Consider the following 51,571-nt stretch of genomic DNA (forward strand, 5'->3'; position numbering starts at 1 on the left):
AACTTTACCTGGATGTGATCGGTGAGGTGGAATGGTACGGTGATAATAATGATTATCTTGGTGGCTCGACGTTGTCGAAAGACGATACCTATCGTTTCAACACTATGCTCTCCTATGATGTCGGCCCAGGACGTTATCTCTGGAGTCGTTATGTAAAGCAGATAGGTGGCGAAGAATCCGTTGACAGTGTGCCGCTTGATAACGAGATAGATACCGACACCATGAGCATCGGTTATACCCATTGGGTCGGACAGGACTTCCAACTGCAGGCCGAATATACCCGCGACCTGAGTGTGGAAAATGGCTTCGAAACCGACGGCGTAACCTTACGCTTGGCGATTCCGTTCTGAGCAGAGGACTCATGCAACACCTGTCCTATCCAGTCTGGTGTTGACATGATTCGCTGCTACCGCCACTCTCAGCCGAATTGTCAGTAGCCAGCCACATCGGTGGTTAGCTACTGACCAATTTTATGAATGAGATACGGGCTCACTCAATGCAGTAAGTGCAGTCGGCGGTAGTCACGGGGAGAATGACCATAGATCCTTTTAAAGGTCCGACTGAAGTGGGCCGAATCATTGAAGCACCAGCGATAGGCAATCTCGGTGATAGATAAGCGCGCTTGGCCTGGACTTGCGAGCTCCTCCGCACAGGCCTGCAACCGGCTGCGCTGGATGTAGCGACAGACAGTATCGTCATGAGCTTCGAACAGCCTGTAGAGCTGGCGCAACGAGACGTTCAAACGCTCGGCTAACGATGTTGGGGTCAGGTCGGGATCCTGGAGCTGCTGCTCTATCAGTTGGCAGCACCCTTGGTAGAGCAGATCAAAAGTTGCCTCAGGCATACACCCTTGCCCCAATCCATGGGACAAAGGAACAAGCAGTGCTATAAGTGCTTCACAGATTGCCTCACCCTCTGCCTGGCTGGTATTGGCACTTAGTTTCCCGGAAACGATCCGGTTGATCATCAACTGCAATATCTGGCCACTAGGGCTGTTGGGAGTGAGCTTGCCGAAGGGTACTTCTCCCTGAGGTAGACGGGAAGCTAGCTCCGCTCGCGGCACATGGAAGGATGCATGCTCAATCATGCCACGTGGCATGATTTCACAGGCCCGGGCCGAATCAACCAATACCATCTCGCCAGGAAGTAACTCCAGGGTACGCCCCTGCTGGTGAATACCAGCCTGACCGCGGCGTTGCACGATCAGAAAACAGTACCGATCATCATCGTGTCCGATATTTAGCCGACGTCGTGCAATCAAGCTCGCATTTGTTCGGATCTCTGCAACTTCAAGACCACAGGTCACTTGAGACCCAACCTCACCGAAAAAAGGAGTACCATGCTCCGGAGGCCGAGAATCAAAACTTCCACAAACGTGACGAAGAGATGATAGCCAATTGTCAAACGCCGATAGTGAGGCTAAGGAAAGCGTCATGGGCTTCTCTACTCAAATAGTTATAATTATAAGTGCCTAATACAGTGTTCACCGCTATCAATTCTACCCGCACTCTTCTGGTATGGATAAAGTTCAACCGACATATATTAGGCCTACGATCAACAACAAGAGGTTATTACAAACGTTTCAAAAAGATATTCTTCAAAGCCACACAAGAGATAGTGCCGGTATCATCACCACGATCGCAATACGCACTATGTCGGCGCCAATAAAAGGTAGGATGCCGCGATTGACCGTCGACAGCGAAGCACCTCGGCTATATTTCTGGACGATAAACAGATTCATCCCCATGGGTGGTGTGATCAAACCTATTTCTACAACCATCAGCGCGACGATACCGAACCAGATGGATTTTTCCGTAGCATCAAGGCCAAACAGATCTAGCCCTAAGATAATCGGATAGAAGATAGGGATGGTGAGTAAAATCATGGATAACGAATCCATGACACAGCCTAATAGTAGATAAATCAACAGAATGATCAGCAACACGACAAGCGGCGCAAAGCCACTGCCCAAAATCCACTCCGCCAACGTGTTCGGCAGTTGTCCTAGTGCCAAGCCGCTATTTAAAAGATCAGCACCAATTACCACCAAGTAGATCATTGCGGTCGCTTCGGCGGTGCCAATCAAACTTTTATACACACCCTGCCAACGCATGCCGCCGCGCACTATGGCGTACAAACCACATGCAGCAGCGCCAATCGAGGCAGCTTCGGTTAAGTTTGCCCAGCCGCCATACAGTCCGAAAATGACGATAGCGAAAATAACTAGAATGGGGGCAATATCACGCAAGCTTACCACTCGTTCGGCCCATGAGTGGCGAGGCGCTCGCTCAACATCACGCATCGTTTTTATGGCCATGATGCGAATAACGACCATGTACCCGGCAACGGCTAGCAAGCCTGGGAGAATCGCCGCCATAAAAAGGGCGGCAATAGATTCTTGGGTTAATACCGCATAAACAATTAACGGCACCGAGGGGGGAATAAGAATACCCAAGGTGCCAGCTGCCGCTACCGTACCCGTCGCCAACCGCTGCCCATAGTGGTAACGCTCCAACTCAGGTAGTGCCACTTGGCTCATCGTAGTGGCAGTAGCGAGCGAAGAGCCACAAATGGCGCCAAAACCGGCACATGCACCCGCCGCCGACATCGCAAGCCCGCCGCGCCAATGGCCTATCCAACTGGCGCAGGCTCGAAATAGCGCTGCTGACAAACCTCCATGAACGGCAAACTGCCCCATCAAAACAAAAATTGGGATTACGGCCAGGTCATAGCTGGAAAACCGGGCATAGACTAAGTTATTCAGAGTAAAGAGTAACGAGTTGAGATCCCCATCATTAACCAACCAATAGCAGATTGCGCCCGCCACGAGCATGGCCACGCCGACATGCAAGCGCAAGCCTAACATCACTAACAAGATGCCCAACGAGATGGCACCGATTTCAAGGCCGCCCATCATAAGTTGCCCTCCTCTGCTGGGGTATGGGCTTCATCGCTAACCAAACAGTGGAAACCTTGGTACAACGCACACAGACCTAGCAATGCAAGCCCAGGCAGCATGGCTGCCTGGGGAATCCATTGCGGAATTCCCAGCTGTACACTTTGGGAGTTATAGGTAAGGCTATCGAGTGAGAGTAGTGCAGTTCTCCATACCAGTATCGCGCTCACTAGCGCCAATACTAAATGCGCAAACATCAATAAAACGCGGTTGAGGCCTGCCGGAAACAGTGTGCCAACGATATCGACACGAATATGGCGGTCATTGATTTCGCACAGTGGCAGAAAGCAAGCTACTGCAACGGCAATCATCATTTGCAGCAGCTCGATATCGCCAGATAAAGGCGCCGACCAAATCCGCCGACCCAGCATCGATACCAGCGACGTACCGATGGCAGTCAATAGCAGCAAACCGCCCACCATAGCCATCGCAATGGCTAATCGTCTCAGTAATATTTTTGTCATAACCCTCTCCCAACGACCTGGTAAGCCTTATATACGACTTAAAAGCCAGACGCTTTCAGACGCAGTTCAGGGGCCTGCTCTTCTACGATCACGGATAGCGACTCAGCCAGGGTGCGACGATCAATACCACCGCTACTATCAGCCATCCAGTTAGTCGCGAGACTGCGCGTCACCTCCTCCATCGAGTGCCAAGCGGCATCATCAAGTGTGATAACGGTATGCTCTGGGTCGGCTTCTACCCCACTCTTTGCTTCATCAATCGCGTCATCCCAGGCTTTACCGAAACGTTCGGAAAGCACTTCACCACTTAGAGAGTCCAGCACTTCACGTGCATCGTCTGGCAGACGGTCGTAACTGCGCTGATTCATCAACAGCGCCAACGCGGTCACTGTGGGGGTCGCCTGATCGTCGGCAGTTTCGGTGTGATAAAAGGTCACTTCGTTCAACTTGGTAGGCGGAACCACTTCCCAGGCAGCAGCGGCACCATCGATAACACCTTTCGCCAAGGTGTCTGCAATCTGGGCAGGCGGCATACTGACCGCAGAAGCGCCCAACTCTTCAATCAGGTTAGAGGCCATGCGGGTCGAGGCCCGCAGCCGTAGATCATTCATATCGGCAAGATTATTGATGGGTGTTTCACGGGTATGAAAAACACTCCCCCCATCACTATGTACCGCAAGCAACTTATAATCGCGGAAGTCTTCCGCTGCATGGTCTTGGGTGAATTGCCACGCGATGCGGCTTGCCTCAACCCCTCCCGAAGGAAGCACAAAAGGCAGTTCTAACGCTTCACTACGCGGGAAACGCCCCGCAGAGTAACCCAGTGCTGTCCAGGCGATATCAACGACGCCATTACGAACTGTATCGGCAAGCTGGGCGGGCGTGCCACCCAATTGCATAGAAGGATATATTTGGCAGCGCAGCTCACCCTCAGAGCGGGTCTCAAGGTCTTCACACCAGGGTTCAATTACATGTTGCTGTGCGTTCGACATGGCGGGCAAGAAGTGCATGATTCTTAATGTTGTTGTCGCGTGGGCGGGTAGTGTCGCCGTTATAAGACCGACGGCTGATACGCCTAGGGCAACGCGCATACAACGTGATAATAATTGAGATTTACGCATGTTTTTCACCATTGTTATTAAATATGAAAATTGCATATTCGACATTTCATTAATATATAAACAAAATACAGAGCATTAAAACAGTTATTCGTTAGTCGTAGACAACTAAAGCAAGTCAACGAAAAAATAGTGACGACCTTATGCCTCTAATAAAATGAGCCAGCTGTTAAGCTGGCTCGTGACTTTATGCCTGGAAGATAGGTTTAATGAAATCAGCGAGCTCGTCGGTAGCTGAAAGCGGCAACACGTGCGCCACATACTGGTCGGGCCGCACAACGACGACTGCCCCGTCCCGGGCGATGCCGCGAGCCTCAAAGATATCGTCATCGGACAGAGTGCCAAATACGTTCTCTAAATTGATTAGCGAATAGGGGCCGACTTCAGGCTTGAAAGCATTAGGCACACAATTAATATCGACGGCTTCATGCGGTTGCTGATAGATAACCTTGACATCAAACCAACTGCTGAGGCCCTCAGGCTGCGGTGCGACTTGCAACGGCGAACTGTCTGACGTTTTCAACCAATCGGCAAGCTTATCCACGGCTGAGGAGGTTTCCACTGTTGCTGAATCAGCAAACACATACAGGCGCCAGCGACCATCAGCTTCTGCTAAGTGACCAAGATGCAATGGGTTACCGTCGCAGACACGCACGGCTTTGGCCGATTTGAAGCGCTTTCCAATCGGGAACCCTGTAGCGAGCGCTTGATGCCGGTTTCCCCCAGTAATCAATGATGGCTGATATTCGGTCATAAAACCGGCCGGAAACTCGATAGTCCGGGTATAAAAATCCTCAAGCGCAGAAGGATCCTCAAAATCCTCAGGACGCTTAGCCATCATCGACGACCATTCTTTGTCAAAGTCAATCAGGTTTTTAGCCACCACTTGTCGCTCGGCAGAGTAGGTCGACAGTAGGCTGGCAGGGCTGATACCGGTTAGCACATGACCCAGCTTCCAACCCAAGTTAAATCCGTCCTGCATGGAAACGTTCATGCCCTGTCCGGCTTTGGCGCTGTGGGTATGGCAAGCGTCTCCCGTAATAAATACGCGAGGAAGACGACCAGAACTAGCGTCTTCAACGTCGTCAAAACGGTCAGTGAGACGGTGTCCGACTTCATACACGCTATGCCAAGCCACATGGCGCACATCCAGGGTATAGGGATGCATGATTTCGTTGGCTTTGGCGATGATGGTCTCAATCGGTGTTTCCCGAACCTTGTTGCCTCCATCCTCTGGGACTTCCCCTAGATCTACATACATTCTGAATAGGTGCCCACCCTCACGCGGGATAAGAAGAATACTGCCGCCTTCATGGGATTGAATCGCACACTTGGTGCGAATATCAGGGAAATCAGTCACTGCCAGCACATCCATGACACCCCAGGCGTGGTTCGCTTGATCGCCTGCTAGCTTGCAACCAATGGCAGTCCGCACACCACTGCGCGCACCGTCACAGCCTATGACATACCTGGCACGCACCACTTTGTCCTGCCCTTCATTTTCGCCCGTAGAATGGCGTAGCGTCACCGTGACCGGATACGCTTCATTCGCGTCCGAAATTGTAAGGCTTTCAAAAGCAAAACCGTAATCTGGTTTAAGTCGAGCCGGGCCATTGTGGGCAGCCTCAGCTAGGTAATCGAGCACCCTGGCCTGGTTAACAATCAGGTGAGGGAACTCACTGATACCTTGCGGGTCATCAGCGGTACGCGCTGCTCGCTTAATGTTCTTCGGCATCTGTGAGTCAGGCTTCCAAAAAGCCATCTCGGTTATACGATAAGCTTCTGCGGTGATCTGATCGGCAAATCCAAAGGCTTGGAACGTTTCGACACTTCGAGCCTGAATGCCATCGGCATGACCAATTTCCAACCGCCCCGCACGTCGTTCCACAATACGCGTGGCAATACTAGGGAATTGAGCTAATTGAGCAGCCAGCATCATCCCAGCAGGCCCCGTACCCACAATAAGAACATCGACTTCTTCAGGCAGCGTCTGCGGTCGATTCAAGCCAGTACCAGTAGCCGTCTTAATACGCGGGTCACAGGAAATATATCCATAATGATGGAATTGCATAATATCTACCTCATAAAGGTGAAGTGATAGGGCTACCCCCGCCGTGGCAAGACAAGAAAATATCTTGAGCGGGGACTGGTCACACTGCCGGGGCCTTCACCGTTAGACCTCTTCCTGGCACGTGCTGCTTCTTCTATTTCTATGCTGATCCAGGTGACTACCCATGAGGATGTGTTTTACGCAGTCTTGATGGTACTTTTCATAAAACACACACCGACATTAGTAGACCATCGTTCATTAGTTAAAAAATATTGTTAATCTATAAACATTACGCTGTACCTCGTAGCGTAAAAATAATATATAAACAGGTATTATTGACATTAAATGTCATGCAAGGGAGAGATTGTTTGTTATAAAATTTTCTTCTTGACAGCCTATTTTGTTTTTTTGTTAATATATTAATGAAATACGAGTCTACTTCAGATATAACGACGCTATACGTCGCTCACCAGCACCCTCGCGGTAGTTCGCCCCCGCGTTTTTAGGGAGATATGACATGCCACACCTGCATATCGAATACTCGCCAAGCATTGATGAACATGTTGATGTTCATCACGTTTGCCTAGTCGCCTATCAAGCGATGAGAGAGAGCGGTATTTTTCCTCTCGCGGGCATTCGTGTACGCGCCTTCGCCGCTAGCCATTGCATCGTCGCCGACAATCACCCAGACAACAATTTTATGGCAATGACCCTTTCGATCGGTGCTGGCCGGGACACGGCTGCGCTGAAAGCGGCTGGCGACCACCTATTCTCAGCCGTGCAACAAGCGTTTGCCATTCCACTTGCATCTCCCTATTTCGCTTTGTCTCTGGAGATCCGTGAGATCAACGCGGATCTGAGCTGGAAAGACACCCCCATTCACAATCGACTGTCCTAATTCAGGAGCCTCTTCCATGAGCACACTACAAGGCAACATCGAACGCGCGCAGGAGTACCTTCAACGCTTCAAAGAGCAAGGTGTCCTTAATCACATTAACGGTGAATCGACACACGCCTCGTCAGGCGATACGTTTGAGACGCTCTCGCCAATCGACCTTAAGCCTTTGGCTAAGGTAGCTCGGGGCGGTCTCGACGACATTGACCGCGCAGTTAAAGCCTCGCAGGAGGCCTTCAAAACCTGGAGCAAGACGCCTGGCAAAGAGCGTCGCGCCATCCTGATTAAAGTTGCCGAAGCCATCGAAGCACGAGCCGAAGAGATCGCTTTCACCGAATGTATGGATACCGGCCAAGCGCTGCGCTTTATGTCTAAAGCCGCTATTCGTGGCGCGGCTAATTTCCGCTACTTTGCCGACAAAGCCCCTCAGGCTGAAGATGGACAGGCACTGCGTAACGACACTCAAATGAACGTGACCTCCAAGCGCCCGCTTGGCCCAGTCGGGGTTATCACCCCATGGAATACACCGTTCATGCTTTCAACGTGGAAAATTGCCCCCGCATTGGCCTCTGGTTGCACTGTCGTTCATAAGCCTGCTGAATTCTCGCCAATGACCGCTAAGCTATTGGTAGAGATTGCCGAAGAGGCCGGTTTGCCCAAAGGAGTACTAAACCTAGTCAACGGCTTTGGTGAAGACGCCGGTAAAGCACTGACCGAACATCCTGGGATTAAAGCCATTGCCTTCGTAGGGGAAAGCCGCACTGGCCAGATGATCATGGCTCAGGCAGCGCCAACGCTGAAGCGCTTTCACTTCGAACTGGGCGGCAAAAACCCGGTCATTGTTTTCGACGATGCCGACATTGATCGCGCGGTCAATGCCGCTAGCTTCATGATCTACTCACTAAACGGTGAACGCTGCACTTCCTCTTCGCGTCTGCTGGTGCAAGAGTCAATCTACGAAGAGGTTACTCGTCGCGTGGCTGATATCGCTAACAACGCCAAAGTGGGACATCCACTCGATCCAGAAACGGTAGTTGGCCCATTAATTCACCCTGAACATGAGCAGAAAGTCCTTTCTTACTTCGAAAAGGCGCGTGAGCAAGGTGCCACCATTGCGGCTGGTGGTATGAAAGTCGGCGAAGAGGGCTGTTTTGTTCGCCCCACTCTCTTTACCAACGCCACGAATGACATGGTGATAGCCCAAGAAGAAATCTTCGGCCCCGTCTTAACCGCTATTCCGTTCAAAGATGAGGAAGAGGCGCTGAGCATCGCCAACGATACTCAGTACGGACTCGCAGCTTACCTTTGGACTAACGACCTAAACCGGGCGATGCGTCTGACTGATGCGCTCGAAGCGGGAATGATATGGGTCAACTCTGAAAACGTTCGCCACCTACCCGCTCCCTTCGGCGGTGTAAAGGCTTCCGGTATCGGGCGTGATGGAGGTGACTGGTCTTTCGACTTCTACATGGAAACGGTCAACGTTTCATTCCCGCGTAAGACACATCAGGTTCCCAATCTCGGCTCAGCCTAGCGCTGGCTGGGAGAGTTCCAGGCTTAACCACCTTATTTAGCTGATACATGGAGACATCACATGCCTACACCCGCTCCTAACTTATACCCTGATTTCAATATTATACGCTTGAGTCATGTAATTTTCGGGGTCACTGATCTGGCCAAAAGCCGCCATTTTTATGTGGACACGCTCGGCCTTCAGGTAACCGATGAGGATGATCGGCGCATCTACCTGCGTGCAATGGAAGAACGCGGCCATCATTGCTTAGTACTGGAAAAAAGCGACACAGCCGCGATCCAGGCTTTGTCTTTCAAACTGTTTGACGAAGTTGAACTTGATAAAGCATATACCTGGTTCGAACAACAGGGTCACTCGGTGGAATGGGTGGAGCGTCCCTACCAAGGCCGCACCCTACGCACGGTCGATTGTTTTAACACTCCCATCGAGTTTTACTTCCAAATGGATCGGCTGGCGCCCATTCATCAGAAGTACGAACTCTACCGAGGTGTCAAACCCCTGCGTATTGACCACTTCAATCTCTTCTCCTCAAGCGTCGATAAAGCCGTTGAATTTTATAACAGCATGGGCTTTCGCGTTACCGAGTACACCGAAGATGAAGAGAGTGGCAAGCTGTGGGCTGCCTGGATGCACCGCAAAGGCGGTGTCCACGATATAGCGTTCACTAACGGCGAAGGTCCGCGCCTGCACCACACCGCCTTTTGGGTACCGACGCCGCTCAACATCATCGATTTATGCGACCTGATGGCGACAACCGGCTACGTGGACAACATTGAGCGCGGCCCGGGGCGTCATGGTATTTCCAACGCTTTCTTCTTATATATTCTGGATCCCGATGGTCACCGCATTGAGATTTACTGCTCTGACTACCAGACCGTTGACCCAGACCTAGAGCCGATCAAGTGGGATTTGAAAGATCCACAGCGGCAAACCCTATGGGGCGCACCTGCACCGCGCTCATGGTTTGAGTATGGTTCTGTATTTGAAGGAGTTGATACCGAAACGTCTCAGCTCAAGGCAACCCCGATTGTCGCCCCCTGACATCCCCACTTTTAGCTAAACGTTTTGGTGCAAACGGCTCGGCGGTGCCGAGCCTTAGGAGAATTTCATGAGCACACCCCTACCCCCTCGCTTAGCCTCCTTTCACGCCAACGGTGCCGACCGCTATGGCGTTGTGACACCTGAAGGCATTGTCGATTTACTGCCCGAATTCGGCACTCGCTTTAAAGGGCTTAAAGAAGTCATTGAAGCCGGCGCCATCGACGAGCTACTGCAGGCTGCGGAGGGCCGCAGCCCCAGCTACCGTGAAGAAGACGTCACCTATTTAATCCCGATTACCAACCCTGAGAAATTGATCTGCGTGGGAGTCAACTTTCCTTCTCGCAATGAAGAGTACAAAGATGGTCAAGCCGCTCCGAGCAAGCCTTCCTTGTTCATTCGCTTCCCACGCAGCTTTGTCGGCCACCACCGAAACCTAGTACGTCCACCGGAAAGTGAGCAACTTGATTACGAAGGCGAAGTGACCATCGTGATCGGCAAAGGCGGACGACGAATTTCGAAAGAAAAGGCCTACGAGCACATTGCGGCTCTCACACTATGTAATGAAGGCACCATTCGAGATTGGGTACGTCATGCCAAATTCAACGTCACTCAAGGCAAAAACTTTGATGCCACGGGCGCGATCGGGCCTTGGCTGGTGCCGTTTCGTAACGCCGCTCAATTAGACGACATCGAGTTAACGACGCGGGTCAACGGCGAGGTACGCCAGAATGATCGCACCTCACGCATGATGTTCGATTTTCGCTATATCGTGAACTACGTTTCGACGTTTACCACGCTGGCGCCGGGTGACGTCATCGTCTGTGGCACGCCTACCGGCGCGGGCGCGCGTTTTGATCCGCCTATTTGGCTCAAGCCAGGCGATGTGGTTGAGGTCGAAGCAGATGGTATCGGCAAGCTAGTGAATGGTATTGAGGATGAGCAAAATGCCGTTAACTAATATTCAGATATCCGAGGCTGCTGATGCCCTTCTAACAGCGGAGAAAAACCGCGAGCAAATCGGCTTGCTATCGCTCAAATATCCCGACATGACCCTTGATGATGCTTATGCCATTCAAGCTGCACAGCTTGAAAAAAAGGCGGAACACCGCGTCATTGGCTGGAAAATTGGATTAACGTCAAAAGTGATGCAAGACGCCCTCGGAATCGATACTCCCGATAGTGGCGTGCTTTACGACTACATGCGCTTTGACACAGGCGCGGTCATCCCTAGAGACCACTTTATACAGCCACGCATTGAAGCCGAGATCGCCTTTGTAATGAAGGCACCGTTAGAGGGTGAGGTGACACGCGAAGAGGTCCTGGCGGCAACCGATTACGTGGTGCCTTCCCTGGAAATTCTGGATACCCGTATTGTGCGCAAGGATGACCGTACCGGTCAGGCACGCGTCATCTTCGATACCGTTTCCGATAATGCCGCTAATGCGGGCATTGTGCTTGGTAAAGAGCAGCATTCGCCGGAAGCGTTTGATCTGCGTTGGGTAGGATCCATCGTTAAAAAAGATGGCGATGTAGTCGCCACCGGTCTCGGAGCGGGCGTCCAGGATGACCCGGTTACCGGGTTAGTGTGGTTGGCTCGACGAATGGCTACCTACGGCCAGCGTATTGAACCCGGGCAGGTCGTGTTGTCTGGCTCGTTTATCGGCCCCGTGGAGTGCCCTTCTGGCAGCGACATCGAAGCAGACTTCGGTTCATTTGGTATGGTAAAGCTCCGTTTTGAATAACTAGCGTGCGTCACTGTTGCTCAAACTGATGATGACGGTAACGTGAGGGGGAAGTGCCTGCATGACGAGCAAAGAAGCGACAAAAGTAGGCGGGATCCTGAAAACCCAACTGGTAGCCAATCTCGTTGACCGTCATGCGAGTGAACGTCAACATGCGTCGCGCTTCCTGCACCAATCGCTCATGCACCAACCGCTTGCTAGGCACGCCCGCGATACGACGACAAATACTGTTAAGCCTAGCCTCGGTAACGTTCAGGGCCGTAGCATACTTCGTCAGCGTCCAATGCGCCTTGAAGTGCGCTTCGATTTCCAAGTTGAAACGATGGAACAGGGTCAGTTCGTCCTGTCGGGTATGTTGCGCCTTGAGCGAGTTGGCCGAAAGGCGAAACAGGCTGATAAAGATCAACTGTGTGAGCGTGGTAAGTGCAGCGTCACGCCCCTTGCGGTAGGAATTAAACTCAGTTCCCAACTCGTCGAAAAGCCGCTCGACTCGCATCACCTCATGACGTGCCTCCTGACTAACGTTGCCCGTCGCGACGCACACGGGGCTAATCTTCTGAATGCTTCCCAAATCGGCGCTCTCTTCAAGCAGCGACCACACCAGCTGTTGGCGAACGGTCAGCACATGGCCATCACTGCCCTCTTCGGTAGTAAACGAGTGGGGCACCGTGGGCGGGGTCAAAAAAAACATCGGCCCCTGCTGGTGATACTGCCGATTATCCAGGTACACCCTCACCATGCCGCTTTTAATATAGTGAACCTGAAAAAAACGGTCATGGTGATGAACGGGCATGTTCCGGCCAAAGAAGTCGGCCATGGGTGCCAAGGCATCGTAATGCACATTGGCATCAGCATACCGTTGATCGTATTCCTGCCCGATAGTGATATTGGGAATGGGATCCAACGCCATACATCAGCTCCTAAGTGGGCGCGCCTTAACCCGCAACGCTGTTTACATAGTAACAAATTACTTAGCTACAAATTCCATAACCACAACGTCACGAGCGTCCCCTCTATGGCAACGGGATGTTCGCCATATGCTTGCGTTCGTATTTCAAGCGTCACGCTACATTGAGAGAAATTAAGATGGGCGAAATCGTCTTAGCAGCCAAAATTACCCATGTCCCTTCCATGTATCTGTCCGAACAGCCCGGCAAGCACCATGGCTGTCGCACGGAAGCCATTGCCGGGCACAAAGAAATCGGCCGCCGTGCCAGAGAAGCAGGGGCAGACGTTGCCTTGATATTTGATACCCACTGGCTAGTCAACAGCGGCTACCACATCAACTGTAGCGACCATTTTGAAGGGATCTACACCAGTAACGAATTGCCCCATTTTATTCAGGATATGGAGTATCGCTACTCAGGCAGCCCTGACCTTGGCGAGCGCATCGCCGAGGTAGCCAACCGCTCCGAAATCCGCACCATGGCACATAACATTAAAAGCTTGAAACTTGAGTACGGCACGCTGGTACCTATGCGCTATATGCACATGGGCGAACCGGAAGAGAAAGCCTTCAAAGTCGTATCTATTGCTGCCTGGGATGCCTGGCACGACCTGAATGAAAGCATCAAATTTGGTGAAGCCATACGCCGCGCTATTGAAGCCAGCGACCACAAAGTAATGGTTCTAGCTTCTGGTTCGCTTTCCCACCGCTTCAGCGATAACAGCAACGCGATGGAAAACCTTCACCGCTGGACCCGGGAGTTTGACCGTCAGATGGATATGCGGGTGGTCGAAATGTGGCGTAAAGGACAATTTAAAGAGTTCCGCGCCATGCTGCCGGAGTACGCCCAGCACTGCTATGGCGAGGGCGGCATGCATGATACGGCCATGCTGCTGGGCGTGTTAGGAGAAGACTACGATAAGCCTTCCGAAATACTTACCGAGCCTTTTGGCAGCTCAGGCACCGGCCAAATCAACGCGGTTTTTCCAGTTTAGGCACCGCTGAGTAGCCGTTGTGCTTTACCGGCTTCCATTGTGCTAGCGATGACAACTCAATAAAGATGCAGGAGGAAAAGCATGGAAATACCCACCAATACGTTCAAGCAGGCGCTAGCCGATGATCAGTCACAAATTGGTCTATGGCTGGGGCTAGCAAATGGTTACTGCGCCGAACTTTCAGCCAATGCGGGGTTTGATTGGCTATTAATTGACGGCGAGCATGCCCCCAACGATCTGCGTACGATTCTTGAACAGTTACAGGCAGTGGCGCCCTACCCAGCCCATCCTGTCGTACGACCGCCCGTTGGGGACACTGCGCTTATCAAGCAGTACCTCGATATCGGCGTTCAGACGCTTTTAATTCCTATGGTCGATAGCGCCGAGCAGGCCCGTGAGTTGGTGCGTGCCACGCGCTACCCACCGGAAGGCATCCGTGGTGTGGGCAGCGCCTTGGCACGGGCCTCACGCTGGAACAGCATCCCTGGTTACCTGGATAAAGCTGACGGCGAAATCTGCCTTTTGGTTCAGATCGAAAGTCAGGAAGGCCTTAAGAACCTTGATGAAATCGCCGCCGTAGGGGGCGTAGATGGGGTATTCATCGGCCCCGCCGACCTAAGTGCGTCACTCGGCCATCGCGGTAATCCGGGGCACGAAACGGTGCAGAACGCCATTGAAGACGGCATTCAGCGAATTCGCAATGCGGGTAAAGCGGTCGGCATCTTATCGGCAGACCACAAACTTGCTGAGCGCTATTTAACGCTGGGCTGCACGTTTGTCGCGGTAGGTGTAGATACCAGCGTGCTCATGAACTCGCTTAAAACATTAGCTAGCACGTTTAAAGGGCAAACAGAACCAGCGGTTTCTACTACGCCGTCGGTTTACTAAACCTGCCAATAGCGAAGTATCCAAAAATTCATTTTTAACGTTAGGAATAGCTTATGAATTTGCATGATTCCGGCTTGCTACGTCAGCAAGCTTATATTAATGGCCAGTGGGTCGATGCCGATAATGGCGATACGTTCACCGTGACCAGCCCCGCTGACAACGCCACCATCGCCAATGTTGCCCGGATGGGCAAGGCAGAAACACGCCGGGCGATTGAAGCCGCCGACGCCGCGCTGCCCGCTTGGCGTAATAAAACCGCCAAAGAGCGCGCCGCGATTCTGCGTCAGTGGTTTACGTTGATGCATGAGCACAAAGAAGATCTGGCACGCCTGCTTAGTTGGGAACAAGGCAAACCCCTGGCTGAGAGCCGGGGCGAGATTGATTATGGCGCCAGCTTTATCGAGTGGTTTGCAGAAGAAGGCAAACGGATATACGGCGACATTATTCCTAACGACAAACCGGGACGTCGTCTTGTCGTTATCAAACAACCGGTAGGAGTTGTGGCCGCCATCACCCCTTGGAACTTCCCAGTGGCGATGATTACCCGCAAAGCAGGCCCTGCCCTGGCTGCGGGTTGCACCATGGTACTCAAACCCGCTTCAGAAACACCGCTTTCAGCGCTTGCTCTGGCAGTGCTTGGTGAACGTGCTGGCATTCCTACCGGCGTATTTAATGTGGTGGTTGGGCGTGCAAGCGAGATTGGCGGCGAGCTGACCCGTAATGAACGTGTTCGCAAACTGTCGTTCACCGGTTCAACAGAGATCGGCCGCCAATTGATGGAAGAGTGCGCGGGTACAATTAAAAAAGTCAGTATGGAGCTGGGCGGCAATGCGCCCTTTATTGTCTTTGACGATGCCGACCTTGATGACGCCGTAGAAGGCGCCCTGGCATCCAAATTTCGTAACAGTGGCCAAACATGTGTTTGCACCAACCGTGTGTTGGTACACGATGCGGTGTATGACGTATTTAGCGAGAAACTCGTTGCCGCTGTTAAAAAACTGAAGGTCGCCTCCGCTGAAGATGAAGGCGCTCAACAAGGCCCACTTATTAATAAAAAAGCGGTCGAGCAAGTACAAAGCCATATAGACAATGCCGTTAGCAAAGGCGCTAAAGTGCTATGCGGTGGCCAGTCACACTCCCTCGGCGGCAACTTCTTTGAGCCGACCGTACTTGGCGATGTAACACTTGCCATGGATGTCGCTAGCGAAGAGACCTTCGGGCCGTTGGCTCCGCTTTTTCGCTTCAGTACCGAGGATGAAGCCATTGCTATGGCTAACGATACACCATTTGGTCTCGCCGCCTACGTATACACCCAAAACATCGGGCGTTGCTGGCGTGTAGGGGAGGCACTTGAGTATGGTATGGTAGGTATTAACGAAGGTATTATCTCAACAGAAGTTGCGCCTTTTGGCGGCATCAAGGCTTCAGGTGTCGGTCGCGAGGGGTCTCACTACGGTATTGAGGACTATCTCGAAATTAAATATATGTGTATGGGAATCAAGTAAGACTCCCAAGCCACCAGGCTAGCTGCCCTGGTGGCTATTGTTCAAAAGGCACAACATGGCACGACCTACACCCTCTTTAACTTTAGCGTTAATGCAGGCTAGAGAATCCGCAATGGAATTTTTCAGGCCGCATCTCAACCGTAACAATATTACCGAGCAGCAGTGGCGAGTCATTCGTATTCTGTGGCAGTCAGAAGAGCAAACCCTCGAAAGCCACCGGCTTGCAAAACTCGCCTGTATCCTGCCACCTAGCTTAACAGGTGTACTCGTTCGGCTGGAGCAAAACGGCCTAGTTAAGCGTTGGAAACCAGAAACGGATCAGCGCCGCCTTTGTGTGACGTTGACCAATGAAGGCAATGCACTGTTTGATGAAATGCGGGTAGAGATGGCCAGCCAGTACAAAAAAATACAGCAGGCATTAGGCCCAGAGAAATACCGCACATTAATGAGTCTACTGAAGGAAGTTCAGCAGCTTAACCCTGAAGAATCAACGAGTAGTTCTGACTCATAAAGCCTGAATTCTACCAATAAGTGCAGCATCAGCGTTTTGCATAACAACGCCTGCATTTACGCCTCCGTTCCTCCGCCCATTAAACCAACCACACCGCTTGTCATCCAGTGGTGTAGTTGCGAATAAAACTCAGCAATAAGATGGATACATAACTCTCAAATATCATCTTCCAAGCTCTGTCGTTTCTAAGTGGCAAATAATTAACGTATTCATATAAAATAGAATATAGCGAATTATACTTAACCAAGGGAGGCATAAGCGCTAGTAATGAACACAAAGCCCCATACAGGTGTCACCGCCTGGTTAGTAGACAATCGCTCGGCTCTCCTCTCGGCATGCCTGCTGGCAATCTCCGCCCTGGTTGCATTTGGCTTGGTCAGCATGCTTCATTTGCAAAATGCCTTTTGGGCGGCAATGCCGGTCTGGGTGGTAGCCCTGTAGTGGTCAAGTAAAACTGGCCACCAGTTTATAGTTAACCCAGTATTTTTCCTCTGCCTGATTCGGATACATTCCATCATTATGCTGATGTGGTCTTAGCTGGCTGTAATACCCGATTAAATAGTTCACGATATGATGATGACCCTGCAAGAATGAGCGATAGCCATATATGGGCACCCTTTCAACCTTCATGCTTCTGAAGAATCGCTCCATTGGGGCATTATCCCGGCAATTTTCATGCCTACTCAGGCTTTGCTTTATCTGGCATTTCCAGAGCGTTTGATGGAACTTGCGGCGCGTATAATGACTGCCTTAGTCGCTGTGGAACATAACCCCTTTAGGTCGCCCATGGCTCTCATAGGCCATTTTTAATGCACTGCTGGTGAGCTCACTATCTGGCGATAACGACATCGACCAGCCAATCGTTTTTCTAGCAAATAGCTCAGTGACCACGGCTAGACAAGCCCTATAATTGCCGTTTCAGATATACGTAACGTCACCACACCAAACTCGGTTGGGCGCCTCAACATTAAATTGACGCTCTAAGTGGTTCGGTATCTCAACATGCTCATCACCTGTTATCTTGTAGGTTTGCTCAGGAACTTGGCAGCTAATCAGACCATGTTTTTCCATCAGGCGGCCATCGCGATAGCGACTTAACGGCAAATCGTGCCTGGTCGCCATATCTGCGATGCTGCGTGCACCTGCAGAGCCTTCGCTCTTGCGAAAAAAGCTCTCTAACCTTAGCTATTCCCTTGGCCTTCATGGCACACGCAGGTTTTTTTGAACGTTGTACCTAGCATTTAAAGCTGCGGCGATGGACGCCAAACACGACACACAGCTTTTTGACTGGGTAGCTCGTCTTGAGTTTCTCGATCAGCGAGAAGTGTTCAGGGACTCCGATATCAAGAGAGCGGTAGCTTTTTTTGAATGCACCCGCCAGCGTCAATTATCACCATGCGTATCCAGGTGGTTTGCTACGCTTTCGCTGGAAGTTGCCAATCACTCAGTAGCTATGCTGCGCCTTAACGAGCCAGCCATGCCTCGGCTCATGCAGGAAGCCTGTTTCGTGGGAGGACTATTGCACGATATTGGTAAGACATATACTTATGACTCCAAAAGCAAGCCAAATGCCGCCTGGAAGCTGTGCAGCCATGACGTGTTTACGCTAGAGGCTTGTGCCTACGGGCTTACATACTTGGATGCACATGAACCCGACATTGCGATGACACTTCGCCATTTGTGGACATGTGATTCGCCAGGCGCTCGTTACGGACAACCCGCAGCGATGACGTTGGCCCGTTATATTCGTGACAGGGATGGGCAAAGCGCGATGGCCGATAACCACCAGCGGGCTTTTCGCCGTCAAACTAGCAAGGGATTTGGCCGACTCGGACAAAACCTTTTTTGGCAGCCTCAACTACCTGCTGCCGCTTCTCATTGATGCACTCTTTTACTTTTCGAATTGAGTCGTCAGCTTTTGGTGTGGCGGTTCTATCAAAGCCAAAGCAAAAAGAAAAATTTTATGACCATGCCAAGTGAACGCAAGCGTTCGGTCATCCAGACCCGAGAATTCTTGATCGAGCTAAACCGTAACACTGACTTTCCGGAAACCATCCGCAGGCAAGCAAAGCAGCTATTAAGGCATTACCCGTCACAGATAGAGATGCTAGACGCTGGCCAACTGGAAGAGCACCTTACTGGTAGGACTATAATATTGCAGTCTATTTTCAGCTCAGCTATTGAGGGACTTTAAATTATAGCACTACTCAAGCAGGGGGTGACTTCGCGGGTAGCTAGAATATGTAAGATCATTCAAAATAATTCAATAGGAAAATCAAACATGAGCTATATCTTAAGGAATGGTCATTAAACGGAGGAAATAATGGGAACAACGGAAGATACAGGCCAAGCAATTTTCGCGTATCGTGCTTTCGATTTGCGAGACCATTTTCCTCAACCGTTAGAGACCTTTCGTGAAGCCCTGGAGTGTTTACAAAGCGATGTTGCCTATATGGCCGCAATGAGCGGAGAGATCATAGCGTACTTGCGGGGCGGAGGGTCGATAAAGATTCCTGATGACTTTTTCATTTATCGTTCAGACAATAGTATTGATCTCTTGGGCGAAGAAGAGAACGATGCTATTTGCCTAGCAGTGGAAGCTTGGCTCCTTGAAAGGTTGGCTCAAATTAGTGCTGATTTATCACCACCCGAACCATCACGAATAAGGCCCTACAAGCTTGAGCTACTGCTCGACCAATGTGACGCGAATGCTGATGAAACAGATGACGTATGCGCTTGGCGTGATCTAACTGAAGTAGGACGGGAGCGACTTGATGAATGCAGTGCATCCAAAAAGCCATTATAAACAACGTCAGACATCTGACGAGCAAATTATATGTATATTAATTAAGGTCAGCAATCATGATCAAATCACCTGAACAATGGCCAACAATACACCCACTGCCCTTCTTTGAAATAGAGCTATTAGCCAACCTCACGCCACAGTCTGCCCACGCTGATGAAATAGCGTCTCTCTTACCCAAGGAAATTGAACATTGGAATAGCCCGGCTGAGGATAAATCTCCCTCAGGAGAAGCACGAGTAGATCCCCGTGAGACCTGAACTTAAATATTAAGTGGCTGCATTTCCATCAGTCAAACGTGAATGGCAATGGAGCATATACCAGGAAATATACTTATAACATTGGGATGATTCATAAATAAACTGTTGGAGATATCACTGATGGCAACAAAAGACTTTGATCACGAAGCCAAAGTAGCGCCTCGTCCTCTTCGTAGCACCTCTCCTTTCGGTGAAACGGTTATTTTGGGCAAAACTACAGAACCTAAGAAAGAGCAAAATATTGAAGAGTTGCTACAAGCACGGCGTAGGGCACATCAGCGTGCTCGCGATGTTATTTTCGAACATAGAAAAGAGCTACTAAACAAAAAATAATATGCATTTGAAATTAGCAGAAAAGCTCAGAATCGAGGGCTAGACCATCAATCAATGGCACCTTTCAGTCATTGATGCCGACAGATGGTAGACATATGCACGACAGCCCTTTTGAGCCTCCTTCGGAGGCAACATCGACCCCATTATGAAACACATTTCGTTAGCAACAGTTTAGGAGTGACATAAAGAAGTCTCTGTTTAAGATAGTTACTTATCGAGTGCTAATTAAAAAAAATTAGCAGGCATCGAAAAACAAGAGCTTATTGCTATAACCCTAGCGAAAATCGACGAGATTCTCCTGTTCGAGAGGCATTTACCAGACATCCGCCAATGGGTGAGCATGGCCCAGACACACATGGCCGAGGCGGAGACATCAAACAAGCCTCTATGGCCAGTCTATAGAAAATTGGCTAAAAACCCAGATTAAGCTCTATCAAACGCTAATTGAGGCACTTAGGATCCAACCGGCAAGGAGTTGTTGATTTTCTTCTTGGGCCCAATTCTATAAGATCCTCAGCAGTACGAGGGCCTCTCTGTTAAGAGTTGTTTAATGGTGTCGTTTTTAAATTTCAGCGCTACGAGAATGATTCTCGAAATCCATGGCTATGGAGTAATTCAAGCCAATCCAACTTTCCGTTGGGCGTCAAGATAGCCTCGAAGAGAGCGCAAAGCCGATAAGCCACCGCGATTCATAAGCTCCATGGGAGAGAGACCACCAAAAGGGGCATTATCAATCAAGTGATGAAGCCACCGTTGTCGGCCTTCTTCTTGAGGAAATAGCAATGTTAACGACCGGTAGATACCTAGGAGGTTAGATGCACGTTCAAGCTGCTCAGCCGTTAAGCTTGCCTGTAATGGCGTAGCTGTCCACTTTCGATAACTATCAATATTAATTTCTAGAAGCGCTGCCATGTCTGTATCTGACAACCTCCATTCTTGGGCAATAGTTGGAAATGTGTGCATCACTGCGACACCTGTTTCCTCACTATTATGCGCTGCAATACGATCAGGACGGCGATGCTGACGCCATTCAAGCCAGTCGATCTCATAAGCCAATGGGCCATCCTCGTTTTCAACCACTGGACATCCGGCACCCGTGAGATAACGTACAAAACCGTCTTGTAGCCTTATTGGTACCTCACGAATTCTAATATAGCGAGTGCCCGTCGGGGCAATGTGTGTCGGAACCTCTCCTGGGCTCACGGCATTGTTAGGCTCCAAGAAATCGGCTTCCCAGTGCTCACTGTCCACCGGCTCAAACGGCTTATCGTAATACTGAACAGATCCTTTTAAACGCTCAAGAGGACTTTTAGCATTGCCTGCGACAGTAGGTCTTTGCGGATCGTATTTTTGCGACATAGTGATTTTCTCCTCCCAACAAACCTACCAACTTATCCTCAAAACGCTTACGCGGTTTCTTGAGGGTAGATGGTCTGGCATTACTCTTCGGCAGTGGCATGTTAACGGTGCTGAGACAGCATAGGCCCACAATGTGATCCTAAGGATATCAACAGCAAAAAAACTACCTATTTTCAAAGAGCAATCTATAAAACATACATCATGGCGCTTCACGTAGTACCGGGCGCTTGGCCACATTCTCGACTATGGAGAGCCATGTAAGCCAGCATATGCTTCAAGGAGAAAGCCACGAATCGCTACTTGGCCGGTGCCATCGGCGGCCTGCTCGCCACCATTCCCATGACCCTTGCCATGGAGGCACTCTATCGGCGACTCCAACGAGAAGAGCGCTACCCGTTGCTGCCGCGTGAGATCACCCAGAACCTTCTGCAAAAGGTGGAGGCGGATGCGCTGTTGGACGAAGAGCAGCGCGTCGAGCTAAGCCTTGTCAGCCACTTTGGCTATGGTGCCTTCGCCGGGTCGCTATACCCCTCCACACGCCAACGAGTCGCACATCCTTTGGTCTACGGCAGCGGCTACGGGGTGGCGATTTGTGCAGCGAGCTATTTCAGCTGGATTCCGGTGCTGCAAACCCTCCCGCCGCCCCACCGTCAGCCAGCCAATCGCCCCGGCTAATGATTCCCGTTCATCTGGTGTTGGGGGCCGGCACTGTATGGATCGGAGAATGTCTGGCGAACCGACGTGACGCCTCCCTCGACAACGGCTGAATTAGCCACGCACCACTTGCAGGCTCGGGACGCGATGGCCCAGAGTCTCCTGAGTCCGCTCGCTGTACCAGATGATCAAGACGATCACTCCTGACTCGTAGGTCTCGGAGTAGTGGCCTTTCTCGTAGACCCTCGAGCTGATGCTGCGCTGTTTCTCCTTGACTAGCCGCTACGTGTATCGCACTTTTCGACGCTGGAGCGATTAAGATGTCGAAGTGCAGACGTTATTTTTCGATGACTTGCCGCATCGCATTGCGCCCAGGTTCTTCCGTTGCCATGTCAACGAGCTTGGCAAAATCCCTAGGCTCAATCCTGTCCATTGATCACCTCAACATCAACTAGATACGTATTGCGCCCCACTCGTTTAAAATCTGCCCAGGCAGCCTCAGGCGTCGCCATCTTGAGCGGCCGCCCAATGTCACGCATGCGCGGTAGCAGCTCGATGATGGGCCTGCTCGTATGCGTGAATTCAATGGTTCCATAAGGAGTGCGGTGCATCCCTTTGCGGCCTGTTGTCATAATGGTTAGGCGATCGACGGGGATTTGTGAGATGGCCCCATACTCTGACAGGGCTGACTCTAGCGAGACGTAGCTGTACTCCCCTCGGCGCATGGCCCGAGCTATTCGTTCCAGCCGATAGGAGTCGGGAGTACGCGAAAGGGAGTAGCAATAGATTCCCCGGGCTACGCCTTCGAGAATGCCATGCTTACGCAGTCGGTTGATCCCTTCCTGAAAGGTTTTTGGGCTGTCTTCATGAAAGATCTTTGCCAGGTCACTTCGCGTGAATACGCTTCGCCCGATTTTGTCCCAGCTGTCCAGTCGCTGCCGAGCCGTCATCTGATTCATAAGTGTACATTTAGACTATATATTTATAGTCTAAGCGTACAGAAGTGCGCGCGCAAAGGCTGACCAAGATTCCTAAACTACCGACATCTAGCGATTGCTCTAATCCGCCACCGAGAGAGCGTTTCACACCAACCTCTCAGGCCGGATGTTTAGAGCCCAGTGCAACAATGATTACTAAAGCGAGCGCCTTAAGAACCTGGATATAACGTAGGATACAGCGACTCCCAATGACTTCAGAAACACGACCTCCCGTAGGTATGGTGTCGTGAGGCAAGCAGCAATGGCGATTAGCCTGTGCAATTGGAGAGGCGACCAAATAGGGGTAAGAAGGTTCTGCCCCATAAATATAATAAGAAGGAAAAGAGGTGGTTGTAGGAACGCGAAGCAGAGGGCTCTGCTGGGGGCTGTTTTTCTCTCCGGCTTGCTAGCGATGGTTTTTCTGGCTTGGCTAATGACTTTTGAGTGATGGCTGGTCAAGCCTGTTGTTTATTCGGATGTAGCCAGCTTAATGGGGTATCAAGTTGACGCGTTCTTATTACTGGTATGGGCAGTTCTACTTTGACCTGGCTTCCAGCTATTTGGTAGTAAACCTCGCCACAACACATCCGATACAGCTTGTATCGAGGTAAAGTATTTTTAGCAACATCGACGCCAGTGAAGGCAAGGCCTCATAGAGTTATTGCGGCTGCCCCATCACCCATGACATGCCCCCTTGCTGCGGGAAGCTTTTTTTCACAAACCTATCCCGTTAAGGACAGAGACCCCATTACCTTGTTTGATCTATTGAAGCGTGCCGATCATTATTTTGCCAATATTCCTTATCGTTCTACTCATTACCCATGCAAGATTTCTTGAACCTCATCAAGAGCGGCGTCGATAACGAGATCAGGATTTGTAGCTATCAGATTCTGAGGTTTTAGCCCGCCAAGATAGCTATTTGCCGACTGGAACCAAAAGGCCATTCCCCACCCGCTTTTATCTTCTTTAAAGATATCGATGATTTTCGAGATGACGCGGTACGGTCGGTAGCCAGCAGCTTTCTCAAGCCCAAACGCAGGATAGTATTCGGTACCATGCTCGTTGATCGTAAAAATATCACCTTGTTGTTTCCACTGCGCAGGATGAGCACAGTCACTACGTGAGCTGACGCCCGGCAACTGCAATATTTCATCGACAGTTAACCAATCGCCGCTTTCCATCACGGCTCGACGCGCTCTTGCTTCCATCTCTGCTTCACGCAAACTAGTTGGTGTGGTCATATGCTTAGGCACCCTTATCTTGGGTATATGTTCTGGTCCATTATTCTGGGAATTTTGCAAATAAGCTAGCCATCGCGTAATTGACAGTCGTGGTAATCGAGGCTAACCATGCACAAGCGGCCGATGATGGAGAACGACTAACGCTATACTGAGTTCAAGCTACTCGTGAGAAAGTGATGGCTAACGGCAACCATCGCACGCTCACTTGACAAAAAGAGACCACCAGTTACACAACCACTCATCTTAAGGGTTATAGCTGCAACTTATCTATTAAATGAGACTTGCCGCCGCCGTAGTACGGCCCATCTGATCAAGCAATACTTTGGCATTGCTAATCAATTGATATTGAACATCTATCAATGGCATTGCCCAAGCTTTGCTGAGCAGGCTGGCCGTGATTTCGAAATCCCATGGCATCACGGGTTGGTCATCTAACTGTGCAAAGGGACCATCACTTTCAGGAACGACCTTTTCCTTCGGAAGCTTTTTGGCCAATGCCTTCCCGGCCGCAGAATTGAAAGCTGCTGGGCCAATGCTGAACCAGCAGCCTTGCGCAGAGGCGGCTTTAAGCTCCGAAACCGTTCCGGTGAACCAATGAAAAACCGGGATACCGTGGTCAGGGAATTCTCTAAGTAGCGTTAACACGTCTGGAACCGCTTGCCTCGAATGGATACTGAGCGCACGCCCACCCACGTCATGGCATCGCTTCACGGCAGTAGCAAAAACTTGCTTCTGCTTTAGGTAGCTAGAGGCATACCTCTTGGAGCCATCCAAACCGACCTCACCGACAGCATTGGCACTATCAATCAGCTCTATGAGAATATCCAACTCCTGAAAACGATCGCCAGCGATCTCAGGGTGCAGGCCGGGGCTGATCAACATTGACTCGTGATGACCGAGCACCGAACTCGTTGCCTGGAAGGCTTTCGGGCTCGTAGTTACTAGCCAAGTGAATACGTTGCGGCGTAGTGCCTCAGCATGCACTGCCCTTGCTTTGGGATAGAGATCCACGTGGCAATGGAAATCAATCAAAGCAATTGATCCTGAACAAGGACGGCTTCCAATTCAGCAAGCCCTTGCTGAAGGACTCGGCGATAGTCCGGGCGTTCCGCAATTGATGCAAAGGCTAGTGTACCCCCCAGGAATAGATCCAGCCCTCTCTGCTTGGTATCAAGCACAGCCAGAGCTACTGCCATAGGGTCATCGGGGCCACTTGATTTATCGCTGCCGACTACTGATGAAAAACGATAGTTGGTGGTATCGGACTCTGGTTCCCAGGCCAAAAAGGCAGAGCGACGAATCAGGCAAGGTACACAACGACCACAGTGCTGACGATTATAAGTCCTAAAGCGCCCACAGCTTGTAGAATTTGAAGCCAACGCTCTCAACCTCTCTTGATCGAGGCAACCTCGCATCATCTCGCCTTTAGTTTGCAATCGGTAAGGCAATACCAGCTCCACAGATATCCCAAGCTCATCAAGCACACGCTGGAGCTTACCAATGAAGAGCGGGTGAGTTGTGCGTGTACTCAGGCTCGATACCCTTCCGGGAACCAATGGAGGATTAATGCAGATAAAGCCATTTTCAGGAATGTAGATCTGCGGCTGTGGCAAATTTATCTTTGTAGAAGCGAGCACTGCAAACGCGTAGAAGGCCAAGGACCGTGCACGAGTCGACGATTCACGTACACCGTTGAAATTTATACCGTGACTCCACTGGTAATGAGAGCCTCTGCCTGCCAACAATTCAGCATAGTGTCGCTGCAGCCCCGAATCTTTATGCGCAAGCTGGGAAACGAACAAAGGCCGCTTTTCTTCAGTCACTAAATTGATACCGCCGATCAGGCTATCTAGACCGCCTGATAGCAAAGAAACGCAGTCGTTCTGGAGGTATTCGCCATCTCCCTGAGGGGGCTTAGCCCCTGCATCATTAAAAATCAAGATCCAGTAGTCGCCAGTCAAAATCTTTAGCATTTCCTCAAGGTGGTTCTTCAGGGGTTCCCATCGCAGTGGTTCACAAAGCCCTACTGTGAGTTGGATCTTACGCGTCCATCCGTCTGCACTGGTGCTTCTGGGGCTGGCCAAGTCAGCACTACAGACCGCTAAGCAAAACTGTACAAAGTCCCAAACTGCCGGTGATGGCCGGAACCCGGCTCGTTTCAGCTTTCCATGCCAACGGTTGGCAATTGCGCCAACATCATTGCGTTTGGCTCCTTTAAAATACGAGAAAACTCTCTCACCTGCTTGCAGCTGCTGCGGTATTCGATCCACGGTGGAGCATAAAATCTTGTTCATTCGGCAAATACCTGCAAAGCAGATTGAAGGACTGATTGCGCCAAGTTCTTAGGGTCTGTATGTGAGGCTTTTTTCTCCTCCAGGGTCACCCGTACCTCTGCCCAGACCCACTCTCTTATGTCCGTTCGGCGCTCTTGGATCTGGGCTGGGTCATGCTTAAGTTTTTCGTAGGTCTGCCCGAGCTGCATATCGATGCGCTGACAGATTTGATTAGCAATTGTCAGACCAATCACTTCGGCAATTTGAGCATCTGTTAAATCAAAAATATCGACGTTCGGGTTGTTCTCGTAGAGCTTGGCTAGCGCATTAGTACCTGCGTCACGCAAAGATTCTTCGTCAATACTACCCGAATCTGAGATAACCTCTTTTAAGACCTCAAGCGCCAAGTCAGAAGCGGAAAGATTGCCCGCCCTACAGCGTGCTACCCAGTCCGTTACTCGCGGATCCGTACCATCTCGAACTGCTTCGAGGAACTGGCCGAGAGCCCCGGCTCCTTTTGCTGTGCTACGCATAGTGGAAGCAGCACGGCTTGCTCCTCCCATTCCTTTTGACACCATGCTCCGGATAGCACCACGAAGATTGTCGCGATTGCCATTTTTTAGGTAAGAACCCATTTGCGATCGCGCAGGACCAAAGCGACGATCTGGAGCAATAACATTCTCGCCTGCCACAGGCGAATCACTGTCAGGCGCCCCCTCGCCAATGTCTTGTTCAGGATCTGACTGTGTTTCACCATCAGGATTGCTTGGTGCCGCTCCATCTGGAGCGAGCCATTCTGGGTCAAAAGGAGATCCTGCACGGCCACCACTACTAGATGTTGAAGTCCCCATCAGCGCTTCGCCTTCAAGTTCACAATCGCATTCTTAGTTGTCTTAGGCAGTTCGTTAAGATCCTTCCAACGATCTAAGACCTCGTGCGCCCATGGTTGGGCACCTAGGGTGGGAATAATGCCGGGCCCGACTTGCTTTAGAGGGGCTTGTTCTAACAAACTGGCTGCTTTTTTTCCAATTTCCGGAAAAACCTTGCAGCACTCAATAAGCATCACAATTTCATCATTGCGCTTCCAATTGCGAGTGGTGCTACAGCTCAGCCATGCTTTGGACATCGCCAGTTCGGTCTGATCAGGCCCAATCTTGTTCATAAGGTCTGTGAGGGATTTATGCCCACTAGTGGCAGTCTTTAGAGCATCACGAAGTTTTCTTGAGTCAGGCGTCATGTTGTCATCGCCAAAGTCACGCGTGCCCGAGTCACGGCTCAAGTGAAGCAATGGGCGTAAATCTTCAGTACCAAGTGCAGGTGGCAAATCGAGCCACTGACGAGTAAAAGGGTTGTCCTTGAAAGGCTCGGGCAACCGAGCCTGGCTTGCAGCAGCACTCTCTGCTTCAGCAAGAACCTCTACTCGACCGTCATTGTCCGAATGCACCTGTCCAGCCAACGCTTCAGCTAGAGTTTCATCACAACGCTCAATAAGGTGCCATTTCGCCAATGCAGCGATATCTAGCTTGATTCCCTGCGGCGCAGAAAGAGCCTCTCGTAGATAAACTGTGTTTAGGAAGCGCTTCATAAGCCGAGGGTTAGCATTGACTGCTGATGAGCGATGAAGCAGAGACGCCAATCCCTCTGCGAGATCCATCAAGCTTCTCAATGTTTCGTCTGTTCCGACTAGTTCATAGAGAAACTCTTGATTGATCGTATCGCCTCTCCAGCTGTTTCTCAGTCTTTCGGGAATAAGCTTGAGCGCGCTTTCGAACTTCTCTTTAGTGAAAGTACCAGCCTTGGCCTCTCGCTCGAGCAAGAGCAGTGCCAGGTAGGCTTTTGCCTCATTGAGACCAAGCCGTGGAACGTGAAGTGGAACCTGGATGAGCTTGTCAAAGTAATTGGTGGCGACGTCACTCGAAATCCCAGCCCCATCGAAATGAACTTTTACCGCTGCCTTAATAAAGTCGTTATCGGCAGCAACGACGAATGCGCTGCGGGGGATAAATAGCAGCAGGCGAATAGACTCCAGCGTTGAAATAGCAGTTTGTGGAAGGCACCGATCCAAATCATCGACAAAAATGACCAAGGTGACTTTTAGGTCGTCGAGAAGGCTTTCCAGCGTGTCACGGAAGGCTTGGATATGAGCCGGCATGGAAAACGGCTCACTCGGTCTCAATAACCCCCCCGCCGCAGCCGCGATACCCTCAGCATCCACGTCTACCTCTTGTGTTTTTCTTGCGTCCGTAGAAAGGAGGTTAACGATGGAATTGAACGTTTTGCCGAGTGCTCCAGCCGGAATGCCAGTCGTTAATGTCAGTGCGGCTTCACCGCTCAACTGAGCAATCCTGAGGAGGTTGATACGACGCCATAGCTCATCAACCTTATCTGCTATGGTCTCGTTTTCTTTCGCAAGCCGAACAATCTCGTCACCTACGATTTGAAGCAGAGCACTTCGCGCAGATTCAAAATCCTGATATAGCCACGGATTGAAAATTAGCACGACGAAGGTATTATCTGGTTTTTCGCTTCCATCTGATTCGGATAGTGTGTGCAACCGTGCAGCAACCATCTTTATCAAAGATGACTTACCTGCTCCCCATCCCCCAGACACTCCAATGGAAATAGGAGCGCCATTTGCGCGCTTAAGCATACTCGCACAAGCATCAGCCACTACGCCAAAATTCAGGTAATCAATAGCCGTCTCATTGTCATGCCACATGGCTGAACATCCGTTATCCAAGATGCGTAGCAGGCAAAAATTTCTCGCCACCAAGGGATCAAACGTAACCGGAGCAGCTGCTAATTTCCATTAAAAAGTCTTAGGAATTTCCAACCTAATGTTCGAATGGGTTCCTCTTGCGTATATTAAAAGCCCAGTTAGCCTTAGATTCACACCAAACTCGCCTGCGCAATCCTCTCGCTTCATTTAGCCTTACACCAAAGCGATAAGCGCACGGCAATACAAACTGAAGTAAACATGCAATATCAGGGTCTCGTTGCGATGTTTCTATCCGTTGTTCCGGGAGCATCTCAGCTCTCACGTGCCGTCCTTGTTCTGCAACGGGAAGCTCATCCCAGTCAGGCTCTTCAATACCTTGTAAAGCGGCTACGCTATGAAAAATGGCTAAAATAGCTCATATCTCTTAACTGGATTTTTTGCTAGTCAAACAAACCTGCATAAAAACGGTGGCCTCTTTGCTACCTAGTACCATCAGGTCGACATCGTACGCCAGCTCCTCAAAAGCTTACACAATGCCCCCCAGTAGTTATGAATATTACTGTTTTCGAACGACTTAGAGCGCCTTCCTGTCCTTCCTTTGCCCATCCGGATAACCGACACAATCCAGATCACCAACAGCGTGATGGCACTACTTAACTTACCGCTTCGCTGTGTTACCAGTTGTTCCATTGATTTTGCCGTTACCCTGGCTTGCGGCTTGGTATAGTCATCCAGTATCTGTTTTAACTCTTTGAAAAGAAAAAGAGCCTGCTGCTGCAGCTCATGTTTCTCATCACGAGCTCTTAAAATAGCAGGCAGCGTTGTGGTAACCATCGAATGATCGGTGATGACTGGCGGCTGTGGAAAAATTAGCGATTTGCCGTGCACAATATGAATTTGAGCTTGCATGAGAAGGCTGGTGGCCACTATCCGTCCTGCTAACGCGCCAGACACAACGCCCGGCAACCCTAGAAGATTTGCTTGATCGACAATATTGGCCGTTTGCTAGCCCGGATTTCATATAGCTCCTCAGCAAGTAACGCACTCAGGACGCAATACCACTAAAAATCTATTGGCTCGGCTTAAATCACCTACTTTTTACCACTTCCTTTCGTTCAGACACACCTTACCCCTACAGCGCCGGGCCGGGGCGACAACTCCCCCTTGATCAACCAGCCTAACGATCATAGATAGCAGTCCATGTTATTAATGGCTTACTTGTCTGACTCTTCCATTTCGGATTCTGCACTTATAAGCTCCGAATACGCTTTTTTTCTTGCAAGGGCTTATTCTGCTGTTCATGCTTGGCCACTGCAGCCATCACGATACATGCCAACACCAACACATAGCGCGCAGGGTACCCGCTATGAGAACGCTTATTTTGGTTAACAACATAGAACTTCACATTCCCCGTACCAAGCGGCTTGTTGAAGCGGGATCCCATTGACTTTAATTGCCACTCGACCTTGTGATAATGCGACGGCAGTCGTTTCTTCCATTCACTGAGCTGCTTTTTTGCAGGAAGAGATGATAGAGCACTAGGTATCACCTCAATAACAGCTTTGACGCCAGCATCTAAACTCACCACCCAACTCACAAAGTCCAAACCGTCATCGACATCACGAATCCATACATGCCCGTCGGTGGCACGGTGGTAGCGATAGAAGAAGCGAAGATGTTTACGAAGTACATCGGGGTGATGCTCAAACCATTGCGACCAGATCGCTTGGTACATCGCATACGCCACCGGACGTTCTGCAAGCGAGTGCGGCATTGGAAACCGGGGAGGTGCGCTATTACTCGCCGCTGGCTGCTTGCCTTTGGTGAGCCGATAGTGGCGAAAGGCACTCTTCCCTTGTCGTGTGCGTGCGGTCAGCACTCGTACCGCGCATGAAATTAACCCTTCTGCCTCGCCGTCACGAAGATTAAAGATACGCTCAACGTCTTCAAAACTCCGCTTATGCAAGAGGTCTAAAGCGGCTGCAATTTGTTCCAGCGAGAGCTCGCTCAGGCCTTGGCGTTCAAGGAGAACCTTATCTGGTAGTGCCGGATAGGGCATAACGTCCTGCTGCTCTACATCAATCAACGGGCACATCGGAAAGGCCTTCTGGAGCCATAGAGGCGGCCGCTCACCGAAGCGCTCTTTCCATTTACGTAGGGTCGCCGGTTTAACCTCAATCAATCTATCCAAGGCTTCCAATTGAGCAATCGCATGGCTGGGAAGGCTGCCCTCTACCGAATTAGATTTTTGGTGGCAATAATGATCAGACAATAGGCAGTTAAAATGTAAATAGCTACGAAGAGTTACTTCGGGGGATGCATGCCCCATCACTTGGGCTATGAAATACAGCCCTGAGCGGGATGGGCCATTAACCACTTTCTCCCATAGAGCTGCATGATGTTGAGGCACTGGCCACGGAACCTCAACACCATGAAAAGAGAGCAGCAAATAGTTAGCCAGCGAGTGGCGCAAATGATGAAAGCGCAGGCTTGGATCACCGGTGATACGCCGCATGCCTGTATGAATTTCCGTCTGCACTATGTCATCTCGCAATGGAGATACAGAATTACCCCCCTCGCCGAACAGCATGACACGACCATGTGTTGCCACGCTGTGCCGTTTGATGACAAAGGCCTTAAAGTCATCTAACTCAGTCTCTGTCAGCAAGTAGTGCAAGGGCAGCTGTCGGCGTGAATCATGACTCTTGATGGCAACATAGGCGTTATTGCGAATTAGAAGGGTAACGTCGGTATGTTCCAGCATCTGATTCAGCAAGATGTCATCTAGCTGGATAGAAAGAGCCTCACCTATCCTAAGTCCTGCGCGAAAACCGAGTACAAATATCCAGTAACGAATAGCACCCATCGCACTGGCCGCCTGGGAGGCCAGGTAACCCGACACTTGACGGTACTCTTCTTCCGATAAGCAGTTGGCATCGGCATGATGTGCCACCGTCGCGCCGTCTCCGCTGAACTCCATGTACACGTTGGCCAAGCTAAGATCAGCGACAAGAAACGTATGAAACGAGCGCAACACTGTCCAACGATAGCTGCGATTTTTCTCGGTCTTCGCCTGCTCCACCACGCACTGATAGGCTTCGACTAAGATAGCAAGCCGATCCTGATCGACTAATGTGTCCCCCATTGCCTGTAAAAGCGGCATGCTGATACCGAGATATTTATACAGGGTCGACTGCTTGCGTTTTTTTGTGCGGTGCAGAAAAAGCAACCAACGGCAGAGACATTCGACAATGGGCGCCATCTGTTGAGAGGCGGTAACGGCATTCTCTAGTTCTCGGGCAAGCTGCCCATAGCCTAGGCGTTTCTCTTCCCTGCGTTTGTAGAGGATGTCATGCAGCAACTTAAGCAGCTTGCGTCCCTCATATAACGGCTGATCACGGCCAAGTTGCTTCGTCGCCATCGGTGGGAGCTTGGTCTCAACTACTGTGGCCTCATCGCTTACCTGATTAGCTTCCTGTTTCGCGTGTACTCTGTACCCACCGCAGAGCAACTGCTGCCAACGGGCCTCGGCAAGCGAAGTACCCTGCTGCTTGCCAAGCGCACTATTGACCAGATAAGCAGGTACATGCAGTCGAAAAGCGGTCGCAGCATGCTCCTGACACTCTGAAAGTGTCAGCGCCTTCGCCCCTATAGCACGACAAAAATGGAGCCATGATGTCTTTGTCAGCATCTTGGCCTGCTGATAGCCATTTACCTTCTCACCAGGATGGCCAAATTGCTCGATATGACGCATCAAGACGGCTAATGTCGACACACCCAAGTGCCAGCGACTGCGTGGAGGTACTTTGCCAGGCATGTCATCCGGCACCATCTCATGCAAAACCAGCCAGGCAAACGACTTATACACGGCTAATGTAGAGGTGGCTAAAGGCAGTGAATTCAAAAACTTGGTACCCAGCAAACTATCACGCGTCATAACACAATACAGAAACAGCCCCCAGCTGATCATTTCGGGTTCGAACCTACGGTGTCCTTGGTCCGCGTTGTCGTGCAAAAGAAGTGCCTGAAAATCTGCTTGTTGAATCGCGTAGTCGGCATATCGGCACCAGTCACGGTAATAGCTCATTGCTTCAAAGGATGAGGGCGTAAAGACACTTGCCGCGGGCCTGACCAAGTGCAGCGGTGCTGGAACGACCACTTCCCACCCTAGTTCCTGCTGCCCACGCCGCAACCCAAGTGACAAGAAGTTGATCTTGTTCCGCATTTCCACGACAGAACCACTGTCGGTTGTTTGCAGGGTCTCCTCCCACTGCTGGGTGGTCTCGGGCAGCACCTTGACACCATACTGACCTCGAACCAGGCCGGGATGCGCTTTCTGTAGCAGTTCAAGTACTGCCATTTGGTGGCGACGCCTATTTATTAAATGCTGTCTGTGACGCGCCTCGGCACCGCCGGCTCCTTCTGGAACTTTTATCAACTTCCAGCCGCTCCAAACCTCCTCGACCTGATCAGACATCCGCTAGCCCCTGCTGAACCGTCCACCCTGCTTCGCGGCGCATTTTGCTTAGAACCGGCGCTAATTCTCGAAACATCTCAACGGGAGACAATGTGGAGAATCCACCAAACGGCTCCTGACCTTGCTGGGCATGCCCCAAGAAAGCGTTGACCAGCTCACCACGGACGCCTTCGGCGCGAAGGGTGCTGCGCAGATAGTGCCGACTGGCGTTGATTGGTAATGTATAAATAGGCACTTGCTGCCTCAGATTCTCCGGTGAAAGCTGCACCACCTGCCAGCTGTCACTAATAAAGAACATCAGCGGTACGTTCGGCCGTGGCTCGCTCAGCACCGCATCGAGGTGCTCATAAAGGGAGTTACGCTGATACAGACGGGCCTGCAAAACTTCCAAGTGATAGGCATAACAACGTAGCTGCTCAAGCACCTCCGGCAACAACCAGACCACCCTCGCTTGGCTCATCGCTTCGTCGTCTTTGTCGGAGATCACCAGAAAACCTGTATCAAAGTCGATTTCCCGCCAACGAAAAACCAGGTCATTGACAGCCCTGTAACCGGTCGCAAAAAGAATCCAGAAAGCCATATAGGCCACGTAATGATTGTGCACCTGCCGCCAGCTCTCCTCGCCGGGTGCCAGACGCTTTGCTGCCCGCAGATCATTCTTAAGATGTTTGACCAAACGAGTCAGCAACATCGGCTTGAGGTTCAACTTACTGCCGTGGTCGCCACTGTTCGAAACGGGTTGCTGAAAGGCATAATAGTGTTTCTCTTCGACGCTCAGGTACTTATAGATACTATTGCGTAGCGATACGGCCGCGTCATGATAAAGGGCCTCAAGGTAGCCAGCTGGAACGCTGTAATAATGGGCGGCCACATCAGCGATGGTGAAACGTTGCCCGGTCAGCAGGTAAGCGTCTACCCAGTCGCTGGAGTGACCAACAATCTCATCGAACAGGGCCTGACTGATCCGCAGCGGTGTTAGCCGCATACGATGGGCACGGTTGGCTTTCGACACTGCCGCACGCATTGCACCTTCAATCGCTTCACGGCGGTGTTCGGGAAACAATCCACGGTATTTTGCTCGCCCCTTTCGCGCTAACCCAAGGTTTGAGATAAACTTGCCAATCCGCACGGGGCTTGCGACCACTACCACGTCATCTACCAATGCAGGCGTGCTAGCACCGGCCGTATAGAGCAGCGTTTTCGCGTCGTCCTGAAGGCTGTTGCGCCACTCCGGCGTGGGAATCGGCAACACGAAAGCGTGCTCGTCAATCAGAAAAGCGAGCACTTCCTTGCGGTGTTTCGGCAGCTCACCTTGATGGTTGTAGACGCGCATTCCCAGTAGTTGCTCGACGGGTCGCCCAAGCCAGATCATCAGCAACAGTAGCAGGCCAGCATAAACACCTTCTGCATCACGTTGCTCAAAACGTCCTCGCCCAGTAAATAGCTGAAAGGCGAGTTCCGCCGCCGTCGCCAACTCGACCCGACCGAGACTCGCATAGCGATAGAAAAGGCGCTGATTAGACTGACTGATATGCTGGATTCGGCTTTTCTGGCGCCTGATCAAATCCCTAAGATCAAAGCCTAACGTAGGTGATGCTTTACTCTCCGTAAAAGAAACGGCGCGCAGCTTCTGGGTCTCTTTAGGATGTAGCCCCGCTGTGCGCTGGCGCCCCTGAGACTGTTCGTCGCCGATCGACTCCGAGAACTGAACCGATACCTCAGGTCCTTCTCTATCCTCATCATCACCGTCCGGCAACACCACTTGCCGTTCAACTAGTCGACCTGATCGGCCACCTCCTCCTCCACCTTCCCGTGTTTTGCCTTTAAGGCTGAGCACCTTACGAACGAGCAGTTCAATGCCAGCCAGGGATTCACGAACCTCATCACCTTCACCTTCTCCTTCAAGCAAATGTTTCTGATAATAGCCTTTAAGAGTGGTATCAGTATCTACTTGCTCCAGCAGCGAAAGGGCCTTCTTGCCTTGACCAATTGTGCGGATATCTCGGCAGGCGGCAGTTATCTCAGAACCAATACGTTCTTGATGCCGCCTTCGCTGAATGGCCGAGCACGCCATGACAACACCAGTATGCTGCCAGTAACCACCATGATCGTAGCATTCAGAGCCAGGCGTCAGAATCAGCATGGCCCATTCGGGATGGTCATTAATAATGCCTCGCTGTTTGCCTGATCGATCCAGCCACTCGTCTGGACAGCTATAGGCATTTGATGCTTCAACTGAAGTAACAAGCTGACCTATCAGCAACAGATAGTTTAAAAGACTCGCCTGCCCTTCTACCTCATCTCCTTCCTCAAGGTTCTCCCGTAAGCCCTCGATCTCCTGAATCGCTTTCAGTGCACGCTGCAGGTTGCTCATGACTAATACCAGATGGGTCAGACTGGCAGGCGCTTTTAAAAGGGAAAGCAGTTCCTCTACGCGGTCTGCCGAAGTACCACTCAATTTTGCTAGTTGCTCTAGGCCAGTATCGCTCATATCACCGAGATTCCATGATTCGTTGCAGCTCAGACTTCCGCCGTCTTGAAACGGTAATACGCCGCCCTTTGAGACCCAGCAAGGTCTTGAGTTTACGTCGAGAAAGTTTGTTCGGCATTTCGATGCCATAGGTTTTACGCAGAGTGGTGGAGAGTTTATTTAGTTGACGATAAACATGCTCTCTCGCCTCAATGGCATCTGGACAGTGCATCAAGCTGTGGGTAATGAGTTCGAAGAGTGCGCCTTTCACCAAATGAATTTCATCATCGTTAGTGACCCGCACTGGAATAACTTCTTCGCTTTCCAGCAGGGCATTGGCAGCATGAAACGCTCGAAATCCACTGACCACTTCATAGTGTCTGGACACTTTTCGAACCGAAACGGGATGGTAGGCTAGCAAAGAATCGACCAATTCAGCATCGAGCCATGACGATAAAGGCATCTGATTAGTGACGGCAAGGTTGCCACGTTCGATCTCACCAAGCGCACCGGAAGGAGATTTGATCTTAGAGATTACTAACTTCGTCACAGCATGCCTCGATGGTTATGATTATTGATGAACCATCATTTTATCAAAATGTGCACCCGCAAGGTTTTAAGGGCCACGAGGGAGGCTTTCAATGCGAGTGCTAGCAATAAGCTAGAATATGAGTGAGTTTTTCAAATCCGTTAATTCATGGGATCCGAACGGCTTCATGAAGCGCGAAGTAGGTATCCGAGTAGATCAAGAGCTCGCTGCTATTGAGCTGAGACTATCAGTGCTTGAGAAGGAAAAGGCTGACCTCCTTTCTCGGAAGGAAGAGCTGTATAGCTCTGTACACCTATGCGCTATACCTCCAGTAACTCCCGGCCAGAAAGTCGACGTATTCCGTAAGCTCTTTCGTGGCAGACAAGATGTCTATGCAAATCGCTGGCAGAGTTCTGGCGGCCGTTCCGGCTATGCTGTCGCCTGTGCGAATGAGTGGATGCCGGGCATCTGTCAGAAACCAAGGATCAAGTGCGGAGAATGTCGACACAAAAATTTCAAGCCCCTCGATTTTGATGCAGTTTATGACCACCTGTCTGGCAAACATGTGACCGGCCTTTACCCTTTACTGCCGGATAGCTCTTGTTACTTGCTGGCGGCGGATTTTGATAAGGGGGACTGGAAAGCGAATGTTCGTGCACTAGCCCAGGTCTGTAGTGGTGAAGGCGTACCCTATCTTATGGAGGTTTCTCGGTCCGGTGCGGGTGCCCATCTATGGGTTTTCTTTTCAGAAGCTGTTCAAGCTTCGTCAGCGAGGAGGTTGGGATTCAAATTGTTGGATAAGGCCATGGAGCTTCATCCAGGCTTATCCTTCGACTCCTATGACCGGCTATTTCCTAACCAAGACACCATGCCTGATGGTGGGTTTGGCAATCTGATTGCCCTGCCGCTTCAACACGAGGCGCGAAGTCGCGGATGCACCGTCTTCGTCGACGACAACTTTGCGCCATACCCGGATCAATGGGCACTGCTCAGTCAGCAACAGACACTTGCATCAGCTCAACTTGAAGAGCTGATCGGCAAGGAGGCTAATTCCGGTGTGACTGTAGATACTGTGTTGCCGTGGGAGTCAACGTTACCGGTTGATACAGGGAAGCTTTCTGGATGTCCTGAAAGCATCACGCTCATCCTGACCAGTCACATTTATATAAAGTTATCAGGCATTCCAGGAACATTGGCGACACGAACAAAGCGAATGGCCAGCTTTGCTAATCCTGTATTTTTCAAAACACAGTCGCTTCGTTTCTCGACGCATGGCATCCCTCGCTACATATCATGCGCCCATATTGAGCAAGGTTATCTTTCTATTCCCAGAGGCTGCTTGGATGAGCTTCAAGATCTGCTGCTGAAACAGGGAATCACGGTGGACATTGATGACCGTAGAATATCAGGCCAGTTTTTACCTGGAGTCAGCCTAAAAGCAACGCTGCGTAGCGACCAGGACAAGGCGGTGCAGGCACTTATCCAACACGATACCGGAATACTTCATGCACCGACCGCTTTCGGTAAAACCGTAACGGCTATTGGCGTGATAACCAGGCGGCAAGTCAACACACTGATCCTCACGCACAGTCGTCAGCTACTTGATCAATGGAAGGAGCGACTCGACACCTTCCTTGAGGGTGCGCTCATCGGTGTAATTGGCGGCGGTAAAAAGAAACCTACTGGGCAGGTCGACGTTGCCACTTACCAAAGCTTGATCAATAAGAAAGACAATACAGTCTCGAAGCAGGTCAAGGAGTACGGGCAAGTCATCATCGATGAATGCCATCATATCTCAGCGCCACGTTACGAGATGTTGCTTAATGAGGTCAGCGCTCGATACGTCATTGGTTTGACAGCAACGCCTGATCGTCAGGATGGCCACCAAAAAATCATGTTGATGGTTGCAGGGCCCATTCGTCACAAAGCCCAGGCGCACCACAGTAACCGATTTATCCAACACGTCATTGTTCGAGAGCATCACGAAACGCCACCCACCCACATCTGCCAGCCTAGTGTGCGGCCCCATATCGCATCGGTTTACCATTGGCTTGCCCAGAGCAGCGCCCGAAATGAGGCCATTGTTCAGGATGTTGCAAGCTGTGCGCACAACCAAGCAAATTGCCTTGTGCTGACGGAACGACGAGAGCATGCCGAGACCTTGGCGACACTGCTGGATGCTGAATCCATATCGTCAGTTATCTTACGTGGTGGGATGCGCGTCAAAGAGCGCCAGTTGGCAGAAAAAGAGTTGCATAGGGTTCAAGTCATCGTTGCAACTGGGAAATACATTGGAGAAGGCTTTGACTTGCCTCGACTGGACACCCTGTTTTTAGCTCTGCCCATCGCATGGAAAGGAACGCTGTCACAGTATGTAGGCAGACTCCATCGAGACACCGAAGGCAAACTAGAAGTCACTGTCTATGATTACTTGGATACTGGCCTGCCTATGCTTGAGCGAATGTTCCGAAAGCGTGAGAAAGGCTATAAGGCTATGGGGTATAAGTTTATCGCTTCCGGGCAAACCAGATTGCTTTAGCCTTTGAGAGGCAGTCAGTCGTTAAAAGCTCATCAAGTGAACTGAGGCCAAGAATTTCTTCACTTGTCTAGCTGAACCCAGTTTATCTGGTCACTCTCAGGCGGCTACTTCCTTCTCGTCTTCAATCTCCAGTTCGAGATGGAAGTTAGCTGGCCCCGTCAGGTTGACCAAAGCATCGAGACTGAACTTATTAATCTGGCCGTTCAGCAAGTCGTTGAGGCGGGGTTGGGTGATTCCCAGACGATGTGCAGCCTCTTTCTGAGTAATATCCCACTCCCTTACACGGCCAGCAATCCTCGCCATGAGCTCGGAGCGCAGCCGCATGTTCAGCGCCTCTTCAGGAGTGTCCTCGATGGCGTCCCACACACTGTCGTAATACTCGATGGCCATTTTCTAACCTCGCTTGGTGGTTGGGCTCAGGGCAGCTCCTTGTATCGCTGCTTGCCCAAGTCGATGTCTTTTTTGGCGGTCTGCTGGGTTTTCTTCTGGAAGCAGTGGAGCACAAATACCGCGTCGCCCCGGTTGGCCACGTAGAAGACCCGAAAGGCGCCGTTGTGTTCCCGAATGCGGATTTCCATGACACCAGGGCCAACGCTTGGCATTGGGCGGAAATCGTCCGGCTGGCCTCCAGCCTGAATCTTGTCTATCTGAAACCCCGCTTCTCGCTTGGCGTCCAGAGAGAAGTCGCGCAGCCGATCCTTCGAGTCTCCAACGAATGCAACAGGTTTCTTGCGCGCCACGCTGGCTCCTTAACTGCCATAAATTTATATCAGTTCAGATATAATAAACTCATCAATCGAATGCTTCAAGCTGCTTCCACTGTAGCCGTATCACCAATAAGATGCCGTTGACTATTCGCACTTGGGTTGGCGGTCTCAATGACCAAATGCAATATCTTACCCTCCGGTATGGTTTTGCCACGACTCATTGCTATTGCGACCTCTCTACTGAAGACCGAGCCGCCATCATGCAGATGCGGGTTCACTACTAAATCCGAACCATCGCCCGACAATTGGAACATCCGCCCAGCGCCATCTCACGGGAACTGGCATACCAAACAATCCGTTCTGACAAAACCTATGATGCCAGTCTCGCCGGTTTCAGAGTCCGGCTAACCCGCTGCCGACCTCAGCAGCAGCCTAACGGTCATTTATGCTGTAAATTTTACATTTTATTTTGTGACACTTTTTAGCGTGCGAGATTGACCTTAAATTACCTAGACAGCATTTCAAAAACCGACGAAAACCCTTATATAGTAGGCTCTTTAGACAAATAACAACAAATAAAGCAGTGCTAAGGAAATCAAATCAATCCGGCTCATAACCGTCATCGGTTCAAATCCGGTCCCCGCTACCAAACATAGAGAAAGCCGTTACCGAAAGGTAGCGGCTTTTTTGCGCCTGTAGATTATGGAGGCGACACGATGAATTACCTGCAACGCGATATTCAGCGCTGCCCCAGAGTCGCTGTGTACGGCACGCTGAAAAAGGGGCAGCGAAATCACCATTGGCTTGAAGGTGCGACACTCATCGGTCATGACCGTTTGGACGCTATTACCCTATACGACCTTGGCCCTTACCCAGGTGCGAAATTAGCCGCCTCAAACGGCACAGTGGTCGAAATTTATGCCATCGACGCTCAGCAATTAAAGCGACTTGATGAATTAGAAGACTACTTTCATGACGCGCCCAATGAAGGCGTATACGACCGCGCCGTGCTAGCGACCCAGTATGGGGAGGCGTGGTGTTATCTATATAATGCGGATGTTGATGACACCCAGCACATCAGCAGCGGTGAATGGTAAGCGGCTTTATTGTGGAAATGTATCCACCCTCTCCCATTTCTACCTATGATCAAACACAACTTACCCTGCCCTCACTCAATGCTGTCCCGAGTTAAATGCCGACCTGAGTTTAACGCTTAACACCTTAATTTCTATCAAGTTGCACATAGCGCAATAATGATTTGTGATTTATCCGATTGTAGCAATGATCTTCAGCCCCCAGACTGTCTTTCATCGGGCATAAGGATGTTCTCGTTGTCCGTTTAACATATCTTGTCTGCATAAAGGAGTTAACGATGCGCAAAGGCACAGCACTCGTCGTCGGCGCTACCGGCATTACTGGCGGCAATCTGGCCAGCTACCTCACGGCTAGCGGATGGACCGTTTACGGCCTATCTCGCCGACCCACTGATCAAGCAGGGGTGATTCCTGTCGCTACCGATTTACTCGATCGCGAGGCCACGGCTGCTGCACTAGCTGAGCTACCCATCACCCACGTGTTCTATTGCACCTGGGTACGCCGCGACAATGAGAAAGCGAATGTCGAAGCCAACGGCACGATGATGCACAACTTGCTTGATGCTTTGCAGGGCGCAAGCTTGGCGCATGTCTCGCTAGTGACAGGCACCAAGCAGTACTTGGGCGCCTTCGAGAACTACGGTAGCGGCAAGACCGAGACACCGTTTCGTGAATCAGCGCCTCGCGTACCCGGCGAGAACTTCTACTACACCCTTGAAGACATTATGTTCGCAGCGGCCGAGCGTGATGGCTTTAGCTGGAACGTACACCGTCCGCACACGGTGATTGGCTATGCCCGCGGTAACGCCATGAATATGGGCGTGACACTGGCGGTTTACGCGTCTATCTGTAAGGCAACGGGCAAGCCGTTCGTCTTCCCTGGCTCCCAGGTGCAGTGGAACGCGTTGACCGACCTAACCGATGCGCTTGTACTGGCACGGCAGTTAGAGTGGGCAGCCATGACGCCAGGCGCACATAATGAAGCCTTCAATACGGTCAATGGCGATGTTTTCCGCTGGCGTCGACTGTGGCGTGAAATGGGTGAGTTTTTCGAGCTTGAAGTGGCCGACTGCCCGGAAACACCACAGCCTTTAGAAGAACAGATGGCGGATATCGCACCCATCTGGGCGGAGATTGCCGAGCAAAATGGCCTGATTGAAGCCGACGTTACCAAGCTGGCTTCCTGGTGGCACACCGATGCGGACCTTGGGCGCGAACTTGAGTGCGTCAACGATGTTACCAAGTCGCGTGATTTCGGCTTTGACCACTTCCGCGAAACACGCGCGGCATTTTTTGACCTGTTCGCCCGCCTTCGTGCGGAACGTATTATTCCTTAAGCATTAATAGAAACAGCACCAGAAAAAGCACCGGTACCAGGGCGCTCCCCGCGCCCTGGTTCTCTCTTGGTCATTTGTTGAAGCTTTAAACCACCCCGCATTAAGTTTTATTTCCTCTTCATTCCTTGAATCCTCCAGGCTACGCCTGCATATCATGGGGAACTATTTCTCATTTTTAGCTGACGAGTCTACCCATGTCGATTATTGATCCCCGTTCAGGTAAGCCGCTTACGGCAGATACCGGAAATGCCGATGCTGCACTGCCTAACGATGAGCAAGCAGCGGTGCGCCCCGAAGATGTCATTATCGAGCTTAACGCAGGCAATATTCAGCAGGTGCTGGAAGCCTCCATGCAGGTACCGGTGCTAATGGGCTGCTACTCGCCTTCTGAAGGTAGCAGCAGCACGCTATTAGCAGTGCTGGATAAGCTGGTGGTTGAGTACGCGGGCGCTTTTCTGCTCGCCAAGCTCGATATTGAAGCGAATGCTGAAATCGCCGGCCAACTCGGCGTACGCTCTGTGCCCGATGTGAAGCTGATTAGCCAGGGCGGGTTAGTCGATGGCTTCCAAGGCGCCCTGCCGGAAAAAGAAGTGCGTGAGTGGCTGAATCGCTACTTTCCCGCACCCGGCGAAGCCCCGCCCACGCCCGAAGAGCAGGCTGAAGAAGCGCTCAAATCGGGCGATACAGCGGGCGCGCGCGAGATTTACCAAACGCTGATGGGCCAGTATCCAGAGCACTATGCCTATCAGGTAGCGTTCGCTCGCGTGTTGGTGGCCGAAGGCCAAGGCAATGAGGCGCGGCAAGTGCTGGACAACCTGCCGCCGGAAGAGCGCGACGCAGCACCGGCGCGGGGCGTACGCGCCAGCATCGAATTTAGCGAGCAGGCACTTTCAGCCGAAGAGATCGCCGCACTGGGTGATCGCACCGATAGCGAAGCGCAGTACCAGCGCGCCCTGCGCCAAGTGGCGGATGGTCAGTATGATGCAGGCTTAGAAGCGTTGCTGGCACTGATGAAGCAAGATCGCGCCTATAACGATGACGCGGCGCGTAAAACGCTGTTACAGGTGTTCGACGCACTCGGCGCCGATCACCCGCTGACCGTTGCTTACCGCCGTAAACTCTTTGCCATGCTTTACTAAAGGTTATTCAGCCCCGTTTTAGCAAATTATCCATGCGAGCTAGTGCCGCTTCCAATTGGGAGGCAGTGGTACCTAAGTTAAGCCGCACAAAGCCGGGGCAGCCAAAGGCAGCCCCGTCTGAAAGCGCCACTCCAGTCTCTTTCAATAACGTCTTATAGGGCGCATCTCCCAAACCTGCTTCGCGCATATCCAACCACGCTAGATACGTCGATTCTGGCGCACTCCAATGAACGCCGGGCCAGCTAGCTACGCGTGCCTCCAGCGTTGCGCGGTGTTCGCGGAGTACGTTTAATAACGCCTGACGCCACGGCTCACCATCACGATAAGCTGCCTCTGCAGCGACCAAGCCAAGCACGTTGCCATCGGGCAGCAGCCCTTTTGACGCTGCCGCAAAACGCTGGCGCAATTCAGGATCGGGAATCACGGCACAGGCGCTGGTTAATCCCGCCAAATTAAAGGTTTTAGACGGCGCCCAAAGCGTAATCGTGCGCTTAGCCAAGGCAGGGAACGCGGCCACTAACGGTCGGTGACGCGCGCCTTCGTCTAATAGCAGATCACAGTGAACCTCATCTGAGACCACCCATAGATCATGACGCTCGACCAATTCAGCGAGTGCAGCAAGCTCCTCATGGCGCCATACGCGCCCCGTCGGGTTGTGGGGCTGACACCACAGAAGCAATCGCGTCTGGGGGGTAATCGCTGCCTCCAGGGCGGCAATATCGAGCTGCCAAGACTCCCCTGGCGCTGTGGGCGCTGACAACATCGCTTGCTGGGGCAGTCGGCCAGTACGCTCGGCAACCGCTAGGAAGGGCGGATAGATGGGAGCTACCGTCAATACACCGTCGCCTGGCTCGGTAAGCGCCAGTGCGGCTAGATGTAAGGCAGGCACGACGCCTGGGAGCCATTGCTGCCACTCGGACTGTATAGGCCAGTCATAGTGGTGAGCACTCCACTGGCAGAGGGTTTCTGTTAACGTAGCGGGCACTTCGCCATAACCATACACGCCGTGAGCTACCCTTGCCTGCAGGGCATCAATCACCGCAGGCGGAGAGCGAAAATCCATATCAGCCACCCACAGTGGTAATACGTCGTCGCCGTAGCGGTGCCATTTTTGCGATGCCCAACCACCTTCAGGGTGGCGTCGTTCCACAGGCGTGGCAAAATCATAGACCATTACTCATCTCACTCATTAAATAGGGGTTGTGCCGAGCATGCCGCAAGATGACTTTTATACCAAGATGCGGGCGGGGCTGTCTGCGCTGCTGCGGCAATGGCGCTCGCTTGGGCAGGCGAATTTAGACCAGCTAGCGCTCATTTTGGCCGAAACGGCACGGGTTGCGAAATTAGGCACCCCCGACGCCACACCCAGCGGCGAGACTCTTGAGCAGTGGAGCCAGGATGAGCTCGGCGAGATGCCGCTATGGGCGCCGCGCACTGCCGTATTTCTACTTAATCAAATGCCCGCCCGCCCTACCCCGGATAGCGAGTCTGAAGCCTGTGCCTGGGCGTATTGCTGGCTACGCAATCGCTCATTTGATTCATTGCAAGCGGCTCATGATGCTCTTCCTGCGCACTTAAAAGCCCCTCTACAAGAGGCCCTAGAAGCGGCTTGGCGTGATCAGCAAGGGCTACGTTTGGTATAACAGAAGCTTGACCAAGCGCTTGCTAGGGTTAATCCTGAAGAGCTCCGTTATGCCTATAGCTACTTCTTTCATAACCCTCTTCATAACTACAAGGACATGCCATGTTCACCCGCACCATTGAGCCCGCGTTTTACGACACCGATGCCTTGGGGCATATTAATAATACTCGCCTACCTGCATGGTTTGAGCTGGCTCGTAACGATCTATTCAAGCTCTTTACGCCTGACTTAAATCCTAAGAAGTGGCGATTGATTATGGCGCGCATGGAGGTCGACTACCGGGCTGAACTGTTTTACGGTCACGACATCGAAATACGTACGTATTTAACGCGTCTGGGCAATAGTTCATTTACGGTAACCCAAGAGGCGCGTCAGCACGGCAAACTTACAAACCTTGGGCACACCGTTATGGTGCAGTATGACCATGATGCCAAATGTGCCATGCCCATCGAGGGCGACCTACGCGAGGCACTAACGTCGCACCTGCAAGACGCGCCTGAGCCCGCCTGATTACCGCTGCCCCGCTCTGCCGGGGCAACAGGAGCCTGTGTAATGGCCATCCGCTACAACCTCTGGATAGACCCTGACAACGTGGCCCAGCACCGTGCCGTAGAGGCCGATCTGGAAAACTATTTTGTCGAACGCTTCGCCGACTATCCGCATATCCGCTTGTTTGGGGCCGACCCCTACGATTATGATGCCCCCTTCAATCGCCTCTATGATGTGCTAATGGCACGAGCCGCTGAATACTGTGAGCGGACGTGGTGCTATGTCGCGTCGCCTGAACAGCTCAATCGCTGCTTTTTCCGTGCCGTTGGCCGCTCAAATAAATTTGTGAGAGACCAACCCGATGGTGATACGCACCAATCAGGCGCCTGACGAACGTCAGCTTGCCATTATCGCTCAACAGCTTGGCCGCGCTCCGCGTGGTATTGAAGCAGTCGCCGCCACCGATGGTGAAGGAACCCCGCTGGTATTGCGCATGGCCCCCATTGTCGATGGCAAACCCTTCCCCACCCTGTATTGGCTCTGCTCCGATGTGCTGAAAGTTGAGATTTCCCGCATCGAAGCCGTTGGCGTTATTAAAGCGCTCGAACAACGCCTTCAGGAAGAACCTGAATTTCTTGAAGCTTATCAACAGAGTCATCGTGACTACGTCTCCGCTCGCTGGGACTATATGAGCGATGCTCAACGCGAAGAAGTCGCTAAGTTGGGTTACACCAACGTGATGACCGAACGAGGCATTGGCGGTATTAGTAACTGGCACCAGATACGCTGCCTGCACACCCAGTATGCTCACCACTTGTGCGGCGATAACGTGATTGGGCAGTGGATGGATGAGCACCATCAGGTAGACCGCTTTTTACCCTAAGCCCCTCTCATTAGCTTCATTTTCTTTAGCTACGGTTTTAGCGACGTTCATATTTCAACGATAGGGAATAAACGAATGGCTCGAATCTGCGTTTACCTTGGTTCTCGGGAAGGCAATAGCCCTGCTTTCCGTCAGGCGACTAATAAACTAGGACGCACGCTTGCTGAACGCGGCCATACCCTGGTTTATGGCGGCGCACGCATCGGTCTAATGGGTGAGTTAGCGAACGCGGCGCTGGAGGCTGGCGGCGAAGCCATTGGCGTGATGCCGGATCACTTAGTGGAGCGCGAACAGGCACACTTGGGGTTAAGCGAGCTGATTCGGGTGCGTAATATGCACGAACGCAAAGCCACCATGGCGGCCAACGCCGATGCTTTTATCGCCTTACCCGGCGGGATAGGCACCTTTGAAGAGCTGTTTGAAATTTGGACATGGGGCTATTTGGGGCTGCATGAAAAGCCCATGGGCCTGCTCAATATCGATGAGTTTTACTCGCCCCTGCTGACATTTTTAGACAGCACTGTCAGCCATGGTTTTTTAGCGTCCGCCACCCGCGATATGTTGCTCGATGCAGCGACGCCCGGTGAGCTGCTTGATATAGTAGAAGCCCAGCTATAGCGCTATTCTGAATAGCGCTAATCTGAATAGCGTTAGCGGCTCATGCGCTCGGTGAGCCTGAGGGTATGCTGATAAGTTAATTGCAGCAAACGTGCATCTTCACCCGCCCGGTGCCGGTGAATGCCGCGCTCGGCAATCATTGCTTCTTTGGTATCGCTCCATAACGCCTGCTGCTCTTCGCTGAGCAGTATTCTTAATGCCTCAAGGCGAAAACGCGGCAGCATCCCCGCGTGATGGAAGAGCAGAGAAAGCCACGTATTGTCGTAACCCCAGCTGTCGCTGTAAGCCTTGCCCAGCTCTCGCAGCTCATCATTTAACCAATGGGCAACCTGACGTACCGGATAACCTTCCTGAATGAGGCGCTCGCGCGAGATACCGTGTAGCAGTTCGGCTTTTGGGTCCCAATGCGTCCACTCGTCTAACGGTTGAATGAGAAAGGCACAGCAGCTTCCATCAGCACGGGCGATGCCAACTTCGATGGGATAGCTGCCACGCCCAAATCCGGACGCTTCAATATCTAATACTGTGGGTAGCGTCTCGGACACAACCTTCCTCACTCAATCAAAACGCGGTAGCGCTCTATGCGACGGCCACGTCATCTAGCGTCTGCTGTTCTGCCTGTCGCTGCCAGTAAGCGGCCCGCTCGTTATCCACCGCCAAACCCAACTCGCCCAAGCGATAGGCTCGGGCCAGTCGCTCCGCAGCCAAGTAGTGCCCAGATTGGGCAGCACGTGCGTACCAGGTGACCGCGTAGTCTTCGCGACGCGGGTACTGAGCACAGCCGTGCTCGTGGATTTGTGCCACCTGGTATTGTGACTTTACATCCCCGGCATGCGCTGCTTCCAGAACGTATCGCGCACCACGCGCCTTGTCTTGCGGGGTCTGACTGCGATGAAACAACATGTGGCCATATACGGAGAGCGCGTCAGGATGACCCGCTTCCGCACAGCGCTTAAACAAGCGCATCGTTAAACGCTGGGTGCGCGGTGAACGCGGCAGCAGCCAGTGATTATGAAACAACCTTTCAGCTAGGCGAAACTCTAGCCGAGTAAACAACGTTGATGCCTGCAGCATGGCAAACCACCCTGCCTATCTGTTGGAACCTTGGGCCAGCAGTCACAAAATAGCTGCCAACCACACGAGAAACCGGCCTTTAGCCGGTCGATGGGCTGGCAAGCATACGCCTGCCTTTGCGACGACTCAACCCCATTAATTTGCTGCTTTCAAAGAGCCTCGCTAACATGCCCTTCATAGGCCGCAAACCATCCTGGTAATGGCAGCTTATCTTGTGGCAATTTCGCCTTAGCAAGGAGATAAAAATGCAAACGCGCCCACTTGGCAGAACCGGCATAGAGGTAAGCCGACTCTGCTTAGGCACGATGACATTTGGCGAGCAAAATAGCGAAGCCGAAGCCCATGAGCAGCTTGACCGAGCCGTGGCATTTGGTATCAATTTCATTGATACCGCTGAAATGTACCCTGTGCCCCCGATGGCCACTACTCAAGGCCTTACAGAGCGCTATATTGGCAGTTGGTTAAAGCAGCGTGGGGCTCGGGACGACCTGATCATTGCCACCAAAGCCGCTGGCCCAGGGCTTGATCATATTCGTGGAGGCCCGCGCCTTACTCGTCAGCATATTCACCAAGCTATCGATACAAGCCTAGAGCGGTTAAATACCGACTATATAGATCTTTACCAACTGCACTGGCCCGACCGGCAAACTAATTTCTTCGGCAAATTGGGTTATGTGCACAGCGAAGACGAAGACGCGACGCCGTTAGAAGAAACGCTCTCTGCGCTGAAAGAGCTGATCGATGCAGGTAAGGTGCGGGCTATAGGGCTCTCCAATGACACCCCCTGGGGCGTCATGCGCTCGCTACAGCTGGCAGAGCAGCTGGACTTACCACGCGTGGCCTCTATTCAAAACCCCTACAACCTGCTCAACCGCTCTTTTGAAGTTGGCTTGGCGGAAATTGCCCACCGTGAAGATGTCGGCCTACTTGCCTATTCACCGCTAGGGTTTGGGGTACTCTCAGGTAAATACCTGAATGGCGCGCAGCCACCCAAAGGTCGTTTGACGCTGTATGAGCGCTTCAAGCGTTACACTTCGCCCGAAGCCGAAGCGGCCACCCAGGCTTACGTTGCGCTTGCTGAAAAGCACGAGCTGGATCCTGCACAAATGGCGCTGGCGTTTGTTAACTCTCGCAGCTTCTTGACCAGCAATATTATTGGTGCGACTACCATGGAGCAGTTGGAAAGCAATCTTGACAGCGAGAGCCTCAAGCTGGACAACGAAGTGCTTGAGGCCATCGAAGATATTCACCGCCGCATGCCGAACCCCTGCCCTTGAACAGCTGTTAAAAGCACCGTCGACTCTCACTAAGCTATCACCGCTATAGCCTCGGCCTTCGCCGAGGCTTGGTATACTGAGCTCACTTATATAACGCTTTTATTTACTAGAGCACGACCAGGAGCATGCGATGCTGAGTGTTATCTCTCCCGCCAAAACGCTGGATTTTGAAACCCCACCGACCACTGAGCAGGTGACCCAACCTGACTTTCTGAAACAGAGTCAGGCGCTTATCACTATTCTGCGCGACTACTCGCCGCAGCAAATCAGTGAACTCATGGGAATCAGCGATAAATTAGCGGGCCTGAATGCGGCGCGTTTTGAAGAGTGGCGCCCGCCCTTCACTCTGAGCAATGCCAAACCCGCTGCACAGGCTTTTCAGGGTGACGTCTATACCGGCTTACAAGCCGAGAGCTTCAGTGAGGCTGATAACCGCTATGCGCAATCACATCTGCGCATACTTTCTGGCTTATATGGCTTGCTACGGCCACTGGACTTAATTCAGCCGTATCGGCTAGAGATGGGCACTAAGCTGCCTAACAGTGCCGGTAAAGATCTCTATGCTTACTGGCAGCCCACCCTAACACTCGCACTCAATGAGGCCATTGCAGAAAGCGGCTCCAACGTGCTGGTTAACCTCGCCTCAAATGAGTACTTCAAAGCGGTAGACACCAAGCAGCTTAATGCGCGAATTATTACACCGGTGTTTAAAGATGAGAAAAACGGTACCTTTAAAATCATCAGTTTCTATGCCAAAAAAGCACGCGGACTGATGAGTGCCTGGCTTATCCAGCAGCAGGTTAACGATCCAGATCAACTCAAGGCGTTCGACGTGGCCGGCTATCGCTTCGATGCCTCGGCGTCTCAGGGTGATACCTTCGTTTTCACTCGCAAAGAAGCCGATCGCTAAAGCGAACGGCGGGGCTGGTACAAGCTAGAAAATACTATCTAGAAAAAATGTACGGGGCGTGAAGAACGCGGCTTTAAAAACCGCTGGTGCGCCTCTTTAAACTGCGCTGTTTCACAGCGGTGTAGCCACTCATAAGCCACCATATCAGCTGTCACCGCCACAGCACCGCTTGCGCAAGCACGCTCACGCGCCATTGCAGCCTCTTGCGGGCGGCGGCTGGCAGAGGCTTCGCTAAGCCAGTAAAGCTCATAGCCTGCCGCTAACAACCCCAACCCCGTTTGCAAGACACAGATATGCGCTTCTGTTCCACACAGTACTATCTGTGTTTTTCCTGATGCTGTTAATGCCTCACGAAATTCCGTTTCTGCCATGACGCCGAAATGCTGCTTCTGCCACAGTTTATAGTCGTCTAGAGCGGCCAGTAACATTGGTGCAGTAGCGCCCAATTTCTCAGGATTCTGTTCTGTTAGCCACACCGGCACCTCAAGCAAGCACGCCATTTCACCTAACCAAGCCGCTTCGTTAACGGCGTCTTGACCACCCTCAATCACAGGTAGTAATCGTGCCTGGAAATCGACCATTAGCAGTAAGCTTTTGTCACACTGTAGCTGCATGTTGCCTCCTTAATTTTTATCGTTATCCAGGCCAACCATAATAGTCATGATACAAACAATAAAGCAGCCGCTTTTTAGCGACTGCTTCGGTTAACTCTTCAATCAAATACTGGGCTTAGTCCTCGGCGGCATCTTCCATATCTTCGCCGAGCTCTTCCATGCTCTCCCCGGCATCTTCTGCAGCATTATCAATATTTTCACCCGCTTCTTCAGCAGGGCCTTGATCATCACAAGCGACAAGTCCGCCTGCCATCAAGGCCATAAACAGGGCGATTGCTAACTTCTTGGCTAATTGCGTCGTCATACCGTTTCTCCTCCTGAGATTTTACTTCTGGGTACGTACACCATAATACTAGATGCTGCGTGGCAACAACACCATGATAAATACGCAATCTATTGTTATCAATAAACTTCAAACACATGTTTCATTATTTTAAGGGCTAAATGTTCATGCGCATGCGTGAGCTCGCGTCAGCTCCCGGCCACTATTATCACTTTGTCCGACCAT

The 51,571-nt window shown here is 51.5% G+C and carries 51 protein-coding genes and 1 pseudogene; 27 read left to right on the plus strand and 25 right to left on the minus strand.

Going from position 1 to position 51,571, the window contains the following annotated elements:
• Window positions 1-350 (plus strand): transporter (locus tag MLE19_RS20465; protein ID WP_240720078.1); only part of this gene is annotated, 350 nt, incomplete at its 5' end.
• A 143-nt stretch (window positions 351-493) separates the two neighbouring features.
• On the opposite strand, the gene feaR is transcribed toward MLE19_RS20465, so the two are convergent.
• The 5 genes from feaR to MLE19_RS20490 all read right to left on the minus strand — a co-directional run bounded on the left by feaR (window position 494) and on the right by MLE19_RS20490 (window position 6,609).
• A complete protein-coding gene (gene feaR, locus MLE19_RS20470) occupies window positions 494-1,435 on the minus strand; it encodes a transcriptional regulator FeaR (RefSeq protein ID WP_240720080.1) in 942 nt (313 codons plus the stop codon).
• 162 nt (window positions 1,436-1,597) lie between these two features.
• Window positions 1,598-2,917 carry a TRAP transporter large permease gene (locus MLE19_RS20475; protein ID WP_240720082.1) on the minus strand — a complete coding sequence of 440 codons (1,320 nt, stop codon included), beginning with the start codon at window positions 2,915-2,917 and terminating at the stop codon, window positions 1,598-1,600.
• Window positions 2,914-3,420: a TRAP transporter small permease gene (locus MLE19_RS20480; RefSeq protein ID WP_240720084.1), complete on the minus strand. Its 507-nt coding sequence runs from the start codon at window positions 3,418-3,420 to the stop codon at window positions 2,914-2,916. The genes MLE19_RS20475 and MLE19_RS20480 overlap by 4 nt, the downstream gene beginning before the upstream one ends.
• A 38-nt stretch (window positions 3,421-3,458) precedes the next feature.
• Complete coding sequence (locus MLE19_RS20485; RefSeq protein WP_240720086.1) at window positions 3,459-4,541, minus strand: TRAP transporter substrate-binding protein; 1,083 nt, start codon at window positions 4,539-4,541, stop codon at window positions 3,459-3,461.
• Window positions 4,542-4,725: 184 nt separating this feature from the next.
• Window positions 4,726-6,609 (minus strand): FAD-binding monooxygenase, encoded by a 1,884-nt coding sequence (locus MLE19_RS20490; protein ID WP_240720088.1) that lies wholly within the window; start codon window positions 6,607-6,609, stop codon window positions 4,726-4,728.
• Between the two features lie 496 nt (window positions 6,610-7,105).
• Between MLE19_RS20490 and MLE19_RS20495 the strand changes: the two genes are divergently transcribed.
• The 5 genes from MLE19_RS20495 (at window position 7,106) to MLE19_RS20515 (ending at window position 11,800) form a co-directional block, all read left to right on the plus strand.
• A complete protein-coding gene (locus MLE19_RS20495) occupies window positions 7,106-7,486 on the plus strand; it encodes a 5-carboxymethyl-2-hydroxymuconate Delta-isomerase (protein ID WP_240720090.1) in 381 nt (126 codons plus the stop codon).
• A 16-nt stretch (window positions 7,487-7,502) separates the two neighbouring features.
• Window positions 7,503-9,017, plus strand: a complete 1,515-nt coding sequence (gene hpaE, locus MLE19_RS20500; protein ID WP_240720092.1) for a 5-carboxymethyl-2-hydroxymuconate semialdehyde dehydrogenase — start codon at window positions 7,503-7,505, stop codon at window positions 9,015-9,017.
• A 60-nt stretch (window positions 9,018-9,077) separates the two neighbouring features.
• Window positions 9,078-10,058: a 3,4-dihydroxyphenylacetate 2,3-dioxygenase gene (gene hpaD, locus MLE19_RS20505; RefSeq protein ID WP_240720094.1), complete on the plus strand. Its 981-nt coding sequence runs from the start codon at window positions 9,078-9,080 to the stop codon at window positions 10,056-10,058.
• Between the two features lie 67 nt (window positions 10,059-10,125).
• Entirely contained in the window at window positions 10,126-11,016 is an 891-nt protein-coding gene (locus MLE19_RS20510) for a fumarylacetoacetate hydrolase family protein (RefSeq protein WP_240720096.1), read from the plus strand.
• Window positions 11,003-11,800, plus strand: a complete 798-nt coding sequence (locus MLE19_RS20515; protein WP_240720098.1) for a 2-oxo-hepta-3-ene-1,7-dioic acid hydratase — start codon at window positions 11,003-11,005, stop codon at window positions 11,798-11,800. The genes MLE19_RS20510 and MLE19_RS20515 overlap by 14 nt, the downstream gene beginning before the upstream one ends.
• Before the next feature lie 10 nt (window positions 11,801-11,810).
• On the opposite strand, the gene hpaA is transcribed toward MLE19_RS20515, so the two are convergent.
• Window positions 11,811-12,710, minus strand: coding sequence for a 4-hydroxyphenylacetate catabolism regulatory protein HpaA (hpaA, locus tag MLE19_RS20520; protein WP_240720099.1), 900 nt, complete (start codon window positions 12,708-12,710; stop codon window positions 11,811-11,813).
• A 176-nt stretch (window positions 12,711-12,886) separates the two neighbouring features.
• Between hpaA and hpaD (MLE19_RS20525) the strand changes: the two genes are divergently transcribed.
• The 5 genes from hpaD (MLE19_RS20525) to MLE19_RS20545 all read left to right on the plus strand — a co-directional run bounded on the left by hpaD (MLE19_RS20525) (window position 12,887) and on the right by MLE19_RS20545 (window position 17,086).
• Entirely contained in the window at window positions 12,887-13,741 is an 855-nt protein-coding gene (gene hpaD / locus MLE19_RS20525) for a 3,4-dihydroxyphenylacetate 2,3-dioxygenase (RefSeq protein ID WP_240720101.1), read from the plus strand.
• Window positions 13,742-13,822: 81 nt separating this feature from the next.
• Window positions 13,823-14,629: a 4-hydroxy-2-oxoheptanedioate aldolase gene (gene hpaI, locus MLE19_RS20530; protein ID WP_240720103.1), complete on the plus strand. Its 807-nt coding sequence runs from the start codon at window positions 13,823-13,825 to the stop codon at window positions 14,627-14,629.
• A 53-nt stretch (window positions 14,630-14,682) separates the two neighbouring features.
• Window positions 14,683-16,134: an NADP-dependent succinate-semialdehyde dehydrogenase gene (gene gabD / locus MLE19_RS20535; RefSeq protein WP_240720105.1), complete on the plus strand. Its 1,452-nt coding sequence runs from the start codon at window positions 14,683-14,685 to the stop codon at window positions 16,132-16,134.
• Between the two features lie 55 nt (window positions 16,135-16,189).
• Window positions 16,190-16,645 (plus strand): homoprotocatechuate degradation operon regulator HpaR, encoded by a 456-nt coding sequence (hpaR, locus tag MLE19_RS20540; protein WP_276322522.1) that lies wholly within the window; start codon window positions 16,190-16,192, stop codon window positions 16,643-16,645.
• A 267-nt stretch (window positions 16,646-16,912) separates the two neighbouring features.
• A complete protein-coding gene (locus MLE19_RS20545) occupies window positions 16,913-17,086 on the plus strand; it encodes a hypothetical protein (protein ID WP_240720109.1) in 174 nt (57 codons plus the stop codon).
• Between the two features lie 3 nt (window positions 17,087-17,089).
• Here the strand turns inward: MLE19_RS20545 and MLE19_RS20550 are convergent.
• A pseudogene (locus MLE19_RS20550) lies at window positions 17,090-18,011 on the minus strand (IS3 family transposase); the annotation flags it as partial.
• Between the two features lie 111 nt (window positions 18,012-18,122).
• On the opposite strand from MLE19_RS20550, the gene MLE19_RS20555 reads away from it, so the two are divergent.
• The 4 genes from MLE19_RS20555 to MLE19_RS20565 all read left to right on the plus strand — a co-directional run bounded on the left by MLE19_RS20555 (window position 18,123) and on the right by MLE19_RS20565 (window position 20,041).
• Window positions 18,123-18,527 carry a hypothetical protein gene (locus tag MLE19_RS20555; protein WP_240720111.1) on the plus strand — a complete coding sequence of 135 codons (405 nt, stop codon included), beginning with the start codon at window positions 18,123-18,125 and terminating at the stop codon, window positions 18,525-18,527.
• Between the two features lie 87 nt (window positions 18,528-18,614).
• The gene (locus tag MLE19_RS23170; protein ID WP_306420928.1) at window positions 18,615-18,839 is read left to right on the plus strand and encodes a BPSL0761 family protein; all 225 of its coding nucleotides are present in this window, start codon (window positions 18,615-18,617) and stop codon (window positions 18,837-18,839) included.
• Between the two features lie 129 nt (window positions 18,840-18,968).
• Window positions 18,969-19,451: a hypothetical protein gene (locus MLE19_RS20560; RefSeq protein WP_240720113.1), complete on the plus strand. Its 483-nt coding sequence runs from the start codon at window positions 18,969-18,971 to the stop codon at window positions 19,449-19,451.
• A gap of 377 nt (window positions 19,452-19,828) precedes the next feature.
• The gene (locus MLE19_RS20565) at window positions 19,829-20,041 is read left to right on the plus strand and encodes a hypothetical protein (protein WP_035565135.1); all 213 of its coding nucleotides are present in this window, start codon (window positions 19,829-19,831) and stop codon (window positions 20,039-20,041) included.
• A gap of 615 nt (window positions 20,042-20,656) precedes the next feature.
• Here MLE19_RS20565 and MLE19_RS20570 read toward each other — a convergent pair.
• Window positions 20,657-21,400 carry an MbcA/ParS/Xre antitoxin family protein gene (locus MLE19_RS20570; protein ID WP_240720115.1) on the minus strand — a complete coding sequence of 248 codons (744 nt, stop codon included), beginning with the start codon at window positions 21,398-21,400 and terminating at the stop codon, window positions 20,657-20,659.
• A 300-nt stretch (window positions 21,401-21,700) separates the two neighbouring features.
• Between MLE19_RS20570 and MLE19_RS20575 the strand changes: the two genes are divergently transcribed.
• The gene (locus MLE19_RS20575; protein ID WP_240720116.1) at window positions 21,701-22,075 is read left to right on the plus strand and encodes a hypothetical protein; all 375 of its coding nucleotides are present in this window, start codon (window positions 21,701-21,703) and stop codon (window positions 22,073-22,075) included.
• Window positions 22,076-22,473: 398 nt separating this feature from the next.
• Here the strand turns inward: MLE19_RS20575 and abiEi are convergent, their stop codons facing one another.
• The 10 genes from abiEi to MLE19_RS20625 form a co-directional block, all read right to left on the minus strand.
• Window positions 22,474-23,013 (minus strand): type IV toxin-antitoxin system AbiEi family antitoxin, encoded by a 540-nt coding sequence (gene abiEi, locus MLE19_RS20580; RefSeq protein WP_240720117.1) that lies wholly within the window; start codon window positions 23,011-23,013, stop codon window positions 22,474-22,476.
• A gap of 833 nt (window positions 23,014-23,846) precedes the next feature.
• Window positions 23,847-24,272 (minus strand): hypothetical protein, encoded by a 426-nt coding sequence (locus MLE19_RS20585; protein ID WP_240720119.1) that lies wholly within the window; start codon window positions 24,270-24,272, stop codon window positions 23,847-23,849.
• A 270-nt stretch (window positions 24,273-24,542) separates the two neighbouring features.
• Entirely contained in the window at window positions 24,543-25,304 is a 762-nt protein-coding gene (gene qatD, locus MLE19_RS20590) for a Qat anti-phage system TatD family nuclease QatD (RefSeq protein WP_240720121.1), read from the minus strand.
• Window positions 25,301-26,566 carry a Qat anti-phage system QueC-like protein QatC gene (gene qatC / locus MLE19_RS20595; RefSeq protein ID WP_240720123.1) on the minus strand — a complete coding sequence of 422 codons (1,266 nt, stop codon included), beginning with the start codon at window positions 26,564-26,566 and terminating at the stop codon, window positions 25,301-25,303. The genes qatD and qatC overlap by 4 nt, the downstream gene beginning before the upstream one ends.
• Complete coding sequence (gene qatB, locus MLE19_RS20600) at window positions 26,563-27,396, minus strand: Qat anti-phage system associated protein QatB (RefSeq protein ID WP_240720125.1); 834 nt, start codon at window positions 27,394-27,396, stop codon at window positions 26,563-26,565. Before qatB ends, qatC begins: the two co-directional genes overlap by 4 nt.
• Window positions 27,396-29,264: a KAP family P-loop NTPase fold protein gene (locus tag MLE19_RS20605; protein ID WP_240720127.1), complete on the minus strand. Its 1,869-nt coding sequence runs from the start codon at window positions 29,262-29,264 to the stop codon at window positions 27,396-27,398. The genes qatB and MLE19_RS20605 overlap by 1 nt, the downstream gene beginning before the upstream one ends.
• Window positions 29,265-29,756: 492 nt before the next feature.
• Window positions 29,757-30,191, minus strand: coding sequence for a hypothetical protein (locus MLE19_RS20610; protein ID WP_240720129.1), 435 nt, complete (start codon window positions 30,189-30,191; stop codon window positions 29,757-29,759).
• A gap of 322 nt (window positions 30,192-30,513) precedes the next feature.
• Window positions 30,514-33,624 carry a DNA breaking-rejoining enzyme, catalytic core gene (locus MLE19_RS20615; RefSeq protein WP_240720130.1) on the minus strand — a complete coding sequence of 1,037 codons (3,111 nt, stop codon included), beginning with the start codon at window positions 33,622-33,624 and terminating at the stop codon, window positions 30,514-30,516.
• A 109-nt stretch (window positions 33,625-33,733) separates the two neighbouring features.
• Window positions 33,734-36,232, minus strand: a complete 2,499-nt coding sequence (locus MLE19_RS20620) for a hypothetical protein (protein WP_240720132.1) — start codon at window positions 36,230-36,232, stop codon at window positions 33,734-33,736.
• Window position 36,233: 1 nt separating this feature from the next.
• The gene (locus MLE19_RS20625; RefSeq protein ID WP_240720134.1) at window positions 36,234-36,761 is read right to left on the minus strand and encodes a hypothetical protein; all 528 of its coding nucleotides are present in this window, start codon (window positions 36,759-36,761) and stop codon (window positions 36,234-36,236) included.
• A gap of 118 nt (window positions 36,762-36,879) precedes the next feature.
• Here MLE19_RS20625 and MLE19_RS20630 point away from each other — a divergent pair, with 118 nt between their 5' ends.
• Window positions 36,880-39,279 (plus strand): TOTE conflict system archaeo-eukaryotic primase domain-containing protein, encoded by a 2,400-nt coding sequence (locus tag MLE19_RS20630; protein ID WP_240720136.1) that lies wholly within the window; start codon window positions 36,880-36,882, stop codon window positions 39,277-39,279.
• A 96-nt stretch (window positions 39,280-39,375) separates the two neighbouring features.
• Here MLE19_RS20630 and MLE19_RS20635 read toward each other — a convergent pair whose 3' ends face one another.
• Together MLE19_RS20635 and MLE19_RS20640 are read right to left on the minus strand one after the other, a co-directional pair.
• Window positions 39,376-39,669: a helix-turn-helix domain-containing protein gene (locus MLE19_RS20635; RefSeq protein ID WP_039860777.1), complete on the minus strand. Its 294-nt coding sequence runs from the start codon at window positions 39,667-39,669 to the stop codon at window positions 39,376-39,378.
• 26 nt (window positions 39,670-39,695) lie between these two features.
• Entirely contained in the window at window positions 39,696-40,019 is a 324-nt protein-coding gene (locus MLE19_RS20640) for a type II toxin-antitoxin system RelE/ParE family toxin (protein ID WP_035565904.1), read from the minus strand.
• A gap of 683 nt (window positions 40,020-40,702) precedes the next feature.
• Between MLE19_RS20640 and MLE19_RS20645 the strand changes: the two genes are divergently transcribed.
• From MLE19_RS20645 to MLE19_RS20655, 3 genes are all read left to right on the plus strand, one after another.
• Window positions 40,703-41,083: a gamma-glutamylcyclotransferase family protein gene (locus tag MLE19_RS20645; RefSeq protein WP_240720138.1), complete on the plus strand. Its 381-nt coding sequence runs from the start codon at window positions 40,703-40,705 to the stop codon at window positions 41,081-41,083.
• A gap of 275 nt (window positions 41,084-41,358) precedes the next feature.
• On the plus strand, window positions 41,359-42,417 hold the full coding sequence (locus tag MLE19_RS20650) for an SDR family oxidoreductase (protein ID WP_240720140.1): 1,059 nt from the start codon (window positions 41,359-41,361) through the stop codon (window positions 42,415-42,417).
• A gap of 194 nt (window positions 42,418-42,611) precedes the next feature.
• A complete protein-coding gene (locus MLE19_RS20655) occupies window positions 42,612-43,556 on the plus strand; it encodes a co-chaperone YbbN (RefSeq protein WP_240720142.1) in 945 nt (314 codons plus the stop codon).
• Between the two features lie 7 nt (window positions 43,557-43,563).
• Here MLE19_RS20655 and MLE19_RS20660 read toward each other — a convergent pair whose 3' ends face one another.
• The gene (locus MLE19_RS20660) at window positions 43,564-44,730 is read right to left on the minus strand and encodes a MalY/PatB family protein (RefSeq protein ID WP_240720144.1); all 1,167 of its coding nucleotides are present in this window, start codon (window positions 44,728-44,730) and stop codon (window positions 43,564-43,566) included.
• 37 nt (window positions 44,731-44,767) lie between these two features.
• Here MLE19_RS20660 and MLE19_RS20665 point away from each other — a divergent pair, with 37 nt between their 5' ends.
• From MLE19_RS20665 to MLE19_RS20685, 5 genes are all read left to right on the plus strand, one after another.
• A complete protein-coding gene (locus tag MLE19_RS20665; protein WP_240720146.1) occupies window positions 44,768-45,199 on the plus strand; it encodes a hypothetical protein in 432 nt (143 codons plus the stop codon).
• Window positions 45,200-45,300: 101 nt separating this feature from the next.
• Entirely contained in the window at window positions 45,301-45,708 is a 408-nt protein-coding gene (locus MLE19_RS20670; protein ID WP_240720148.1) for an acyl-CoA thioesterase, read from the plus strand.
• A 42-nt stretch (window positions 45,709-45,750) separates the two neighbouring features.
• Window positions 45,751-46,077 (plus strand): hypothetical protein, encoded by a 327-nt coding sequence (locus MLE19_RS20675; protein ID WP_240720150.1) that lies wholly within the window; start codon window positions 45,751-45,753, stop codon window positions 46,075-46,077.
• A complete protein-coding gene (locus MLE19_RS20680; RefSeq protein ID WP_240720151.1) occupies window positions 46,049-46,570 on the plus strand; it encodes a DUF501 domain-containing protein in 522 nt (173 codons plus the stop codon). Before MLE19_RS20675 ends, MLE19_RS20680 begins: the two co-directional genes overlap by 29 nt.
• A gap of 75 nt (window positions 46,571-46,645) precedes the next feature.
• Complete coding sequence (locus tag MLE19_RS20685) at window positions 46,646-47,188, plus strand: TIGR00730 family Rossman fold protein (RefSeq protein WP_240720152.1); 543 nt, start codon at window positions 46,646-46,648, stop codon at window positions 47,186-47,188.
• Window positions 47,189-47,220: 32 nt separating this feature from the next.
• Here the strand turns inward: MLE19_RS20685 and MLE19_RS20690 are convergent, their stop codons facing one another.
• Window positions 47,221-47,733 (minus strand): hypothetical protein, encoded by a 513-nt coding sequence (locus tag MLE19_RS20690; RefSeq protein WP_240720153.1) that lies wholly within the window; start codon window positions 47,731-47,733, stop codon window positions 47,221-47,223.
• Window positions 47,734-47,767: 34 nt separating this feature from the next.
• On the minus strand, window positions 47,768-48,262 hold the full coding sequence (locus tag MLE19_RS20695) for a tetratricopeptide repeat protein (RefSeq protein WP_240720155.1): 495 nt from the start codon (window positions 48,260-48,262) through the stop codon (window positions 47,768-47,770).
• Window positions 48,263-48,507: 245 nt separating this feature from the next.
• Here MLE19_RS20695 and MLE19_RS20700 point away from each other — a divergent pair, with 245 nt between their 5' ends.
• Window positions 48,508-49,539 (plus strand): NADP(H)-dependent aldo-keto reductase, encoded by a 1,032-nt coding sequence (locus MLE19_RS20700; RefSeq protein ID WP_240720157.1) that lies wholly within the window; start codon window positions 48,508-48,510, stop codon window positions 49,537-49,539.
• A gap of 130 nt (window positions 49,540-49,669) precedes the next feature.
• Window positions 49,670-50,449: a peroxide stress protein YaaA gene (yaaA, locus tag MLE19_RS20705; protein ID WP_240720159.1), complete on the plus strand. Its 780-nt coding sequence runs from the start codon at window positions 49,670-49,672 to the stop codon at window positions 50,447-50,449.
• A gap of 38 nt (window positions 50,450-50,487) precedes the next feature.
• On the opposite strand, the gene MLE19_RS20710 is transcribed toward yaaA, so the two are convergent.
• Both MLE19_RS20710 and MLE19_RS20715 read right to left on the minus strand, forming a co-directional pair.
• Window positions 50,488-51,063, minus strand: a complete 576-nt coding sequence (locus MLE19_RS20710; protein WP_240720162.1) for an isochorismatase family protein — start codon at window positions 51,061-51,063, stop codon at window positions 50,488-50,490.
• Between the two features lie 115 nt (window positions 51,064-51,178).
• Entirely contained in the window at window positions 51,179-51,367 is a 189-nt protein-coding gene (locus MLE19_RS20715; protein WP_240720164.1) for a hypothetical protein, read from the minus strand.
• Between the last annotated feature and the right edge of the window lie 204 nt (window positions 51,368-51,571).

The organism is Vreelandella neptunia (genome assembly GCF_022489065.1).
GTDB classification, from domain to species: domain Bacteria; phylum Pseudomonadota; class Gammaproteobacteria; order Pseudomonadales; family Halomonadaceae; genus Vreelandella; species Vreelandella neptunia_A.

Bases quoted from the DNA above. Each gene is read 5' to 3' on its own strand.
- MLE19_RS20485 (WP_240720086.1), bottom strand. From the start codon at position 4,541: ATGCGTAAATCTCAATTATTATCACGTTGTATGCGCGTTGCCCTAGGC.
- MLE19_RS20660 (WP_240720144.1), bottom strand. From the start codon at position 44,730: ATGGTCTATGATTTTGCCACGCCTGTGGAACGACGCCACCCTGAAGGT.
- MLE19_RS20490 (WP_240720088.1), bottom strand. From the start codon at position 6,609: ATGCAATTCCATCATTATGGATATATTTCCTGTGACCCGCGTATTAAG.
- MLE19_RS23170 (WP_306420928.1), top strand. From the start codon at position 18,615: ATGCCAAGTGAACGCAAGCGTTCGGTCATCCAGACCCGAGAATTCTTG.
- hpaD (WP_240720101.1), top strand. From the start codon at position 12,887: ATGGGCGAAATCGTCTTAGCAGCCAAAATTACCCATGTCCCTTCCATG.
- MLE19_RS20665 (WP_240720146.1), top strand. From the start codon at position 44,768: ATGCCGCAAGATGACTTTTATACCAAGATGCGGGCGGGGCTGTCTGCG.
- MLE19_RS20645 (WP_240720138.1), top strand. From the start codon at position 40,703: ATGAATTACCTGCAACGCGATATTCAGCGCTGCCCCAGAGTCGCTGTG.
- MLE19_RS20495 (WP_240720090.1), top strand. From the start codon at position 7,106: ATGCCACACCTGCATATCGAATACTCGCCAAGCATTGATGAACATGTT.
- feaR (WP_240720080.1), bottom strand. From the start codon at position 1,435: ATGACGCTTTCCTTAGCCTCACTATCGGCGTTTGACAATTGGCTATCA.
- hpaA (WP_240720099.1), bottom strand. From the start codon at position 12,710: ATGGCGTTGGATCCCATTCCCAATATCACTATCGGGCAGGAATACGAT.
- MLE19_RS20605 (WP_240720127.1), bottom strand. From the start codon at position 29,264: ATGTGGCATGACAATGAGACGGCTATTGATTACCTGAATTTTGGCGTA.
- MLE19_RS20650 (WP_240720140.1), top strand. From the start codon at position 41,359: ATGCGCAAAGGCACAGCACTCGTCGTCGGCGCTACCGGCATTACTGGC.
- hpaI (WP_240720103.1), top strand. From the start codon at position 13,823: ATGGAAATACCCACCAATACGTTCAAGCAGGCGCTAGCCGATGATCAG.
- MLE19_RS20565 (WP_035565135.1), top strand. From the start codon at position 19,829: ATGGCAACAAAAGACTTTGATCACGAAGCCAAAGTAGCGCCTCGTCCT.
- MLE19_RS20560 (WP_240720113.1), top strand. From the start codon at position 18,969: ATGGGAACAACGGAAGATACAGGCCAAGCAATTTTCGCGTATCGTGCT.
- hpaD (WP_240720094.1), top strand. From the start codon at position 9,078: ATGCCTACACCCGCTCCTAACTTATACCCTGATTTCAATATTATACGC.
- MLE19_RS20630 (WP_240720136.1), top strand. From the start codon at position 36,880: ATGAGTGAGTTTTTCAAATCCGTTAATTCATGGGATCCGAACGGCTTC.
- MLE19_RS20480 (WP_240720084.1), bottom strand. From the start codon at position 3,420: ATGACAAAAATATTACTGAGACGATTAGCCATTGCGATGGCTATGGTG.
- MLE19_RS20715 (WP_240720164.1), bottom strand. From the start codon at position 51,367: ATGACGACGCAATTAGCCAAGAAGTTAGCAATCGCCCTGTTTATGGCC.
- MLE19_RS20700 (WP_240720157.1), top strand. From the start codon at position 48,508: ATGCAAACGCGCCCACTTGGCAGAACCGGCATAGAGGTAAGCCGACTC.
- MLE19_RS20515 (WP_240720098.1), top strand. From the start codon at position 11,003: ATGCCGTTAACTAATATTCAGATATCCGAGGCTGCTGATGCCCTTCTA.
- hpaE (WP_240720092.1), top strand. From the start codon at position 7,503: ATGAGCACACTACAAGGCAACATCGAACGCGCGCAGGAGTACCTTCAA.
- abiEi (WP_240720117.1), bottom strand. From the start codon at position 23,013: ATGAATCAGATGACGGCTCGGCAGCGACTGGACAGCTGGGACAAAATC.
- hpaR (WP_276322522.1), top strand. From the start codon at position 16,190: ATGGCACGACCTACACCCTCTTTAACTTTAGCGTTAATGCAGGCTAGA.
- MLE19_RS20695 (WP_240720155.1), bottom strand. From the start codon at position 48,262: ATGCTGCAGGCATCAACGTTGTTTACTCGGCTAGAGTTTCGCCTAGCT.
- gabD (WP_240720105.1), top strand. From the start codon at position 14,683: ATGAATTTGCATGATTCCGGCTTGCTACGTCAGCAAGCTTATATTAAT.
- MLE19_RS20620 (WP_240720132.1), bottom strand. From the start codon at position 36,232: ATGAGCGATACTGGCCTAGAGCAACTAGCAAAATTGAGTGGTACTTCG.
- MLE19_RS20585 (WP_240720119.1), bottom strand. From the start codon at position 24,272: ATGACCACACCAACTAGTTTGCGTGAAGCAGAGATGGAAGCAAGAGCG.
- MLE19_RS20475 (WP_240720082.1), bottom strand. From the start codon at position 2,917: ATGATGGGCGGCCTTGAAATCGGTGCCATCTCGTTGGGCATCTTGTTA.
- MLE19_RS20510 (WP_240720096.1), top strand. From the start codon at position 10,126: ATGAGCACACCCCTACCCCCTCGCTTAGCCTCCTTTCACGCCAACGGT.
- yaaA (WP_240720159.1), top strand. From the start codon at position 49,670: ATGCTGAGTGTTATCTCTCCCGCCAAAACGCTGGATTTTGAAACCCCA.
- MLE19_RS20670 (WP_240720148.1), top strand. From the start codon at position 45,301: ATGTTCACCCGCACCATTGAGCCCGCGTTTTACGACACCGATGCCTTG.
- MLE19_RS20545 (WP_240720109.1), top strand. From the start codon at position 16,913: ATGAACACAAAGCCCCATACAGGTGTCACCGCCTGGTTAGTAGACAAT.
- qatB (WP_240720125.1), bottom strand. From the start codon at position 27,396: ATGGGGACTTCAACATCTAGTAGTGGTGGCCGTGCAGGATCTCCTTTT.
- MLE19_RS20710 (WP_240720162.1), bottom strand. From the start codon at position 51,063: ATGCAGCTACAGTGTGACAAAAGCTTACTGCTAATGGTCGATTTCCAG.
- MLE19_RS20680 (WP_240720151.1), top strand. From the start codon at position 46,049: ATGGTGATACGCACCAATCAGGCGCCTGACGAACGTCAGCTTGCCATT.
- MLE19_RS20685 (WP_240720152.1), top strand. From the start codon at position 46,646: ATGGCTCGAATCTGCGTTTACCTTGGTTCTCGGGAAGGCAATAGCCCT.
- MLE19_RS20570 (WP_240720115.1), bottom strand. From the start codon at position 21,400: ATGTCGCAAAAATACGATCCGCAAAGACCTACTGTCGCAGGCAATGCT.
- qatC (WP_240720123.1), bottom strand. From the start codon at position 26,566: ATGAACAAGATTTTATGCTCCACCGTGGATCGAATACCGCAGCAGCTG.
- MLE19_RS20675 (WP_240720150.1), top strand. From the start codon at position 45,751: ATGGCCATCCGCTACAACCTCTGGATAGACCCTGACAACGTGGCCCAG.
- MLE19_RS20615 (WP_240720130.1), bottom strand. From the start codon at position 33,624: ATGGCAGTACTTGAACTGCTACAGAAAGCGCATCCCGGCCTGGTTCGA.
- MLE19_RS20555 (WP_240720111.1), top strand. From the start codon at position 18,123: ATGCCTCGGCTCATGCAGGAAGCCTGTTTCGTGGGAGGACTATTGCAC.
- MLE19_RS20655 (WP_240720142.1), top strand. From the start codon at position 42,612: ATGTCGATTATTGATCCCCGTTCAGGTAAGCCGCTTACGGCAGATACC.
- MLE19_RS20635 (WP_039860777.1), bottom strand. From the start codon at position 39,669: ATGGCCATCGAGTATTACGACAGTGTGTGGGACGCCATCGAGGACACT.